Genomic DNA, 56,978 nt, shown 5'->3' on the forward strand with positions numbered 1-56,978 from the left:
ACACCGTTCGGCGTCGGTTGGCGTCAGCAAATGTTCGTTGGCTGGGTGGGGCTACGTGGTGCCGTGCCGATTTTCCTCGCCATTATTCCGGTGATCAGCCCGGGCCCGCTCAGTACAGGCTTTTTTGACGTGGTTTTCGTGGTGGTGGTTACCTCGCTCTTGCTGCAGGGCTGGACGCTCTCGCTCGTAGCGGGCTGGCTTGGCCTTGTCGCGGAGACGGAGGAGGAACCATCGCAGTCTCTCAGCGAAGGCAAGGATTGATTTTTACCGGAAAAAGCCTTATTTAGGCGCGAGCCCGCGACGAGGAATTTCCCACCGCTGGCTCTTTTTTTAATCCCGTGGCGGGCCGATCCCGCGCGGGGATCAGGATATATCATGACGATGCTGGAAGAACGGGTCGCCAACCGGCGGACCTTCGCGATTATTGCCCATCCCGACGCGGGCAAGACGACATTGACCGAGAAGCTGCTGTTGTTCGGTGGTGCCATTCAGCTTGCCGGTGCGGTAAAGACGCGCGGTGAACAGCGGCGCGCACGCTCAGACTGGATGAAGGTGGAGCGTGAGAGGGGCATTTCCGTTGCCTCCTCCGTCATGACATTTGATTACCGCGATAAAACCTTCAACCTGCTCGACACCCCGGGCCATGAGGATTTCAGCGAGGATACCTACCGCACGCTGACCGCGGTCGACAGCGCCGTCATGGTGCTCGACGGCGCGAAGGGTATTGAAAGCCAGACCCGCAAGCTGTTCGAGGTGTGTCGCCTGCGGGATATGCCGATCACCACCTTTATCAACAAGTTCGACCGTGAGGCGCTGGACCCGTTCGACCTTCTGGATGATATCGAGCAGACGCTGGCGCTGGACGTTGTTCCGGCAAGCTGGCCCATCGGCATGGGCCGGAATTTCCTCGGATGCTATGATCTCTTTAATGACCGGCTGGTACTGGTTTCCAAGGGCAAGGAAAACCATCTTGACGACGGGGTGACCTGTAACGGCCTCGATGACCCGAAACTTGATGAACTGCTCCCCGCCGCGGATGTCGCCAAGTTGCGCGAGGATATCGAGATGGTGCGCGGCCTCTGCCCGGAATTCGATATGCAGGCCTTTCTGGAAGGGACCATGACCCCGGTCTATTTCGGCAGTGCCATCAATAACTTTGGTGTGGAAACCCTGCTGAACGGGCTTACCGAAGCGGCGCCGAGCCCCCGGGCGGCTCCTTCTGCAGGGCGGGCGATTTCCCCGCTTGAGAGCAAGGTCAGCGGCTTTATTTTCAAGATCCAGGCGAATATGGATCCCAAGCATCGCGACCGCATTGCCTTCATGCGGCTGGTGTCCGGCCATTTCAAGCGCGGCGCGAAACTGAAGCATGTGCGCAGTGACAAGATCATGAATATCCATAACCCGGTATTGTTCCTTGCGCAGGACCGGGAACTCGCGGAGGAAGCCTGGCCCGGTGATATCATCGGAATCCCGAACCACGGAAACCTGCGCATTGGTGACGCCCTGACGGAGGGCGAGGAAATCCGCTTTACCGGCATCCCGAGCTTCGCGCCGGAACTGCTCCAGAAAGTGCGCCCCGTCGATCCGATGCGGGCAAAACATCTGGGACGGGCCCTTATCCAGCTCGCGGAGGAGGGGGCAGCCCGTACCTTCAAGACGCGCATGGGTTCCGAGTGGGTGGTCGGTGTTGTCGGTGCGCTGCAGTTTGAGGTGCTGGCGGACCGTATCCGGACGGAGTATGATATCCCGGTTAACTTCCAGCAGACCGAGCTGTATACCGCGCGCTGGGTCGAATGTGATGATCCACGGGAGATGAAAAAATTCCTTGATGGCAACCAGGCGTCCCTCGCCGAGGATCACGACGATGCGCCGGTCTTCCTCGCCCGGAACAGCTGGCATCTGGAGCGGGCCGAGAAAGACTGGCCGAAAATCAAGTTTCTGAAGACGAAAGAACAGTCCGCGTAAACTCACGCGGTAATGAAGGAGAGACCCCATGCCCTCATTTGATATTGTGTCGAAAACCGATATGGCGGAAGTCGATAACGCGCTGAACAACATCCGCCGGGAAATCGAGACCCGGTATGATTTCAAAGGCAGCCATTGCACGATCGAGCGGGCGGAGCAGGCCATCACCATCCATGCGGATGATGACCTCAAGCTGAAACAGATGCATGAACTGCTGGCGGCGCATCTGACCCGCCGCAAGGTCGACGCCGGGGTTCTCGATTACCAGACGCCGGAGAAGTCAGCCGGGCAGAGCGTGCGACAGGTGGTTGTCGTCCGTCAGGGGATCGACAAGGATCTGGCAAAGAAGCTGGTAAAGGAGATCAAGGGCTCCAAGATCAAGGTCCAGGTTTCAATTCAGGGGGATGAACTGCGCGTTACCGGCAAGAAGCGTGACGATCTTCAGGAAACCATCGCCTTCTGCAAGGGGCTCAAGCAGGAACTTCCCCTGCAGTATGTGAATTTCCGCGACTAGGACAGGGGCGCTTACAGCGTACCCTTGCCGCCGAAATTGCGAAGCTCGATATTCGGTGGCCCACTGTCATGGACGCGCATGATGGCAATCTCGCCATATATGTTGGGTTCGCGATCGCGGCCGCCAAGCTGCCCGTAGATGCTCTGCAGGTTATCCGTATTGCCGACCCACATCACCGTCTTGCCGGGATTTTCCTTGATCAGCCGTTCGGCGACATTACTGACATCAATCACCCGGAGCTCGATCCCGCGCTGCTCGATCAGCGGCTTGACTGTATCGAGATTGCGCTTCTTGTCGGGGCTATAGATCACGTCGATATCAAGGTCGGCAACGGCGGCGGGCAGGGCCAAAGCACGTGCCTTGCCTTTTTCATTGAGCTCGGTATGAAGCGGTGTTCGATCCGCATGGCGGAGGAGAATGATCGTCGTTGTCGTGCCCGGCGGTGAATTATAGGTGCTGCAGGCCGCCAAAAACCCCAGACAGATGGTGGTCAGTCCAAGAATAACTACTCTGCGTCCGATATTCATATTTCCCCCCTCTTTATTATCTACTTCAAGGCATAGAGTGCCGTGACCGTCGCGTCCCCCCCAGCATCAATCTCGCCACTCTCGACCATATGCAGGATATGGGCATAGACCGACCGGGCGGCGGCCGGATGCAGGTTCTCCGGCACATCGATATACATTCTTTTGACCATGTCGGGGATGGTCATCGGGCCGGAGCCCAGGCAGCTGCGGATCTGATCCATGCGTTCCTGCCGATGGGCGATCAGCGCCTCGACAAAAGGTTTCGTGTCCGTAATCGCGGGGCCATGGGTCGGCCAGTAGGTGTGGTAATCAAAGTCCAGCAGCTTCTCGAGACTGCGCATATAGGCGCTCATATTGCCGTCAGGCGGGGAGACAACCGTCGTCGACCAGCCCATTACATGATCGCCGGTAAAGAGGGTGTTTTCCTCCCGCAGGCCAAAGCAGACATGGTTGGAAAGATGTCCCGGGGTATGAATGGCATCAACCGTCCAGCCATTGCCGAGGATTACGTCGCCGTCTTCCAGCTTTACATCGGGGACAAAGTCGGTATCGCCGCCTTCCTCAATCTTGAAGTCGGACACACCGCCGCCATGTGGGCCAAATCCATATGTTTTGGCGCCGGTGAGTTGTTTCAGGGGTTCTGCGGCCGGCGAATGGTCATGATGGGTATGGGTGATCAGGATATGGGTGACCATCTCGCCCTTGAGGGCCGCCATCAGCGCGCCGACATGGGCGCCGTCGAGCGGGCCGGGATCAACCACAGCCACTTCGCCCTTGCCAATGATATAGGTGCCGGTGCCGTGAAAGGTAAAGGCGCTCGGGTTCTTGGCGATCACCCGGCGGATAAGCGGGCTGAGGCTTTCCGCCACGCCATATTCAAACTCCAAGTCTTTTTTGAAGGGGACCTTAACTGCCATATTCCTGCTTTCCGGTTTTTAGGTAATTGTACTGATAAGAACCCGAGCGGCAACAGGAAGTTTCGTGAATTTTTCCCGGGTCTGGAATCGACCGGAAAACCGCGCCTGTCTGCTTGTTACGAAGGCCGTATTTTCAGAATCCCAAGGCCCGGAGAGTCCAACATGTATCGCAATATCCGAGTTTCCTTGTGGCCGCGCCCATTACCATACGCCTACTGCCGGCATTTACAAGGATATCAAGCATGAGCAGTCAATCACCTGTTTTTGATGGCTATCTCGATCCTGGCGTGAATATAGTTTTCTGCCTCCGTCATATTTTCACAATACACCGTGTGTGATTCCAAAGTTTTCAGCTTGGCAACCGCACGCGCGAGTTTGAGAATATTTTCATATCCCGACTCTCTTGTGATAATGGCCCCGTAAATACGCTTGATCCCCGCCTCCAGAAGAATATCGCTGATGGTGATCATGTCGTCATAGGAAAAATCGTCCTCATGCCCGCGCTGATTATCGAGAATGATGAAATAGTCCGAGGAGGGATTGGTTTTGAGCGTCAAATAGTAAAAGGGGACGCGATGAGCGCGGTTGATCGGTCCGGTCACTTTCATGACATGGATATGCTCGCCGTTATATTTCCATGTTTCATGGTTAATATTGGCGAACGAGCCGGAGGAGATCAGTTGCCCTTTCATTTAAATTTCTGCTTTAGCCAATTATATATAAGTAAAAATATCCCAGACAGCATATGTATGTGCCCGGAAGAAGCAATTCTTGAATGAATATTTATTGAGCGGTGTTTTTATTGCCGCTTGCCGGAGTTTTGTTCGTGTATCGTTTTGCCCTTGCCTGCTGCTTTCCGGATATCGGTAATAAAGACATTCTGAAACAACCCCCTTCCATAAGAACGGGCTGTTTCCTTAATTGGCGATGGTTCTTATTGAAACGGAACGGGAGACCGCCGATCCAAGGGTAAAAACAAAGCCTCGCCGAATATCCTTGCGGTTACAGGGCGCAATATCGGCTAGCTCTGCTTTACCTGATCCAATATGTGCGACTGGATAAATTTTTCCGCCGTCACAAAATCAGGGGTCGACATCGCTTCAATCTCCAATGCTTTCACCATTGAGATTGCCTTGATCAGCTTGATCGTTTTTTCATATGCCGGATCAAAGGTGACGACCGCATAGAAAAAGCGATTGATGCCGTTGGATACGAGCATATCGCCGTAATTGGACATGTCGGCCAGGGACAGGATACTTTCCTTGCCCCTGCGATTGTCCAGGATGCAGAAATAATTGCCTGATTTGGTCAGGGCCAGCGTTTCTTCAAAAACCGGGCGGCGGCTTTCTCTGTTCAGCGGACCGTCTTGAGTCACGATATGCAGGAACTCTCCACCATATTCCTTTGTCTCATATCGAATATTCGTGAACGACCCCGACGCTACTTTACGCCATTTCATACATCAACCTTCCTACATCTTAAAGATTGCCGCCACCAAGCAACATCGGGCAAAATCAAAGTGATTCCTTGGACATTATGCGAAACTCGGAAACGTTTCAAGCATCTCTGCAAAGGGATGCTTTACGGATTGACCGTGAGTTGATAGGCTTTCAACTGTAGAATGCCATGAGTTGTCCTTTGGCTGTTCGGCAGCCAGCAACCCTCGGCATTGAACTTCAGAATAGGGGAAACAAGATGGCTCAGACGGGACTGCTGAAACTATTGGCGACCCTGCTATGTACCTTGTCTTTGATCCTGCCGTCCTTGGTGCTCGCCGAGGAGAAAGCCAGCGAGTACGACATTGCGATCGACCTGGCGACCATGCTGCAATCCGCCCGCTCAATCATTGGCGAGAATCAGGATTTGATTAATGATCCGACGATCGGCGACAAGGGCCTCAGTGCCGACGTCGTGCGGGAACGGGCGCTTGAGAAGTTCAAGACGGCCAAAGGCGGCGTCGAACCGAATTTAACCGGCGACACCCTGAAAAGCCGGCTGTTGAAGGCACAGGTTGACGCGATCTCCAAGGTTATGGAAGAGCATCAGGAGACGATCAACCAGTCCGGTGTTGCCTTCAAGGGGTTTGTGCCGGCAGTTTTCGCCCGCCTTGTGAACGAGGAATTCAAGCGGACAATGGGGGAGGAGGCCGAAGTCAAGGTGACCGCACCCCCTGAACTGATCCGCAACCGCAAGGCCCGACCCGATGACTGGGAAATTGGCGCCATTCGCACCCATCTTTCGGCGGCAGACTGGGAAAAAGGTGCGATATTCTCCGCCGAGGCGCCAGATAGCGGTCGTCCGGCCTTTCGTGTGCTGGTCCCGGAATATTACGGCCAGGGATGCCTCGCCTGCCATGGTGAACCGAAAGGGGAGCTGGACGTAACCGGTTATCCAAAGGAGGGCGGTAGTCTTGGCGATCTTGGTGGTGTGATCAGTGTAACGCTGTTCCGCAATTAACACGATTGCGCAGAAGGCGGGGACCTTGATGAGCAACTTATCCATTCTCACCCGGTTGTCGATCCTTAGCGTAGTGCTTCTTGCGATCCTGATCGGGTCCAACCTGTTTCTTGATAACCGTTTGACGCAAAACGCCCGGACAATCGCCAATGAGGCGGTACTTGTCAGCCGGATAACAACGGCCAATGCCGCCAGCAAGTCCTTCGGGGACCTGAAATTCTGGCTTGCCGACCTTGCCGTCAGCCTGCTCACCCTGTCTGAGCGTAACGCGGATGCGGCGCTGAAGTCCCTGCAGGAAAAACTTGAAGAATTGAAGGTATATGATCCTGATCGGGTGGCCCTGATCGATCAGGAGCTTGGTCTCCTGATGGATGCGGCGCTCCTCGCCGTTGATGCCTATACGGATGAACGCCGTGTGATCGGCAATTCGCTGATGGCGAAGGCACGGGTGCATATTCAGGCGATTGACGAACAGCTATCCAGCATTGTCGACGAGCTTGAAGCGGAATCGCGGATGCGCAGCAGCGCCGGCCTTGCCTCGGCGCGTGAGGCCGTCACCCTGTCCCATATCATCATAATTGTCGGCGCATTCGTCGGCCTGTTGCTGACAATCCTCGTCCTGCGATCGATCCGCACGCCGCTGTCGCGACTGGTGACCGCCATGCGGTCAATTTCCAAGGGCGACCTGACAGTCGAGATACCGGCTGCCGGACGAGATGAAATCGGTGAAATGGCGCAGACGCTGGCCCTGTTTCGCGATAGCCTGATCGAGCGGGACCGCCTCGCCAAGGAGCGGGAGGAAGCACAGGCCGAAGCCCGCGGCGCGCAGGAAAAGCTGCTTGAGGCGATTGAGGCAGTAACCGATGCCTTCGCCCTTTACGATGCCGATGACCGGCTTGTCATCGCCAACAGCAAATACCGGGAAATGTATGAACATCTCGGGCTGTCCATCGAGAGGGGGATCAGCTACGAGGAAATCATCTCGGCCGCGGTTGAGAAGAAGATGATCGTCGCCGCGCAGGATAATTCGGAGCAATGGCTGAAAGAGCGGATCGTGCGTCACCGGAACCCGACCGGGCCGTATGAGCATTACCGCGCCGATGGGCGATGGCTTCGCATCAATGAGCAGAAAACGGCGGATGGCGGCATTGTCGGTGTCTTTACCGACATCACCGAAGCCAAGGCGCGCGAGACGGAACTTGGCGAAATGGTGGACCGGCTGGCCGAGGCGCGCGATGTCGCGATGAAGGCGACCCGGACCAAGAGCCAGTTCCTTGCCAACATGAGCCATGAACTCCGGACGCCGCTCAACGCGGTGATCGGTATTACCGAAATGCTGGAGGAGGACGCGGTCGAGGAAGGTGATGAAGACCTGATCGAGCCATTGCAGCGGATCAGCCGGGCGGGCAAGCATCTTCTCAAGCTGATCAATGACATTCTCGACCTGTCCAAGATCGAGGCCGGGAAGATGGAACTGCATGTGGAGAGTTTCGATCTGGCGGCCGTGGTCCGCGACTGCGTCGATATGGCCGCGCCGCTTGCAACGCCCAATAACAATAACATTGATGTCAGCCTGCCCGACGACATGCCGCGGATGACATCCGATGTCACGCGGGTCCGTCAGGTTGTCTTTAACCTGCTCAGCAATGCCTGCAAATTCACGGAGAACGGCACGGTCGGCATTGCCGTTACCCTCACGGACGAGGATATGATCAAGATCGATGTATCCGATACGGGCATTGGCATGTCGCCCGAACAGCTCGAGCGCCTGTTCAGCGATTTCTCGCAGGCGGATTCCTCGACCACCCGTAAATATGGCGGCACCGGGCTGGGGCTTGCTATTTCCCAGCGGTTCTGCCGGATGATGGGCGGGGATGTCACGGTGGAAAGCACGCCGGGGGAGGGGTCCGTTTTCAAGGTGAGCCTGCCACGGGAAATCCCCTCTGAACCGCAGTTGGGCCCGATGGAGCCAACGTCAACCACGCGCGATTCCGCAGACGGGAAACCCGGCGAGGCTATGGAATCGGGTGGAAATGTCGTGCTGGTCGTCGATGACGACCCGGTCGCCCGCGATATTCTAAGCCGCTTCCTTGAGGCGGAAGGTTATGAGGTGGCGACTGCCATCGACGGGGTGGATGGGCTTGAAAAGGCCCGCGCCCTCCGCCCGGCCGTCATCACGCTGGATGTGGTGATGCCGGGGAAAGACGGCTGGACGCTGCTGAAGGAGCTGAAAGATGATCCGGCGCTCAAGGATATCCCGGTTCTGATGGTCTCGATCGTTGATGACAAGCATAAAGGCTTTTCGCTGGGGGTTGCCGACTATATGACCAAGCCGGTTGACCGCAAACGCCTGTTGACCCTGCTGGAGCGGTACAAGCTCAATGGCAGTGGCGGCAATGTCCTCATTGTCGAGGATGACGGCGCCACCCGCCAGCAGATGCGCCGGGTCTTTGTGAGTGAGGGCTGGCGCGTACGCGAGGCCGTGAACGGCCGGGCCGGCCTGCTGCTGGTCCAGGATGCCATTCCCGACCTGATTCTGCTCGACCTGATCATGCCGGAGATGGACGGCTTTGAATTTGTTGATTCCCTGAAAACAATTCCGGAAGGGAAAGGCGTACCGGTTGTGGTGATTACGGGCGCCGATCTCACTGATGACGACCGGAAGCGTCTTAATGGTGGGGTTGAGCAGATTATCAAGAAATCGGAGGATGGGGCGCCGGCTTTCCTTGAAGAGGTTCGCCGCTATGTTAGTCAGCATCTGTCGGCCCGTACTGCAACATCTGGAGAAACAGAATGACGAAGATCCTCTATGTCGAAGACAATGAGGACAATATCTACATGTTGTCCCGCCGCCTGAAGCGTAAGGGCTTCGAGGTGGTGATCGCGGGGGATGGCATCGCCGGGATCGAGGCCGCCCGCCGGGAAAGGCCGTCGCTTATCCTGATGGACCTCAGCCTGCCGAAAATGGACGGCTGGGAGGCGACGCGACAATTGAAGGCCGCGGAGGAGACCAAAACCATTCCGATAATTGCGTTGTCGGCCCATGCGCTGGAAGGGGAGCGGGAGAAGGCGCTGGAGGCCGGCTGCAATGATTTCGACACCAAACCCGTTGAATTTGCCCGTCTTATGGAGAAGATCGAGGGCTTTCTGAAGACGGGAGGGACGCCGTGAATCTGGAAGACGCCCGCATCCTGGTCGTCGATGACAACGAGGATAACCGCTTTACCCTGGTAAGGCGGCTCAAAAAGCTCGGCTACCGGGAGCCGGAAATCGCGGTCAACGGGCGCGATGCGCTGGATAAGTTGGCGGCGCGGCCCTTCGACCTCGTGCTGCTTGATATCATGATGCCCGAAATGGATGGCTATGAGGTGCTGGAAACGGTCAAGAAGGACATGCGGCTCCGTCATATCCCCATCATCATGATCTCGGCGGCGGACCAGCTCGAAAGTGTTGTTAAATGCATCGAGCTCGGGGCGGAGGATTTCCTGCCCAAACCGTTTAACGCCACCCTATTGCGCGCGCGCGTCACCGCCTCGCTGGAGAAAAAGGCGCTTCGGGACCAGGAAACGGCATACCGCGCCCAGATTGTCGCCGAGAAAAAACGTACCGATGACCTGCTGCATGCGATCATCCCGGCACTGGCTGTGCAGGAATTGAAGCAAACCGGCATGGTGCGCCCCCGCACCTTCAATGCTGTTGGGATACTGTTCTGCGATATCGTCGGCTTTACGGCCTATTGCGACCGTAACTTGCCCGAAACGGTTGTTGCCCATCTGCAGGCGCTGATCGAGGCGTTTGAGAAGATTGTCGATGCGCACCATATGGAGAAAATCAAGACCATCGGCGACGCCTTCATGGCGACCAGCGGCCTGCTGCGTCCGGTGGATGCGCCACTCTTGACCGCGGTGCGCTGCGGGCTTGAGATGTCCCGTGCTGCCCGGGAGATGGAGCCGAACTGGGAAGTGCGTATCGGGCTGCATTTCGGGCCTGTGGTTGCGGGCGTTGTCGGCAAGCAGCAATTCCTGTTCGATGTCTGGGGGGATACCGTGAATATTGCGGCGCGGCTCGTCGAACATAGCTCACCCGGTGCAGTTGCCATGACAGCCGCGGCGTGGCAGGAAATCCAGGATGAATGTGAGGCCCGTTCGCTGGGTATCATTGATATCAAGGGCAAAGGGAAACTTGATCTTGTCGAGGCCTATGCGCTCAGATAAGGGGCGGGCAGACTGATTCAGATTTAACGTATAGAAGGATAGCAGAATGCAGAGACGTTTATTCTTGAAGGGGTTGGGTCTGGTTGGCGTTGCAACTTCATTGACCAGTCCGGGAATAGCGATGGCGGGCGGCATGCTCGATCCGATGCAGTCAAGGTTCGCGGGGGCGCTGTTCTACACGATGGACGCGCCGGGACGCTGGGCCGGGAAGGAAGCCGGTCACGTCCCCATGATCGAGCGGAGCGGAAATATGATCGAGGTGACAACCGGCCACGAAATGGACGGTTACACCCATTACATCGTCAAGCATATCCTGCTCGATGAAAATCTCGACTTTGTTGCCGAGACGATGTTTAACCCCGAGACCGACGCACCGATCTCGACTTATGACATCACCGGCATGGCCAATGCCCTTTATGCAGTATCCCTGTGCAACAAGCATGACGCCTGGCTCAACAGGCTGTCACTTTAATCGTACAGGCACACTTATTTCCCGTATACTGAGAAATATATTCTCAGTATAGAGGTGGGCATGAGAGGGATTTTGATTGTGGCCGTTGGCCTGTTGTTTTGCGTTCCGGTGGGGGCGGGATATGAGAACACGCCCGGGTTCCCGCATTTTCAGAATGACGTTGTGGAACATGGTGGAGGCTGCCGGAAAAGCTCCCCGCCGGGCCAATGCTGTCATATGAACCGCAAAACCGGGGTGGTTCACTGCCACTGATCTCTCTGCCGATTTCGGGACAAATTATCGCGCCAACGGCGTGCGGGAAGGCTGCCCCAAGATTTTGTCCGTTTCCGGTTCAAGAACTGAATTCATGAATGCATCTAATCTGCGTGTTCAAGACTGCTTTCTGGCGCGGAACGGATCATTGTGAGATAATAGCGCATGTCTGCACAAGAAATTGAACTGAAGCTGACCCTGTCGGAGTCGGATACTCGTGCGCTCGCGACAAGCCCCGGTTTCGCGGAGTTGGCCGGCGATGGCGCCGTTACGCGCCTGTTGCGGTCCGTCTATTTCGATACGCCCGATGCGGCCCTGGGCCGTGAGAGAATCTCCTTGCGCATCCGGGACAACGGGGAAGCCCGGGTCCAGACAGTGAAGCTGGATGGCGGGCTCGACAAGGGCCTGTCGCAAACGCTGGAATATGAAAACGAGATTGCCGCTGAGGTGCCGGACCTTCGCCTGATAACGGATGACAAGGTGAGGGAGCGGATTGAAAAAGCCCTTGCGGGTCAGGTGCCTGTACCGCTTTTTGAAACGCGTATCGAGCGCACCGCCGCCCTCATCGACATTGCCGGAGAAGGGACGATCGAGCTGGCGATCGACAGGGGAGATGTCCGTGCCGGGGACAAGAGCGCGCCGCTCAATGAGGTCGAGCTGGAGCTTAAATCGGGCGCGCCATTTGCCATGCTAAGCGCGGCGGAGAAACTTTTCACTGACGTGGCAGTGACACCGAGCAAGCTGCACAAGGCGCGGCGCGGATTTGCCCTGATCGGGCTCGCAGAGGCCACGCCACCGCCTGTTCCCGCCCTGTCAAAGAAGACGAGAATAACGCGGAAGATGACGGGGGTAACGGCGCTGCGGTCCGTCGGAAATGCGGCCGCTGACCAGATCCTGCAAAACTGGGAGTTCGTGCTTGCCGATTCCGAACCGGCGGGGCCGCATATGCTGCGTGTTGGTCTGCGCCGCCTGCGCACGGCGCTGCATATGTTGAACGCGAAGAAGCTGGGGCCCGAGTTTGTGGCCTTTGAAGAGCTGGCGCAGCGGTTTGGGGCCACTGTGGGCGAACTCCGCGATGCGGACGTGCTGCTGAGCGATATTTTCCTGCCGGCGGCGCGTCGGCTTGCAGATACGCCCAAATGCGTCGCGCTTCACGATGCTCTCATTGCGCATAACGCCGGGAAGCGTAAGGCCGTGCGCGATAGCCTGCAAAGCGCCGATTGGACCCGGCTGAAACTGTACTGCCTGTTCTTTGATCTGCTGGTTGACCGGGCCCTTGCGCGCTCTGGCGCGGAATTTAGGGACCCCGGTGTTCTGGAACATGCGGACAAGGCGCTGGCGAAGTGCTGGCGCCGGGTAAGCCGCTGGGGCAAGCGGATCGATACGCTGACGGAGGAGGAACGTCACAGCATGCGCAAGAGCCTGAAATCGCTCCGCTATGTCACGGAATTTTTCCTGCCGCTATATTCCGCAAAGAAGGCGAAACCGTTCCTGAAAAAGCTAGAACGGCTGCAGGATGTGTTCGGATATCTCAATGATGTCACGATGAGCCGGGAACTCCTCGCCATTGTCAGGCACCAACGGGCGGCAGGGCCGGACCTGACACTGGAGGCTTCCGCCATCTGCCACTGGCATCTCGGTCGGGCTGATATGGCCTGGCAGGACGCCCGGAAATACTGGAAAAAGCTCTCAAAAACCGCCCGCTTCTGGGAGTGATACAGGCGGCGTCTCAGGCGGCTTTGGGCAGGGTGAAATGAAAGGTCGTTCCCTTTTCCTGCTCACTTTCCACCCGAATGCTGCCCCGGTTCAACTCAATCATCTCCTTACAGAGCGGCAGGCCGAGACCGGTTCCGATTTCCCCGTCCGTGCCGGGAGTGGTCGTCTTTCTGTCGATTGCGAAGGTATCTTCCAGGATTTCCGCCGGAATCCCGACACCGGTATCCGTAACCGAGATTTTGACCATATCTCCCTCGCGGTCCGCAGTTATCTCTATGCGGCCGCCGGTAGGGGTGAATTTGATGGCATTTGAAATCAGGTTGCGAATGACAAGAAGAATCATGTTCCGGTCGGCTTCAACAGTCAGTTTAGGGATTTGACTGGAGAGCGTGATGTTCTTGCTGGCCGCGCAGGAGTTTAACAGGGACAGGCTTTCCGTCACCAGATCTGGCAGATGGAGCGGCACAGGCTGCATATCACCCTTTTCCATTTGGAAACGCCCCCATTCAAGGAGGTTTTCAAGCAGCTCAAAGAGGGTCTTGCTGGAGAGGTTGATCATCGACGCATATTCGACAATCTCTTCCGGTGTCAATTTATCGGCCCGTTTTGCCAGAAAGTCGGAAAATCCAAGCAGGGAATTGAACGGACTTTTCAAGTCATGGGCGATGATGGAAAAGAAGCGGTCCTTGATCGCGATTTCCCGTGTGAGCTCGCTTTTCAGGCGGGCTTCATTCTCTGCAAGTTCGACCAGTGCGACGCCCTGCATCTCCAGCCGCTCCTGGGTATCCATCAGTTCCGCGATCTTGCTTTCAAGAATTTCGTTGTTTTTAAGTGCTTCCTGACGGGCCCGGCGCAGTTCCATTTCGTCAATAACGATACTGGCAAGTTCCTTCAGTAATGTTTCGTGATCATCGCTCAATTCCCGTGGTTTGCGATCAATGGCGCAGAGCGTGCCAATCTTAAAGCCATCCGGTGTGATGAGGGGCGCACCGGCATAAAAGCGGATAGAGGGATCCCCGGTAACCAGCGGGTTATCATGGAATCGGACATCTTCAAGGGCATTCTCTACGACGAGAACCTCTTCATGAAGAATGGCATGGGCACAGAAGGCCATGTCGCGGGACGTTTCCCGTACATCGACTCCATAATGTGATTTGAACCATTGGCGATGCTCATCCACCAGGCTCACCAGGGAAATGGGAACGCCGATGGTTTTGGAAATTATCCGTGTAATACTGTCGAAACTGGTTTCCTGCGCTGTATCGAGGATATTATACCCTCTCAATCGCTCAAGCCGTTGGTCCTCGTTTTTTGGCAGATTGGCTATTTCCATGCAGGCTCCCCAAGCTTATCCTGTGCAAACAGATCATATATGTCCGTTCGTCATAATTTTCCAAGAAAATCCCCGAACAAACTTACGTTCAACAGGATTAAACACCCACAGATTCTAGGGTTGAAATGGATAATTTTTCGTTAATTAGTTTTATCATGAATTGAGGGCAAACCCAGGTTGTATAAGGTTTTCGAAGGTCTTTGAGGCCACAAATGGGAGGGTCTATCCCGGCGTCACCTCGCTTCAAAGGTTTGCAGCAGTTTAGGACCGGTTACCTTGGCTTGGACACAGCGGTCCGCGCCTAAGATGGCACCCCACATCAGAGTAATTAATTGCCCAACTCTCTCGATTGCTAGCTCGCGGACTCCGCCTGGTTCGCCGTATTATAAAGGCCGATCAGCTTCTCATTAGTCAGCAGCTTGCTGAAAAAGCCGCCATCTTCCTTCTCTTTTGGCGTAAACACGGCCTTCACCCAGAAGGACTTGTCGGTGGCAAGAGAAAACCGGCCCGGGACAATGCCGGTGACCCAGCCATTGTCGTGGAGCACATAACGGCTGTCGTCCGCGAATCCTTCGGTGCTGTCCTTTACGGCACTGATACGGACCTCGAACTTGTCGCCCTCCAGAATCCGGTCCATGACGAAGGTGACAACGCTGTAATCCTCCATGTTCCCGGATACGGCCGGACCGCCGGTCGAGACAGCGTGGGAGAGGATGTGGCTGCGGAATGTTCCGTAATCGCGCGCCCTTGCCTCATCTAGCTCCTCCATGGCGTTAAGCGGAACAATATAGGTTTCCACCACGGGGTCTTCCGCGCGGGCATAGCCCCATTGGTGGCCCTTCAGAATAACCTTGTCGTCGATGATCTCATAGTCGGCGACGAAGGATACCCCGAGCCGACGACCCGTCGGATCAACAAGGATCAGGCGTGCGCCGAGACGGTTAACGTCCGGGGCGTCTTCGGGGCGAAAGAAGTCGTTGATCTGGACATTCTGGACGCCGAACCCGGCAAGATTGCTGTTTTCATCCGTGGCTATTCCGGCGCTGCCGACCAGGCTGAATTGGGCATCAATAGTTTCCGGTTCTTCGTTCTTCAGGCGCAGGACTGTTGCCGCGACGGTGGATTGAATGTGCCACGGGATTTCCTGGGCATTCAGGTCCACCACATTGATAACGTCTTTTTTAGAGTCCTCACTTGAGCCGAATGGGTTGCTGATAATGCTACCGACCGAGTCAGACACGCTGCCTTCGCAGCCCGCGAGGAGAAGCGGAGCCAACAGGGCGGCCACCGTCAGGAAACGCCGGCTGGAGATCAGATGCAGTGTCATTTTCATATCATTGCCCTCCTAATTGCCGCTTCGGCCAGCAGCCTGGTTCGCAAGCGCTTTGGCAACGGCGTCCCGTACTTCCGGCGTTGCATAATCGAGATATCGCTGGGCGACTTCCGGATCGCGCAGCGCGCCCTGAACGGCCCTGTTGATCAGGTCCTGCTTTTCCTTTTCCTCGTCTTTCGCCTCAACATTCGTCATAACATCGGGGTTGGAGGCACTCCAAAGCCCCGTCTGGGCTTCCTCGGGCGTTGCCGTCGTCTTACTGGCGGGGCTTTGCGGTGAGAAAAATAAAGGAAGAGTTACGGTGTAGAGGAAATACATCGCAAACTCGATCATCATGCGCTGAAAATAGGCAAGGGTGTACGACGCTGTTAAGGTCAGGGTTGCCCGGGCTCTCATCCGAGGCGGTAATTGATTGATGAGCGGCGCAAAAAAGGTGCTGACGAAAACATAATTGACCAATAATACAGTCGTGAACAGGGTTGGTTTTGAATAGGCGGAAATCGCGTTGAGGATAACTATCCCGCCTCCGTCGCCGCCGCTAGCCGCTGCGAAGCGCGCTGGCATGGACAGCATTACAAAAATCAACATGACAGTGACAAATTTTCGCATTTGCAATCCCTCTCTATGTTGTATTTCTAATATTAGGCGGCGAAAGTAATTGAGTCAAATTTTCATACAATACTTTCCTGTTTTAAAATCCAGATTTAATCTCAAATTCAAATCCGCAAATTTTTACTTGTCAATCGGGAGTGGTAATAGGAATTGCGCTGAAATTATTCGTATGGAGTAAAATTTGAATTATCGGCGAGTACGCATTCGGCGGAAAATACGGCGTAGTCAGGGCTTGCGTCGCTGCAGGGCGGGACGTTCGTTCCCAGCAAGAGGATCTGTCAGTTAGCCGCCAACTGAGCTCAGCTCCACTCCGCGAGTTCGACGGTGATCCCTTCCGGACCGGTGATAAAGAAAAGCTGGCGACTGTGGAAGTTTTTAAGCTCGCTCCTGACTTCGACCCCCTTGGACTTAAGCCGGCGGACCATGGCTTCCGCCTCCTTCACCGCGAAGCAGATATGATTGAATCCGAGCTTGTCGAGGCGCGGGTCGTTCTTCGCCATCGTCGCTGCCTCCGGCGTGCGGAAATGCAGCACTTGTACCTCGAACCGGGGCGAGACGCCCGGAACGGCGAGAGTTACATGATCCGCGTCGATATCCGGGACGCCCATATAGCTGCTGAAAGGCTCGTCCTTGATGACCACCCTTTTATCCTCCTCAAAGCCGAGAAGGGCGAAAAAATCGATCGCCGGTTGAAGGTCGCGCACGGCGACGGTGACATGGTCAAAATGGGTAATCATCTCTTTTCCTTATCAGTTGGGAAGACAACTGTGCAGGCTATCTCTGCGTCTACTCCCGGAATTGGTCCAACTTTCAGATGTGCCGTTCCCGCTTACTGGCTGCAAATTGCGTAAACAATACTCGCCGGGGATGATAGTACGACGAGGCTTTTCCGCTATCAAGTGTTTGGGGGAGGGGGCGCTCTCGTTTTCACCCATTGAGAGCAGCCACATGATCGGTCGTGGTGATACCCTAGCAATTCTTGCTTAAACGCCGAGCGTCCAGGACGGCGGTGACCCAGTCTATCGGCTGTTCCTGGGGAAGATTATGCCCGATATTTGCAAAAATCCGATGTTCGTGGGGACCGGTAAATTTTCTTGCATGATGGCCGGTGCCGTAATTCACGCCGTCTGCATCCCCGTCTATGGTGATTGCGGGCACGGTGATGTCAGGCTGCGCGGCCAACCGTGCCTCAATATCGGCAACGGCCGGGTCCCCGGGCACCAAGCCATAGCGATGCCGGTAGGAATGGATGACAACGTCAACGAAGTCCGGATTTTCAAAGGCGGGCGCCATCTGGTTAAAGGTTTCTTCGTCAAAGTTCCATGTAGGCGACCACATTTTCCACAGGAGATGCGCGATGCCGTTGCGATCTTCCGCGAGGCCGCGACGCCCGCGCTCTGAATGAAAATAATACTGATACCACAAGCTGGCTTCGACAGCTGGTGACGCCGGCTCCAGGGACCGGGCAATGTTCTGGATATTATAGGAATTTCCCGAAATCAGGGCGACAACGCGTTCGGGCCATAGCGCCGATACAATGCAGGCGGCGCGTCCACCCCAGTCATAGCCGCCAACAATGGCCCTCTCGATTTTTAGCGCATCCATTAAGGCGAGCAGGTCAAATCCGAGTGCCGCCTGCTCACCTGAGCGGAGTGTTTCCCGCGACAGGAATTCGGTAGGGCCATAGCCGCGGAGGAAGGGAACAATCACGCGCGCGCCTGCGTCGGCCAATCGGGGCGCTACTTCGGAATAAACGTGAACATCATAGGGAAATCCATGGCACATGATGGCAGGCCAACCGTCGGCTGGTCCATAGTCATAATAGGAAATCTTCAGGACGCCGGCATTGATAGTTTTCAGTTCCATAAGCGAGAGCTTTCTCCTGTTCTTTGCACTCTAGCCTAATCCAAAATCCAGATAGTGTCATGATCGCGGTTTTGACCTGTCCAATCGAAGAACGGATCGGGGCGAGTGGGTATGAGTCCTTGACCCCGCCGTTCCGGTACGCCCGAAAACTCCCTGTGGATATATCAAGAAAAAACTAATATAAACAATCGCTAGGTCGTGCTTGCTTGCGACGGTCATGTATTGGGAAGGATAAGCCATGAATTCACCGGTGCTCTCGATCTCCCGGCGAACCCGCCAGACGCCATTTACGAACCGGGTGACGGAGAACGGGGTGAAGGCTTATTCCGTTTATAACCATATGCTTCTGCCCACCGTGTTTGACTCGGTCGAGGCCGACTACCGCCACCTGAAGGACCATGTCCAGCTATGGGATGTAGCCTGTGAGCGGCAGGTCGAGGTCCGCGGTCCCGACGCCGCCCGGTTGCTGCAGATGCTGACGCCGCGTGACCTCGGCACGCTGCAGGTCGGGCAGTGCTATTACACGCCGATGGTCGACGAGACCGGCGGGATGCTGAACGATCCACTGACCCTGAAACTGGCGGCCGACAGGTACTGGATCTCGGTCGCCGACAGTGATTTGCTATACTGGATCAAGGGGCTGGCATATGGCCTGCGGCTTGAGGTGGATGTTGACGAGCCCGATGTTTCCCCGCTCGCCATTCAGGGGCCGAAGGCGGATGACCTCGCGGCGCGGGTGTTCGGGGAAGCCGTGCGCGATATCCGGTTTTTCCGATTTGCCAGATTGCCGTTTGAGGGGCATGAGTTGATTGTCGCCCGGTCGGGATACTCGAAACAGGGCGGCTTCGAGATTTATGTAGACGACTCGGATCTGGGTGAGCCGCTCTGGGACGCGTTGTTTGCGGCGGGCGCGGACCTTGGCGTGCGGGCCGGGGGGCCGAACCTGATTGAACGGATAGAAGCCGGGCTCCTTTCCTACGGCAATGACATGACGCGGGAAAATACGCCCCATGAATGCGGGCTTGGAAAATTCTGTCAAACGCAGTCCGCGATTGGCTGTGTCGGGCGGGATGCGCTGCTTCGTGTCGCCGTCGAGGGCCCGATCCGGCAAATTCGCAGCCTGTCGATCGCGGGGGAGGCGGTGCCGCCCTGCACCGGTCCGTGGACTGTCTTCGCGGGCAGGGAAAAGGTTGGCCGCGTGACCTCGGCGGCCTGGTCGCCGGATTTTGAAACGAATGTGGCAATCGGAATGATCCGGATGACTCATTGGAATCCTGGCACGGAGGTCGAGGTCGACACCCCCGACGGCATGAGACCCGCAACCATTAGGGACAGCAGCTTTATCTGACGCTGTTTAAATCACGGGCTTAAAGATACTGAGAGAGAAATGGTCGGGGTGAGAGGATTCGAACTCTATTTACTTAATCTATTGATATTATGTTCATAATTATAATCATATGTAAGGGTTTTACCGGAGTGAGGCTACCTTACATGTCCTTTAAGCGTTCGTCCACATACTTTAAGAACCCATCGGCTTATTTAGTTTTGGGGTATTCATAATGGACTCAGGTAATGCTAGAGCTTTATTTAGATAAATGAGAGATTCAGTATTTAGCATAAATTGAACCTTTGATATGGGCGAACTGCTTAACTCAGGGACAACAAGTATGAGTACGGCAAATGATCAGCATAAGGAGTTTGCTTTGAGTGCACATCCTCAAAGCTGGTTCATTGTAGCTGACAATCTTCACAGTCAAGCGTTCAAGTTATATGGCCAGCGCGGTATGTCATATTATAGTTTGCGTATAGGAGATGAGGTTCGCCGCTGGGATGCCATAAGCAAGTCTGTTTTTCTATTATGTGGATTCGCGCTGGAGAATGCTATTAAAGCTTTCCTTGTGTTTGAGAATCCGCAGTGGGTGTCTAATGGAAGGCTTGCAAAGCAGTTGAAAAATCACTCACTTACTGAGCTGTCTAGTCTTAGTGATACGATCCCATATAAATATAAGTACAATCGCATACTAAGAGTATTCGAAAGTGGTCTTGAAAGTTGGGCTCGGTATCCGTGCACACTTACCATTGACACTCTAAAAGAAGAACCTCAAAACTTGGAAGAAGTATGGCCAAGCTATTGTAAACTAATTACCGCTTATGGACGAAGACTTGAACGGCTCTTGGGAACTGAGTGGGTCGGCCCACATGGGATCACAGGCTCAGTTGAAACCTCGGGCCATTTTTTCAGCATAAAATAGAATATGTCTTCATGCATCATAGGGTTTGATAGCGAACACTATTATGACCTAGTTTGGGCGATACTTTGCCTTGTCGATCTCGAATCGCGCAGTTCTTGTGATCGAGACACGTGTCGTTGTGCTAAGAATTTGTTTCGATATTGTGGCTCGATAACATCCATAACTTCGGTGCCTTTTCGCAGCCAAGCCTTTGAGGAAAAACAATGACAATGACCAAAAAGGTAATTAGGGCGAACATACACAGGTATATTAAGAGTGGGAAGTTGGTCGCTGTTTATGGTGCGGTTAAGGGCGTGGGTGTAACTGTGCTCGAGTTATCCGATGATATGACCGCTATCACTAAAATACGAACTCCTAAATACCTACAGTACAGCAAACTAGCTCCGACAAAATATTTGCTCGAGATTGAGGAGACGCCTCTGCCTGACAATATGCGATCAATCCACCGCATAAGAACTTTGACAGAGGCCGATACGGAAAAAAAACGTTGGGCGAAAACAGAGTCACTTGAAGACTTACCTGTATCACCTCATGAGGAAGTTACAGAAGAGGAATTAGTTTGGGCAGGGAAAAGGGAAGGTAATCTATTTTGCAAAGCCGTTTTAGTATTGGTTTCTGGTGTAACAGCATATTGGGCATACTCTGGTCTCTCTGAGAATGGCTACTATAGTTTATATTGGTTGTTAGCCACAGCAATTGCTGGCTGGTTTTGCATTGTAGTTCCTTGGAAGTTCTCTAAAGCGCCAAAGGAAGAAAAACTTGCTCAGTTGAAGGAGTATAAATCATGGCTTCGGCAAAAGGCTAGTGATCGTGACTTGGCCTTTTTAACAGACTTTGAGAGATCTCTAAAAGACTATTCTACTTGGAAAAATCTGTCTCCTATGGAGTTTGAATTTGCGATATCACTTAGGCTGAACAATGAAGGCTATAGTACTAAGGTTACGCAATACTCCAATGATGGTGGTATAGATTTGGAAGGCTTTGATAATCATGGCAATCCAGTAATTGTGCAGGTAAAACAATTTAATAACAAAGTAGGTGTTGCTGTGGTCCGGGAGATGATTGGTATCAGAAAGAATCGTAATGAAAATCCGAGGACAATTATTTATTCACTATTAGGATTTACTAGGGGGGCTATAGATTTGGCTCAGAAGGAAAATATTGAGCTGCGAAATATAAAAGCAGAAATACTAGATGTATAATGGAATGTTTTATCCTTAAGCGGCCCCTAAATACTTAACCAGTAAAAAAACAGTGCATCAGGGGTCCCCACAATGATCACAATACAATTTTGCCAGTGTAGTCAGTATTTCAAGATACGATAAACTGAAGCTCTGCCAATCCCAAGTTCTTTGGCGATCTCAGTAGGTTTCTTCCCTTCACGTACGAGCTTATTCACTTCATCCGCTTTCGCCCTCGCAGTAGGTTTCCGCCCCTTGTATTTCCCTTCACTCTTAGCCTTGGCTATACCCTCTCTCTGTCTTTCCAGCATGATCTGTCTCTCAAACTGGCTAACTGCTCCGAGTAGGTTTAGCACAAGCTCTCCAGTAGCATTGCTTGTATCTATCCCGAGGTTGAGAATTTGTAGGTGAGCGCCCTTGGCCTTTATGGCCTCAACGATTTCCCCAAGGTGCCTCATAGAGCGGGCTAGGCGGTCTAACTTGGTTACCACCAGGCTATCGCCCTCCCTTAGGTAATCAAGGGCCTGTGAGAGCTCCTGACGCTCTTCTACAGACGATACCTGCTCCTTGTAGACCTTCTCGCAGCCGTGAGCCTTAAGCTCCTCTAACTGGGCTTCGAAGCCCGCGACCTGTTCAAGAGTCGACGTTCTTGCATAACCAACCTTCATGATCACATAATCCCCGCATGTACCAATAGATTCAAGACTATGTGAGATTATTGTCTCAAATGTCAAATACTATTTATATGAGACACTATCGGGATGCGATTAAACTGTATCAATAGGGCAGGAGCCAATGGGAATGCACAATGCTCAATATTGCTAGTGCTAGAGAGTTCCCTTAAAACGCCGAATAACGCCTCTCGCGTTGTATCGCCACCGGTGATCACTGGGCGAGCAAGGCATAAACACGGTACCTTGCTGACACCTTACTGCCCAATGTTTGCCGCGTGACTCAGTCCCTAATATGGTAAGCCCTTCTTCCGCACACAACTTGATGCACTCTCTAAAATGCTTACGCATTTTGTTACCCTCCCCCTAGCCGCGAAGATCGTTGGCGAACTTCCAACCACCTTCCCCTGGAAAGTTAATATAGATGTCGCGCCAAGCATTACGACTAGTGTTATTGGCGACCTTTCGAGCAAATTCTGATGGCGTCACACTGTCTCCATTGAAGAGCAATTTTTCATGATGAACTTCAGCATAATAATGGGTGCCGCGATAGGTCATACGTATGCGTGTTCCGTTAGGTAAGAACACTTTCTGCCATTGAAACCCCCTGTTAGGATTTCCGTATTTGTCCAGATATTCTTCATCCTGTTGCTCGGTGTGTTTTTCTATATATTCCGCCGACCAAATATTCGGATCTCCTTCAGTTGCCTCAAGAAATCCCTCAATCTGATTTTCAATGTAGTTCGCCACATTGGCACGCCCTGAGCGCCGAACAAGTTCAGCATACAAGTCTACATGGAGGGGGACGTAAATGTAATCTGTTGGCTGCGTCATGATTGATCTCCATTGCTGTTAATAGTCCATAATAGAACTGTAAATAGCAAAAAAGGAATATACTGTCAATAGGCAGATTGAGAACTGTGAATAGTAATTAATTCATGGCTGGCAAATCCAGTTAAAATTTGTGCTTGAAGTTTAGTCTGCAAAGTAAGATTTGGATATCATCTCGGCAATTTCTTGGGAGTCCAACGGCACTTAGCCTCACGCTAGGAAACCTTGTGTAGTTCTAATGAAGTAGGGGGGTATGGGGGAAACTGACAAATGGGCAAGAGGCAATATGCCCTCATGAGTTTTTCTGTTAAAAATAATCGGTTCCTACACTAAAGAAACTTTACTGTTTGTGACCTTCTAGAAGCCGCAGCTATCATAGAGTTTCCACGTTTCCTCCCTAGTAGAGTAAAGAAACATGGAAACTCCTGCTCCGGCTTAAGCACCGGAGCCCACAAATGAGCTGCAACTAAAAGTCATCTAGCCCTTCATCATCTTCTTTTACGCTCTTGGCTTCATCGAAACAGGTGTCGACCTCCTCCCTTGTTATCAGGTTTGCTTCATAGGCCTTCTTAAGCTGCTTCGACACCTCCCCCTTGGACCAGCCAAGGCCCTCGGCCACTTCTCTTTGATTGGTATAATTACGTGTCCGTATTGCCCGAGCGACATCATATGCTTTCCCTACCGCGAGTATATCGTAACTCCATCGACCATCTTCATCCAACTGGACGCCACGAGTTTCAGTCTCAGCCGACCTCATTCCCCTGTACTTCTGAAAGACCACCTTAAATGAGGCTCCGCCAGACGACTGGGCTCCTTCGGGCGCTTCTAGCATTATGTTTGAACTTAAGAGAACACTCAGGATTTGAGAGCCCCTATAACCATCACTATTTACACTATTCCCCTTCCGGCTATGGTGAACCATAATCGGGGTGCATCCCAGCCTTTTGATCTTTCTCAGGAGTTCGTTTACCGGACGCCATGCTGATGCATCATTTTCGTTCTCTACTCCAGCCAGCGTCGATAGATTGTCTAGGATGACTAAGTCTATCTTTTCATTCTTAATCCGATTGATGATCCTTTGATGGTCGTCTGGTTCCGCTAGATCGGGCCAGTTCACATTGTCCGCTTGACCTTGAAAGGGTAAAAAGGAAAGGTTCGAGCTTGCTGCCTTGAGGTCTAGATTTTCAATGGATCCTGAAAGCAATATAGCTCTATCCCTGAGATCACTCATATCCATCTCTCCGTCGACAATTAGAACTTTGCTACAACCGTCAGCTTTCCAGCCCAGGTATTCTCCGCCTCCTGCAACTGCGATAGCAATAGACATTGCAAACATGGATTTACCCACGCCGCTAGGGGCATAGATCATATTAATTTGCTGGTTTGTCAGCCAACTACCAAGCAATGGTTTGGGGTTAGGGATGTCAGTATTCATTAGTTCGCCCATGGTTTGATAGGTGAGGTCTGTCATATGCTTTTCCTTCTCTCTTTAAAGACAAACGCCCCACTTCAGCCAGCGAGAAAGAAGCTGACAAAAGTAGGGCGTTAAGAGCTCTAGCCAGTGATCAGGTGGCGAGCCGGGGTTAATGTATTAATTGAGCAAGGGCATTGTCGTGATCGGCTCCTTGTTCATTAGGAGTACATTCAATTTGTCTTCAGAATGAGTACGGCTAATAGTGGAGAACCTTGACTATGTGAATCACACATTGGTAGAACCAAGTCATTGATCGATTTTAAGTTTTACCGACGCGCGAAATAGAAAAGACTGAGGGAATGGAATGAGAAGGGTTTCTGTATTGTTGTGTAGTTTGTTTCTGACCGCTTGTGCTACTTCAGGCGAACCTCAGGACACTCACGGAGTAATCATTACAACCAATGTAGAGATCGCGAAATGTGAGCCGATTGGAAAGTTCTTTGGTCATAGCAGCGCCTATGGAGTGTTTGCAGGAAGCGGCTTTGCTGCTGCTAAAGAATCCGCTATGAAACAAGCGGCAGCCAATGGAGCAACCCATATAACTTGGGAAGAGGAAACAGTTAGATATGGATCAACAAGCGTTACTGGTATTGCAGGAAAATGTAGCTAGATAGTCGCGTTTGGTGCCAACTGACGAGTTTGTAAAGTCCTCCCTAGCTTTTCCATATTGCGCTTAGTTCCCCTAGTTCCGGATCAATCTTCTTGATGTACTCGAGTATCCTATCTTCGTCTTGATATCCTCTGTTATAGACAGAAGATGCTAGAGTAGGTAGGGAATGCCCCATTAGGCGCGCCCAGTGGATCGGATTGGTCCCAGCTTTTTCACAAGCAATGCTGAAGGCTCGTCTCAAGGAATGAAAATCTACTGGCTCGTCTTTTAGAGCTTCACGCCGAAGCCGGTTTATTACTTTCTGTAGTCGCTCGTATCGCTTGCCGCCTCGCTTAGCGGGTTTTACATCTGCGAAAATAGGGTGCTCCGGATCGGCGCTGCTGCGCCTTCTAAGCACATCTAATGCCTCCTCGCTTATGACAGGCATGACGCGTTCATTGTTATCGGTCTTTCCTCCAGTAATATGGAGCCAAATGCATCCTCTACCTTTGTCTACTTTAAGTTTTCCAGAGGTGAGACTACAGATATCTTCAGCTCGTACTCCAGTATGCCACCCTAGAATAATCATATCGATCATTGCTTGGCTATATTTGCTTGAAGATGCTTTTGCAGCCTCGATCCACACCTGAGCTTCCCTTTTTGTCAGCGCCCTTTTCTGTACCCTGCTTTCTCTGATGCTGCTAACGGTCCTGTATTGCCTTCGCCATATGTCAGTCTTTCCCTCCTCAATCAATTGATAATGGTCCAACCATTCCCAGAACCCGATTAACGCTGTAATTTTCTTTTTTAGTGTACGGACGGCTAGTAGTTTTCCCGTCTTGTTGCTTGGGGTTTCTTTAAGAAACGCTATGAACGAGCTGGCAGTATTTCTATCAATATCCTGTACTGGTATATCGTTACTCCAAGCTTTAAAGGCTTCCACGGTGGTCCTATAGTCGTCAACGGTATGGCCTTTTCGGCCATCTCTCATGATCTCGTTCAGCCAATTTTCGGCATGAACGGAAACAGGGACGGCTTGCTTGGTAGCAATCCTGTAATAAGCCTGTGCGGCTGTTAGGCCCTTTCGCTGCTCGTAAGCGGCCGCAAAATCACTAATGATAAAAGGATGCTCTTCATTCTTGGGATCATAGTCCTTGGCGAGCTCTAAGGGGTCTGGAATTTCGTTTTTATCGAGCGCTGCTAAAGCGGAGTTGATCTGACCTATTGCGTCAAGCTTTCGCTTGTTGGCTTCCGCAAGGTCCCTTGTCCCAAGGCCTCTAACGATTTCCTTCTTAATGCCTGAGGTGGACCCGAAATGCGCTGCGGCTTTCTTCTGGAGTCGTTTGGGGACGGTAACAACTACGGCCCAGCCTTTGCCGCGTTTCCTGAGGTATCTTGTGTTCATATCGTCGCTCATACATGTAAGGTTACAGTACAAATCCCTACACGTACAATCGAAATTATATGAATAACATCAATATCTTAGAAGAAATGGTCGGGGTGAGAGGATTCGAACCTCCGACCCCGTCGTCCCGAACGACGTGCGCTACCAGGCTGCGCCACACCCCGACCGTGCCGGCCCGTGTTAAGTTGGGCTCGGCGAGAGCAGAAGCGTTATAATCAGGTTTGGGCGAGTTCTGCAAGGGCGAAATGATGCCGCCGCCCAAATTCGCTTAAAAAATCAGAACGCCCGCTCGATGGAGAAATCGACGGCCTCCAGAAGCGCGTCCTTGATCTCGCTGTCCTCAAAGATGCCGAGGGCGTCTTTCGCCATGGCGCCGTAATGGCGGGCGCGCTCGATAGTGTCCTCAAGCGCGGTATGCTTGCGGATAATCTCAAGCGCACGCTCCAGGTCGCCATCCTGCTGGTCGCCGTCCTCGACAACCCGTTTCCAGAAGTCACGTTCCTCCGCATTGCCGCGGCGGAAGGCGAGGAGGATGGGAAGCGTTACTTTTCCTTCACGGAAATCATCGCCGATGGCCTTGCCGAGTGCCTGCTGTTCGGCGGAGTAATCGAGCGCGTCGTCGACAAGCTGGAAGGCGATGCCGAGATTGCGGCCGTAGCTCTCGAGCGCCTGGGCCTCGGCTTTCGGCCGGTTCGCGACCACGGCGCCCACCTCGCAGGCCGCGGCAAAGAGGGCGGCGGTCTTGGAGGAAATGACCTGCAGGTAGCTGTCCTCGGTGGTGCTGGTATCGCCGACATTCATCAGCTGCATCACTTCGCCCTCGGCGATGACGGCCGACGCGTTGGAGAGGATGGAAAGCACTTCCAGTGAGCCGTCCTCGACCATCAGCTGGAACGACCGGCTGAACAGGAAATCACCGACAAGGACGCTCGCCTGGTTGCCCCACAGGACATTGGCCGTCTCGTTCCCGCGGCGGAGATCGCTCTCGTCCACCACATCGTCATGCAGCAGGGTCGCCGTATGGATAAACTCGACACAGGCCGCGAGCTTCTTCGCGCGGTTCCCCTCATAGCCGCAGAGCCGCGCGGCGCCGAGGGTGAGGACCGGGCGCAATCGTTTGCCGCCGGCCGCGATCAGGTGCCGTGCCAGCGTCGGGATCAGCTCCACCTCGCTATGCATCCGTTCCAGGATAATCTCGTTGGTGTCAGCAAGGTCCGCGTCGACAATCTTGAGCAAGCGTTTCAGGGTCGCTTTTGCGGGCTGTTCTTTTCTTTCGTCCAGGTTTACGATAATGGCCAAAGCTGCCTCATTCAAAGGGTCGCGGAATCGTTTAAAAGGTTCGGGTGAGCATAGCTTAAGATGGCGTCGGGTCAAGTGATGGCGGTCATATCCGGCCGGGGATAAGGGGAATTTTGTGAAAGAACTGATACGGTGTAATGATCCGGTGCTGATCTCCTATATTCTTGCCTTGTTCGAGGACGAGGATATCGACGCCGTCGTGCTTGACGAGCATACCTCGATTCTGGAGGGGAGCATCAACGCGATCCAGCGGCGGATTATGGTAACGGAGGAAGATCACGGTCGCGCCAAGCAGATTCTCGTGGATATCGGCGAGGGAGAGGCGCAAGGCTGACCATGACGATCGATCATTCCGGTGGATCCGTCCGGGACGCGTCCTCCTATACGGAAGACCATTTCCTGGGCAACGCCCTTCATATCACCCAGCCGAGAGACGGGTTCCGCGCCGGATCAGACGCAGTGCTGCTGGCGGCGATGATCTCTGCCAGGGCGGGGGAGAGCCTGCTGGATGTCGGCTGTGGTGTCGGGACGGCAGGTTTCTGCGCGCTGAACCGCTTGCCGGATTGCCGGTTGTGGGGAATTGAGCTGCAATCGGAGCTGGCCACGCTCGCCCGGCTGAATGCGGAAAATAACGGCTTTGCAGAGCAGGCACGATTTGTCGAGGCCGATATCGGGGAGCGGGCCTCCTTCCGGTCAGAGACAGGGCCGGGTGACAAAGCGTTTCTGGAGGCGGGATTTGACCACGTTTTCACCAACCCGCCCTTTTATGGCAAGGGGCGAGCGCGCGTCGCCAAGACGGAAACCAAGACCCTCGCGCATATCGAGGGGAGCGTGGCCCTGCCCGAATGGCTGCAATTCTGCGTGGCACGGGCGAAATCGAAGGGGACGGTCACGGTAATCCACCGGGCGGACCGGCTCGGCGATATCCTTTCCGTCCTGCAGAAGGGATGCGGCCGGTTGAGGATCGTGCCCCTCTGGCCCGAGGCGGGGCAGTCGGCGAAGCGGGTGATTGTGCAGGGGATCAAGGGGGACAAGAGCCCATTGGAGCTGACCCGCGGCCTGGTGCTGCATGAAAAAGACGGATCGCCGACAGCGGCGGCCACCGCCATCGCCCGCAAGGGGGCGACACTACAATCTGTAATGTAACGAAAAAACTTGTACGGCGCGGTTAAATCCTTACCTTTACGGCCATGAAAATAGTCGACTTCCTCAAGAAAACGCCGCTTAAGCGGTTTTTCGAAAGATCGCCGCAGGTGGCCGTGTTGCCGCTCTATGGCGTGATTGCGCCCGGTGGCAACAAGCTGCGCGGAGAAAACCTCAATCTTGCCAATCTGGCGGAGCAGATAGAGACTGCATTCAAGACCAAGCATCTGTGCGCGGTGGCACTTGCGATCAACTCGCCGGGCGGCTCGCCGGTGCAGTCCTCGCTCATCTTCGACCGTATCCGCCAGCTTGCGGATGAGAAGGAGATCCCGGTTTATGCCTTCGCCGAGGATGTGATGGCGTCGGGTGGCTACTGGCTCGGCCTTTGCGCCGATGAGATCTATATCAACAAGAATTCTGTCGTGGGCTCCATCGGCGTTGTTTCGGCAGGGTTCGGCTTTCCGGGACTGCTGGAGAAGGTCGGTGTTGACCGGCGGCTCTATTCGGCGGGGGAGAACAAGGTCAAGCTTGATCCTTTCAGCCCCGAAAAAGAGGATGACATTCTCTGGCTCAAGAAAATCCAGGGCGATATCCATGACAATTTCAAGGAACTGGTGAAAACCCGGCGCGGCGAGCGGCTCAAGAAGCGCAAAGACAAGGAGCTGTTCTCCGGCGATGTCTGGATCGGCGAAAAGGCCGTCGATCTTGGCCTTGTCGACGGGATCGCCGATCTGCGATCCTTCTGCCGCGAGAAGTTCGGGGAGAAGGTCCGCTTTAACCGTGTCGAGGGGCGTCAGGGCTTCCTCGCCAAGAAGCTGGGCCTTGAGCAGCAGGCCATCGGCACTGACGCGGTTGAGGCGCTGATTGCCGCCGTCCGCAACCAGTCCGTCTGGGGCCGTTTCGGCCTGTGATTCGGGCGCGAAGGAAAGGGTAGGGTCTAGGGATGTTCTCACCGATCAAAATCATTCTGATTGTTCTCGTGCTGATTGGTGTGTTCTTCGCCCACCGTTTCTATCGCAACACGATTGCACCATCCCTTGACAAATCAAGGAAGAACGGGGAATTCAAGGGCCGGTCCTCCGACAAAATGCTCGATCTGGAGGAATGTCCGCGCTGTGGCGCGTTCGTTGCCGACCTCAATGAGCATAGCTGCAAGGATAAATAGCGCAAAGCTGGCTGAGGCCGGTTGACCCATCCGGTGCGGGGCTTTATGTTGCACCGCGAATTCTCTCAAAGCAGTGTGGTCTGTAATTATGGCGGGTAATCTGGCCTCCGCGCCGTCCAATTCCTTTCAGGACTTGATCCTGACCCTACAACATTTCTGGTCTTCGAAGGGCTGCGTGATATTGCAGCCCTATGACATGGAAGTGGGTGCCGGTACGTTTCACCCGGCGACGACCCTGCGCGCGCTCGGCCCGGAGCCGTGGAAAGCCGCCTATGTGCAGCCCTCGCGCCGCCCGACCGACGGCCGCTATGGTGAGAACCCCAACCGCACGCAGCATTACTACCAGTTCCAGGTTCTCCTGAAACCGTCCCCGGACAATATCCAGGAGCTGTACCTTGAGAGCATCTATGCCCTCGGGATTGATCCAAAGAACCACGACATCCGCTTTGTCGAGGATGACTGGGAGAGCCCGACGCTGGGCGCCTGGGGCCTTGGCTGGGAAGTCTGGTGCGACGGGATGGAAGTCAGCCAGTTCACCTTTTTCCAGCAGGTCGGCGGCTATGAATGCAGCCCGGTTTCGGGCGAGCTGACCTACGGGCTTGAACGTCTCGCCATGTATGTGCAGGGCGTCGATCGCATGTTCGACCTGAAATGGAACAGCGAAGGCGTCACCTATGGCGATGTCTTCCTGCAGAACGAGAAGGAATTCTCCGCCTATAATTTTGAGCATTCCAACGTAGATATCCTGCTCCGTCATTTCGAGGATGCGGAAATCCAGTGCCAGGAAATTCTGGCCGAGGGGCTCGCACTGCCGGCCTATGACCAATGCATGAAGGCGAGCCATATTTTCAACCTTCTCGATGCCCGCGGCGTCATCAGCGTGACCGAGCGTGCCGCCTATATCGGGCGGGTGCGGGCGCTGGCCAAGGGCTGTGCGACGGCGTGGCTCAAGGGCCGCGGCCATCTGGCGGAGGAGGCGTAAATGGCGGAACTGTTGCTGGAGCTTTTCTCCGAGGAAATCCCTGCACGTATGCAGAACAAGGCGGCGGATGATCTGGTCCGTCTGGTCAGTGCCGGGCTGAAAGACGCCGGGCTCGCATTCGAAAGCGCCCGTGGCTTTGCGACGGCGCGGCGCCTTGCGCTTGTCATCGAGGGCCTGCCAATTTCGCAAGAGGACACTTCTGAAGAACGGCGCGGTCCCCGTGTTGGCGCGCCGGACAAGGCGGTGGAAGGGTTCCTGAAATCCGCCGGGCTCTCCCGCGACCAGCTTGAGGAACGGGAAACCGAGAAGGGCAGCTTTTACTACGCCGTGATCGAGTCCAAGGGACGCCCAACGATTGAGGTCTTGCCCGCACTCCTGAATGCGGCGATCTCCGCCGTGCCCTGGCCAAAGCCAATGAAATGGGGCAGTTATTCCGCGCGCTGGGTGCGCCCGCTCCATAATATACTCTGCCTGTTCGACGGTAAGACGGTCCCTTTGAGCTGGGAGCATCTGACGGCCAATGACCAGACCTTCGGTCATCGTTTCATGGCGCCGGAGGCGATAACGGTGAAAGATTTCGCTGATTATCAGGCGCGTCTTAAAACCGCCCTTGTCGTGCTGGATGCGACGGAGCGAGAGAGAATTATCGCGGCAGATGCCGGTCGACTCGCAGAAGACGAGGGGCTGACGCTCATTGATGATCCGGCATTGCTGACCGAAGTGGCCGGCCTCGTTGAATGGCCCGAAAGCCTGATCGGCTCGATCGATACCAGCTTTCTTGAGGTGCCGCAGGAGGCCCTGATCTCCGCCATGCGCAGTCACCAGAAATATTTCTCGCTGGCTGGGAAAGACGGCAAGATGGCGCCGCGCTTTATCGTGGTGGCGAACCTCCGCGCGGAAGATGGCGGCAAGCTGATCACCGCCGGGAACGAGCGGGTGCTGAGCGCGCGCCTTTCGGACGCCAAGTTCTTCTGGGACAAGGACCGGGAGAAAACCCTCGAAAGCCGTGTGCCGGATCTCGAAAAAATCATCTTCCATGCCAAGCTCGGCACGGTGCGCGAAAAAGTGGAGCGGGTTATCAAACTTACCGCCGAGATTGCGCCCTATGTGCCGAATGCCGATGCGGATCTGGCTGCGCGGGCAGCCTTGCTTGCAAAAGCCGACCTGACCACCGAGATGGTCGGCGAGTTTGCCGACCTGCAAGGGCTGATGGGCCGCTATTACGCATCGCATGACGGGGAGAATGCGGCCGTCGCCACGGCGATTGAGGAGCATTATTCCCCCCTCGGGCCGAACGATAGCTGTCCGTCCGAACCGACAAGTGTCATCGTCGCGCTCGCCGACAAGATCGACACCTTGACCGGCTTCTATGCGATCAACGAAAAACCGACAGGATCGAAGGACCCCTATGCGCTTCGCCGCGCCGCGCTCGGCGTAATCCGGCTGGTGCTGGAGAATAATCTCCGTCTGCCGCTGCTGGAGATTTTCAAGAAGGCCGGCGCGCTGCAATCGGTGCCCGACACGTTGGATGCCAACGAGTTGCTGGCATTCTTTGCCGACCGGCTGAAGGTTCACCTGAAGGAACAGAACGTCCGCCATGACTATATCAGTGCCGCGTTCGGGCAGGGTGGGGAGGATGACCTTGTCCGCCTGATGGCGCGGGTTGAGGCGCTCTCAAACTTCCTTGGGTCAGATGACGGGGCGAACCTGTTGATTGCTTACCGCCGTGCGGCCAATATCCTCCGCATCGAGGAAAAGAAGGACGGCGTCTCCTATGACCAGCCGGTGGAGGAAGGGCTGCTTGCCGATCCCGCCGAGACAGCGTTGCAGGAACGGATTACGGAAGTTACTGGCCTTGTTTCCGGTGCGCTTGCCCAAGACGGGTTCGAGGCGGCGGGAACGGCTGCGGCGACATTACGAAAGCCTGTTGATGCGTTCTTTGACAAGGTCACCGTGAACGCAGAAGACAGTGCGCTTCGGGCGAACCGCCTGCGGCTTCTCTCCACCATCCGCAACCTGTTGGATCAACTCGCGGATTTATCGAAAATAGAAGGCTAATTTTTACTTTTTACGCGTATGAGCATCTGTATGACACTGAAAAGTGAGTGAATTTAACATCAGAAGGGCGATATCGAGATGACGAAGTGGGTATATTCTTTTGGCGATGGCAAGGCAGACGGCACAGCGGATATGCGCAATTTGCTTGGCGGCAAAGGCGCGAACCTTGCGGAGATGAGCAATCTCGGCCTTCCGGTGCCTTCGGGCTTTACCATCACCACGGAAGTCTGCACCGCTTACCTTGAAAATAACGAAACCTACCCTGATACGCTTGCCGGTCAGGTGGATGCGGCGATTGCCGAGATCGAGGCTTCCGTCGGCGGTGGTTTCGGCAATGCGGAAAAGCCGCTGCTCGTTTCGGTCCGCTCCGGCGCGCGCGCGTCGATGCCCGGCATGATGGATACGGTCCTCAATCTTGGCCTCAATGATGAAACGGTAAAAGGGCTGGAGGCACAGAGCGGCGACAAGCGCTTCGCCTATGACAGCTACCGCCGGTTTATCCAGATGTATTCCGACGTGGTGCTGGGCGTTGACCACTATCATTTCGAGGAACTGCTGGAAATCCTGAAAGAGGAAAATGGGTATCATCTCGATACCGATCTTTCCGCGGACGACTGGGAGCGCCTTGTCGGGCAATATAAAGCGAAGGTCGAGGAAGAACTCGGCCGGCCCTTCCCGCAGGATGTGCAGGACCAGCTCTGGGGCGCCATCGGCGCGGTGTTCAGTTCCTGGACGAACCAGCGGGCCATCACCTACCGCCGCCTGCATGATATTCCGGCCAGCTGGGGCACAGCGGTCAATGTTCAGGCCATGGTGTTCGGTAATATGGGCGATGACAGCGCGACGGGCGTTGCCTTTACCCGCGACCCGTCCACCGGCCAGAAGATTTTCTACGGTGAGTTTTTGGTGAATGCGCAGGGCGAGGACGTGGTGGCCGGTATTCGCACACCGCAGAACCTGACCAAGCAGTCCCGTCTTGATGCGGGCGCCGATGCCCCGTCGATGGAGGAAGTCTTCCCCGATGTCTTCGCCCAGCTTGTCGAGGTCTATAAAAAGCTCGAAGCCCATTACCGCGACATGCAGGATATCGAGTTCACGGTCCAGCAGGGCAAGCTGTGGATGCTGCAGACCCGTTCGGGCAAGCGTACGGCAAAGGCCGCCCTTAAAATTGCCATCGACATGGTGAACGAAGGCCTGATCGACAAGAACGAGGCGGTAAAGCGCATCGACCCGGCGTCTCTCGATCAACTTCTGCATCCGACACTTGATCCGGATGCGAACCGTAATGTGATTGCGCGCGGTCTGCCGGCCAGTCCCGGTGCGGCCTCCGGCCAGATCGTGTTCAACAGTGACGAGGCGGAATCGCTTGCCGGCGAGGGGAAAGCCGTCATTCTTGTCCGTATCGAGACGAGCCCAGAAGATATTCACGGCATGCATGCGGCGAAGGGCATTCTGACCAGCCGCGGCGGTATGACCAGCCATGCGGCCGTAGTCGCGCGCGGCATGGGCCGGGCCTGCGTCTCCGGTGCCGGATCGCTCAATATCGATTACAAGAACGAGACCCTCAGTGTGCTGGGCGAGACCTACAACAAGGGCGATATCGTCACCATCGACGGCGGCAGCGGCGAGGTGATGCTGGGCGCGGTCGACATGATCATGCCGGAACTCTCCGGTGAATTTGGCGAGCTGATGTCCTGGGCCGATGAAATCCGCCGGATGAAGGTGCGTGCCAATGCGGAAACGCCGCTTGATGCGGAAACCGCCCGGAAATTCGGGGCTGAAGGTGTCGGCCTCTGCCGGACCGAGCATATGTTCTTCGATGCGGAGCGGATTGTCTCCGTTCGCCAGATGATCCTGGCGGAAACGAGTGAGGAACGGCGCGCGGCACTGGCCAAGCTGCTTCCCTACCAGCGTGGTGACTTTATCGAGCTGTTCCGCATCATGGCAGGTCTGCCGGTGACGATCCGCCTGCTTGATCCGCCGCTGCATGAATTCCTGCCCAAGACTGACGAGGAAATCGATGAGCTTGCCGAAGCCCTCGGCGCGGATCCGGCAAAGCTGCGCCACCGGGCGCTGCAACTGCATGAGTTCAACCCGATGCTCGGCCATCGCGGCTGCCGTCTCGGCATTTCCTTCCCGGAAATATACGAGATGCAGGCCCGCGCCATTCTTGAGGCCGCGGCTGAGGTCAGCAAGGAGCTCGGCTCCACCGTGATTCCCGAGATCATGATCCCGCTGGTCGCAACCGACCGGGAGCTGGAAATACTGAAAGGCAAGATCAAGGCCGTTGCCGGCGCGATCCATGACGAGACCGGCAAGGAGATCGAGTATCTCATTGGCACGATGATCGAACTGCCGCGCGCCGCACTCCGCGCCGGTGATATCGCACGGGAAGCGGAGTTCTTCTCCTTCGGCACCAATGACCTGACCCAGACAACCTATGGCATCAGCCGGGACGACAGCGGCTCCTTCCTCGAGGATTACGTAAATCAGGGGATATATGAGACTGATCCCTTCGTCTCCCTCGACCAGGAAGGGGTGGGCGAACTGGTGCAGATTGCCGCCGATCGTGGCCGCGAAACCCGCGCCGATATCAAGCTCGGTATCTGCGGGGAGCATGGCGGTGATCCGGCAAGTATCGATTTCTGCGAGCGGGTCGGCCTCGACTATGTTTCCTGTTCGCCGTATCGCGTCCCGATTGCCCGGCTCGCCGCGGCGCAGGCCGCCCTCGGCCTGAAACGGGTCTCCGAAGCCTGATCGACTGAGAGTCCAGTCAAAAGAAAAGCCCGGATTTTTCCGGGCTTTTTTGTTACTCGATGACGATTTTCGGGCCGGAAGGGGCGCCGAGGCTGGCCTCGATCCTTTCCTGAACCTTCGCGGCAAGGGCGCGATAGATCTTGGCGTGGGCGCTGTCCGGCTCGGTGGCGGTGATCGGCGTTCCGGCGTCGGAAGTTTTGCGGATATCCATATGCAGCGGTACTTCACCGAGGAAATCGACGCCGAGTTCATTGGCGGTTTCATGGGCGCCGCCATGACCAAAGATATCCGACCGATCGCCACAGGACGGGCAGAGGAAATAGCTCATATTCTCGATAATTCCAAACACTGGCACATCGACTTTCCGGAACATATTCAATCCCTTACGGGCGTCAATTAACGCAATGTCCTGAGGTGTCGAGACGATCACCGCGCCGGTCAGCGGGACCCGCTGCGCCAGCGTCAATTGGGCATCGCCGGTGCCGGGAGGCATGTCGACGACAAGGACATCAAGCGTGCCCCAATCCACATCGAACACCATCTGCTGCAGCGCGCTCATGATCATCGGGCCGCGCCAGATCATCGGCGTGTCCTCCTCGACGAGGAAGCCCATGGACATGACTTTCAGGCCCCACTTCTCCATCGGGATCAGTTTCTTGCCATCTTTGGAGTCCGGCTTGCCTTTGAGTCCCAGCATGCGCGGGAGGGAGGGGCCGTAGACATCGGCGTCCAGCATCCCGACCTTCAGGCCCAGGGCGGCAAGGCCGAGCGCGAGATTGACGGCGCAGGTGGACTTGCCAACGCCCCCCTTGCCAGAGGCGACGGCGACAATCGCGGCAACGCCCGGGACATCCGGTTTTTGCGCCGGCTGCTGAGGTTGTTGCTGCTGTTTGGGTTGGGGGCGGGACGGCGCCGGTTGTGCGGCCTGTTCCGCCGTCAGCACGACGCTCGCCGATTTCACGCCGGGCAGGCCGAAGACCGCATCCTCGCATTTCCGGCGCAGGATTTCCATCTCGCCCGCGTCCTTCGGGTTGATTTCAAGCGCGAAACCGACATTGCCGTCCTTGATCACCAGACCGGCAATCATGCCGAGCGCCACCACGCTTTTGCCCGACTTTTCATCGATGATCTTATCGAGGCAATTGAGGATGATTTGCTCATTTATCGCTGACATGCTTGAAAACTCCGCTTCGGACACAAAATGGTAGGCATATAATAAAAAGTCTGCAGGATCACGGGTTGGGAGAAATAAAGCACCTCTCTTGACCGTGTTACGTTGCAGAATGTTGCAGGGTGTCATATAACGCGACTAGATAAAGTTAGCAAACGCGCAAATCAGCGTATCAATGAAGGAGATGCAATTCTATGCCTTGGAGTAATCAGGGTGGCAACGACGGAGGCTGGCAAGGCGGCGGTGGTAACCGCGGACCTTGGGGGCAGGGGCCGAGCGGTCAGCAGCCCCCCAATCTGGAAGATATCATCAAGAAGGGCCAGGATCGGTTGAGAGATATCATCCCCGGTGGCGGTGGCGGCAAGATCGGCATCATCATTCTTTTGCTGGTTATTCTGTGTGCATGGCTGATCAGCGGCTTTTACAAGGTTGAGACCACAGAGCAGGGCGTTGTTCTTCGCTTCGGCAAATGGTCGGAAACAACCCAGCCCGGCCTGAACTATCATCTGCCGTATCCGATTGAGACGGTGCTGACGCCTGAGGTAACGAAGGTTAACAGTGTCGAGATCGGCTTCCGCCCGACGCGCGGTGGCGGATCGACTCCGGTTGAGGCGGAAAGTCTGATGCTGACCGGCGACGAGAATATCGTCGATGTCGGCTTTACGGTACTCTGGCGGATCGCCGATGCCGGCAAGTTCCTCTTTAACGTCGATCAGCCGGAGCTCACCATCAAGGCAGTAGGCGAGAGCGCCATGCGTGAGGTAATCGGGCGCACGGACCTGACGGCGGCCATTACCGAAGGCCGGCTATTGGTCGAGACGGAAGTGTTGAAACGGCTTCAGGAAGTGCTCGACGAATATGGCGCGGGCGTTTCCATTCTGCAGGTACAGCTTAAAAATGCGGAACCACCGAGTCAGGTGATTGCCGCGTTCCGCGATGTGCAGGCCGCCGAGGCCGACAAGGAGCGGGCGCAGAACGAAGCGCTGGCCTACGCCAACGACATCATCCCGCGGGCCCGTGGTCAGGCGGAAATGATCCGTCAGGAAGCCGAAGGTTATAAGCAGCGTGTGATTGCCGAAGCCGAAGGTGAGGCGGCGCGCTTTATTTCCATCTATAACGAATATGCCAAGGCGCCTTATGTGACGCGTCAGCGTATCTATCTTGAGACGCTGCAGGAAGTGTTCACAGGTAAGCAGAAAATGATCATTGATATTGGTAAGGACGGAGCGCAAGGCGTTGTTCCCTACCTGCCGCTCAATGAACTGCAGAAAGGGGCGATCAAGAAATGAATAAGACAGTTTTGACAGTTATCGCCATTTTGCTGGTGGCTATCGGTGTGGTTGCTTCCAGTGCCCTCTTTACCGTTTATCAGACTGAGCAGGCGATCGTCATGCAGTTTGGTAAGCCGCAAAAGGTTATCCAGGAACCGGGGCTTAACTTCAAGCTCCCCTTCGTGCAGGATGTTGTCTATGTGGACAAGCGTGTCCTGTCCGTCAGCACACAGCGTGAAGAAGTCGTGACACGGGACCAGAAGCGCCTGATGGTGGATAGCTTTGCCCGGTTCCGTATCGCCAACCCGCTGCAGTATTACCAGTCCTATGGCAATATCCAGATCGCCTATGCGCGACTGGAAACGATCCTGAACTCGCAGCTCCGGCAGAACCTCGGTCGCCAGTCCCTGAACAATATCGTTTCGGGCGAGCGGTCTAACCTGATGAACCAGATCCGGGAACAGGTGAACACGGAAGCCAAGGCATCCGGCATTGACGTGATCGATGTGCGGATCGTTCGGGCCGACCTGCCGAAGGAAAACAGCGAGAAGGTCTTTGACCGGATGCGGTCCCAGCGTGAGCAGGAAGCCAAGGAAATCCGGGCAACGGGTGCGGAAATCGCCCAGCGGATCACGGCCAATGCAGACAAGGAACGCACGGTCCTGATCGCCAATGCCCGGAAGGATTCAGAAATCCTGCGTGGTGAAGGCGATGGGGAAAAGAACCGTATCTTCGCTGACGCGTTCGGCAAGGACGAGGATTTCTTCGCCTTCTACCGCTCCATGCAGGCCTATCGCGGATCGATGTCGGACTCAGACACAACCATGGTGCTGTCACCGACATCGCAGTTCTTCAAATATTTCGATCGACAGAGTGTCACCTCTGAAGAAGACAAATAGGTAACAGTTTTAAAACGGCCCGTATCTGACTGCGGGCCGTTTTTTACAAGAGGCGGGACGCGTGGTAACGGATATTTTGCTGGCGGCGGCGTTGGTGCTGTTTTTTGAAGGCGCGCTCTATGCCCTGTTTCCCGACGGCATGAAGCGGATGATGGTTTCGGCACTTAATACTCCAAGCCATCTCTTGCGTATTTTCGGCCTGGTTTCGGCGATCCTCGGCGTCGTTTTCGTCTGGCTTATCCGCGGATAGCGCGGGTATGTGATTTGAAATTAATGGAATTTTGCATTTAACCAACATTTCTTGACAAACGGGTTTCAATTGCACATTTCTGCCTTAATTGATTTCTAGGTACATACAGCACAATGCACCGGACAATAGCGCTGGTGGATAAAAAAGAGGGGCTAATATTGTCAGTTGATCCTCTGCTCGCGATCTTTGGACCCCGGCAGAGAATCGAATTATAGAAGGAAGATGGACTTGTATAACCGATACTCAGCACTGCCAAAATCGGCGGAGATTGATGCTCGAGCCATAGCGGATCATGCGCAGCGTGCGCGTAAATATGGTGCGGTCATCATATCAACCTTGACGGTTCTCACATTGATGACCGTTTTTTCATTTAATGTGAAGGCGCGGCCGGCGCCGGACAGTTTTGCCGATCTCGTGGAGAAGCTCTCCCCGGCGGTTGTCAATATCTCGACGACCCAGACCGTAAAAGGTCCAAGCGGCGGCTTCCCGAAACTTCCCGATGGTCATCCGTTCGAGGATTTCTTCAAGGAATTCGGAAACAAGGACAAGAATGGCGAGCAGCGCGAACGCAAGGCCACGTCCCTCGGCTCCGGTTTCGTGATCGATGCGAAGGATGGTTATGTGATTACCAATAATCACGTGATTGACGGCGCAGAAGAGATCAAGGTCATTTTCAAGGATGGCGAGAAGTTGGCGGCCACCGTGGTCGGGACAGACCCGAAAACAGACATCGCGGTTCTGAAGATTGATCCCAAGGAATATCCGCTGGTCGATGTCGGCTGGGGTGACAGTGATGATTCCCGCGTCGGCGACTGGGTGCTGGCCATCGGGAACCCCTATGGTCTTGGCGGCACGGTGACGGCAGGTATTATCTCGGCGCGCGGTCGCGATATCCGCTCCGGCCCCTATGATGACTATATTCAGACGGACGCCTCCATCAACAAGGGCAACTCCGGCGGTCCGCTGTTCAACATGGACGGTGAGGTTATCGGCATCAACACAGCGATTTTCTCCCAGTCCGGTGGCAGCATCGGCATTGGCTTCGCGGTTCCATCCGAACTGGCGGTCCCGGTCGTTGCGCAGCTTATCGAGTTTGGCAAGACCAGCCGTGGCTGGCTCGGCGTTGTTATTCAGCCGGTGACCGAGGAAATTGCCGAAGGGCTTGACCTGAAAGATACCGACGGCGTTCTCGTTGCCGGTGTTCCGGAGGATGGCCCTGCGTTCAAGGCGGGCGTCAAGGCCGGTGACGTGATCCTGAAGTTCAACGGCGAAAAGGTCGGCGAACCACGGGAACTTTCCCGCTTGGTGGCGGAATCCAAGGTTGGCTCCGAGGTGAAGGTAGAACTGTGGCGGAGCGGCGAGATCGTGACCAAGGAAGTGACTCTTGGAGAGCTTGAGAAAGCGGAAACCGCGATGGCGAGCGCCTCTCCCTCGGCTCCCGGCAACAGCGACAAGGTGGAACTGCTGGGCATGAAACTGGCCGCGATCAATGACAGCATGCGGGAGCAGTTCAGCATCGGCCCCGATGTCAATGGCGTCGTGGTGACGGATGTCGATCCGAACTCCGAAGCCGCCGAGAAGGGCATCCGCCCCGGTGATATCGTGGCCGAGGCGCAGCTTGAGCCGGTATCAAGTCCCGACCAGATGAAGGAACGGATTGCCGAAATTCAGGAGACGGACAAGAAATCTGTCCTTCTGCTTCTGAAGCGCGGCGATAACTCCCGCTTCATCGCCCTGAAGCTGAACAAGGAAAGCTAGGTTTTAGCTGACCCCAGAAAGGATGGCGCCCCTCGGACGAGGCGGCGCCATTTTTTATGCCTGGACGAATTCGCTTCGCCGGTACCCCTGGTAATAGAGGAGGGTGGTCAGGTCCCCGAAACGGATGGTCGCATCCGCCGCCGCTGCGGCCTTGGCCTTCGCGTGGTAGGCCACACCTAGTCCCGCCGCCTCGATCATCGGTATATCGTTGGCGCCGTCGCCGATCGCCGCCGTTTCCTCCCGTCTGAGCGAATATTCATGACGCAGGGATTCCAGCGTGTTGAGCTTGGCGCTGGAATTGAGGATCGGCTCCGCCGCGACGCCGGTGAGGGCGCCATCGTCGAACAGAAGCTCGTTACTCATATCCATATGGAACCCGACAATTTCGCGGACCCGGCTGGTGAAAAAGGTGAAGCCGCCGGAGACAAGCGCGGTGTAGGTGCCGCTCGCCCGCATGGTTTGCACCAGGGTCCGTGCGCCGGGGGTCAGGGTGACACGCTCCTCAAACACCTGCTGCAGGATCTCTTCGCGGAGGCCCTTCAGCATGGCGACACGGGCGCGAAAGGCCTCGTTGAAATCAAGCTCCCCATTCATCGCCCGTTCGGTAATCGCCGAGACTTCCTCGCGGAAGCCCGCGAAGTCGGCCAGCTCGTCGATACATTCAACGGTGATAATGGTGCTGTCCATGTCGGCCAGGAACAGCTTCTTGCGGCGAAAGCCCGACGGTTGCAGGCAGTAGTCGATCTCCGTGAGCAGCCCCGCCGCCTCTAGGCGCGGTTTTGCCGCCTCTGTATCCAGCCCGTCAAACAGGATGTCGACGGCGCGGTCCGTGTCTAGCCAGTCCGGCGCGGCGCAGTCGGCCCCGGCCTCGATCAGGGTTTGCCGGGCGGTGTCGGCGATATTGCGAATTGTTGGTTGCGCTGTATGATCAGCGACAAGGGTGAGAACCGATTTCTGTGTCATAACGTGAGGCTACAATTCCTTGACGGATAAAAATGCATCGCCAATTCAGCGCCAGGCGGGGGCGGTCCTGTTGGCCGGACCCACTGCCAGCGGTAAATCCGCGCTGGCCATTGCCATAGCAGAGGAATTTGACGGTGTCATCATCAATGCGGACAGCATGCAGGTTTATAGCGGCCTGCGTGTCCTGACCGCCCGGCCGAGCGCGGAAGAGGAAGCCCGCGTGCCGCATCGGCTCTACGGCGTGCTCGACCCGGCCGATTACTGTAACGCCGCGCGCTGGCGCGATATGGCGCTCGCGGAGATCGAGCGTGTGCGCGCCGCCGGAAAGCTGCCCGTGATCGTCGGCGGAACGGGGCTCTACTTCGATATCCTGACCAAGGGCATCGCCGACATCCCGGCTATCTCTGACGAGGTGAGGCGACGCCTGCGGGAGCTTCACAAGCGGGAGGGCAATGCCGTTATCCACAGGATGCTGGCGGAGAAAGACCCGGACATGGCGGCCCGCCTCAATGAAGGGGACAGCCAGCGGCTCTTGCGGGCACTGGAGGTGGTGGAGGAGACCGGCACTCCGCTTGGTGACTGGCAGAAGCGCAGCCCCTCGGGCGATGTTCTGCAGGGCCCGCGGCTCTGGCTCGCCCTGACCCCGGACCGGGAATGGCTGTATGAACGCTGCAACCGCCGCCTCGACTGGATGGTGGCGGAAGGCGGCGCGCTGGAGGAGGTGCGCGCGCTGATGGGCCGCAAGCTCGATCCCGCGCTACCGGCGATGAAGGCGCTGGGCGTGCCCGAGCTGATTGCGGTGCTGGAGGGCAGGCTCGCGCAGGCGGACGCGGTGGATCGAATCAAGATGCTGACCCGGCGCTACGCGAAACGGCAGTTAACCTGGGTCCGGAATAAGATGTGCGAAGCAAATCGCTCTTCTACGCAAGATTTGGAAAGTTTAAAGTCAGAATTCTTTTCATTTATTCGTCGATTTTTGTTGACGACAGAGGATTGAAAGTCTAGTTTCCTCAGCTGGGGCCATACCTATTTGGCCCGAAAGTAACGCCCGGTATAGTGCCGGGCGCTTTTTTTCTATTGCAAGCAAACCGAGACGGCCAAGCAAAAAGATTAGGATCAGGCAAATGGCGAACCAGGAAATGACAGGAGCAGAAATAGTAATCAAAGCGCTTAAGGATCAGGGCGTGGAGGTGATTTTTGGGTATCCTGGCGGCGCCGTGCTTCCGCTCTATGATGAAATTTTCAAGCAGAACAGCATTCGCCATATTCTCGTCCGCCAGGAAGGCGGCGCGGTGCATGCGGCGGAAGGCTATGCCCGTTCCACCGGGAAGCCGGGCGTCGTGCTCGTTACCTCGGGCCCCGGTGCGACCAATGCGGTGACCGGCCTGGCCGACGCGCTGATGGACAGCATTCCCGTTATCTGCCTGACCGGGCAGGTGGCCACCCATATGATTGGCAATGATGCGTTTCAGGAGGCCGATACCGTCGGCATCACGCGTCCCGTCACCAAGCATAACTACCTGGTGAAGGATGCGAATGATCTCGCCCGCACGGTGCATGAGGCCTTCTATGTCGCGACAAATGGCCGTCCGGGCCCGATTGTCATCGACTTGCCGAAGGACGTTCAGCTGGCGTCGGGCAAATATCTCCCGCCGTCAATGGTCAAGCACAAGAGCTACAAGCCGCAGGTCAAGGGCGACCTGAAGGCAATCAAGGCGGCGGTGAAGCTGATCTCAAACGCGAAACGGCCGATCTTCTATACCGGTGGCGGCGTTATCAATTCCGGCCCCAAGGCGTCGAAGCTGTTGACCCAGCTGGTTCGCCTGACCGGCCATCCGATCACCAACACCCTGATGGGCCTCGGTGCCTATCCGGCGTCCGACAAGCAGTTCCTCGGAATGCTCGGGATGCACGGCACCTATGAGGCCAACAACGCCATGCATGACTGCGATGTCATGGTTTGCATCGGCGCGCGCTTCGATGACCGGATCACGGGACGGCTCGATGCCTTCTCGCCGAAGTCGAAGAAAATCCATATCGACATCGACCCCTCCTCGATCAACAAGAACATCCAGGTCGATATCCCGATTGTCGGGGATGTTGCCCATGTTCTGGAAGACATGATCAAGGTCTGGAAATCGGAAGTTCACAAGCCGGAAGCGGGGGCGACGAAAAAATGGTGGGCGCAGATCCAGGAATGGCGCGCGAAAGACTGCCTGAAGTTCGAGCAGAAGGGTAAGGCGATCAAGCCGCAATATGCGCTTCAGCGCCTTAACGAGCTGACCAAGGGGATGGATCGCTATTTCACCACCGAGGTCGGACAGCACCAGATGTGGGCGGCGCAGTATCTGCAATTCGAGGAGCCGAACCGCTGGATGACATCGGGCGGGCTTGGCACCATGGGCTATGGCCTGCCGGCCGCCATGGGCGTGCAGATTGCCCATCCGGACGCGCTTGTTGTCGATGTTGCCGGCGAGGCCTCGACCATGATGAATATCCAGGAACTCTCGACCATCCTGCAGTACCGCCTGCCGGTGAAGGTGTTCATTCTCAACAATGAGTATATGGGCATGGTCCGCCAGTGGCAGGAACTGCTGCATGGCGGACGCTATTCGGAAAGCTATATGGAGAGCCTGCCCGATTTCGTGAAGCTGGCGGAGGCGTTTGGTTCCACCGGATTGCGTTGTACCGATCCGGACAAGGTGGATGACTGCATCAAGGAAATGATCGCCATCAAGGGGCCGGTCGTGGTGGACATGATCGTCGACAAGGCGGAGAATGTTTTCCCGATGGTGCCGTCCGGGGCCGCGCATAACGAGATGCTGCTCGGCGGCGAAGCCGATGGTGCCGGACCGAAAGTCACCTCTGATGGTTTGTCGCTGGTCTAGTTTCCACCGAATTTCATTCGAAAAGCTATGGATTTAACGCTTATGCTGGTTTACAAGAGACCCGCGCTTGCAAAGGGGTTGTCTGGATAATGACTGAAGATACCGAAATATTCCGCCATACCATCTCCGTTCTCGTCGATAATGAGTTCGGTGTACTGGCGCGCGTGGTCGGCCTTTTCTCCGGTCGCGGATATAATATCGAGAGCCTGACAGTGGCTCGAGTGGACGAGACGGAGAACCTGTCGCGGATTACCATCGTCACCACGGGAACGGCGATGGTGATCGAGCAGATCAAGGCACAGCTCGGACGCCTGGTGCCGGTTCACAAGATTGCCGACCTGACCATCGACGGGCCAAGCGTGGAGCGCGAGATGGCCCTCGTCAAGGTGGTCAGCAAGGGCGAGAAACGGGTAGAGGCGCTGCGCATGGCGGATATTTTTCGCGCCCGCGCCGTCGACACCACGGAGGATTCCTTTGTCTTTGAGGTGACGGGTGTTCCCGACAAGGTAAAGGCTTTCATCGGCCTGATGGAACCGCTCGGCAAGGCGGAAGTCTGCCGGACCGGGGTGGTCGCGGTTCACCGCGGCACCGATGTCATCTAGGGCGGTTCACAACAGAATTTGAATACGGACAGAAGTTTATAATCGAGAAGGATAAATAGGATGCGCGTTTACTACGACAGCGATGCCGATGTAAATCTGATCAAAGGCAAGAAAGTTGTCATCGTCGGCTATGGCAGCCAGGGCCATGCCCATGCCAACAACCTGAAGGATTCCGGTGTCAAGGAAGTGGCCGTCGCGCTTCGCGCGGGATCGACCTCTGCGACCAAGGCGGAAGGTGCGGGCCTTAAGGTCATGACCCCGGCAGACGCTGCCAAATGGGGCGACGTGATCATGATGCTGACGCCGGACGAGCTGCAGGCGGACATCTATGAAGAGGAACTCGCGCCGAACATGAAGGACGGCGCGGCGCTTGTCTTCGCCCACGGCCTGAATGTGCATTTCAACCTGATCGTGCCGCGCGCCGACATGGATGTTTTCATGATCGCGCCGAAGGGCCCCGGCCATACGGTTCGCTCCGAGTATCAGCGCGGCGGCGGCGTGCCCTGCCTTGTTGCTGTTCATCAGGACGCCTCCGGCAACGCGCTCGATATCGCGCTGTCCTATGCCTCCGCAATCGGTGGCGGCCGCGCCGGCATCATCGAGACCAGCTTCAAGGAAGAGTGCGAAACCGACCTCTTCGGCGAACAGGCCGTTCTCTGTGGTGGTCTGGTTGAGCTGATCCGCGCCGGCTTCGAAACACTGGTCGAGGGCGGTTATGCGCCGGAAATGGCCTATTTCGAGTGCCTGCATGAAGTGAAGCTGATTGTTGACCTGATTTATGAAGGCGGCATCGCCAACATGAACTACTCCATTTCCAACACCGCGGAATATGGCGAATATGTCACCGGTCCGCGAATTGTAACGTCGGAAACCAAGGCGGAAATGAAGCGTGTTCTGGATGATATCCAGACGGGTAAATTTACCCGTGACTGGATGCTGGAGAACAAGGCCCGCCAGACCAGCTTCAAGGCGATCCGTGCCCGCAACGACGCCCACCAGATCGAGGAAGTCGGCGAGCGACTGCGCGCCATGATGCCCTGGATCGCGGAAGGCCGCCTGGTCGACAAATCCAAGAACTAGGCGTTTTTATACGTCACAGGATCAAAAGCCGGCCTCTGTGCCGGCTTTTTTTTGGCCGTTTGGGAAATGGCCAGCGATTACTGGCGCGGCCCTCTTTCAATTTAATATTGTGAAATCCCCTGTTTTTCGGCATAGTAGACGGCGCGATGCTGAGAAAATGGGGCTGGATAGGGTTCTTGGGGTTTTTCGTCGGCTTTATGGCCGCGACGCTAGGTATTTGCGCGCTGTTTATTGCCGAGTTCCATCGGATAAACCTGGAAATCATCCAGATTGTCGTCATCGTTATTACGGCCATATTCGGTTTCGGCGGCATCTTCCTGCAGAATGTCCTCAGCGGTCGCAATGCCGACTATCTGCGAAACCGCAACATCGCGGAAAATATCCTTATCGTAAAAGGGGTGCTGGTCGAGAGCAATGTCCAGCGCGAAAAGCTGGCCCACATTCTGCACCAGCCGTTGCCGCCTGGTCGTGAGGAGGTGGAACGCCAGCTGCGCCTGACTCTGCTCAAGAACGGGTACGGGACCTTCGATATTTTCAAGGCGCTACCCTTCATGACTGGGCCGGAGCTGCTGAAAGGCTTCGAGGGAAAAGCAATCGAGATTTGCCTGCAATATGGTACCAATTTTGACGAGTTCTTTCGGATACTCCGGAATGAGACCGAAAATAGCGCGGATAAATTTACTCAATTGCAAATTGAAATTGAGGATTGCGGCGATAAATATGTGCGGGCAATCGGGCTTCTGGATAGCCAGTATGAGGCGCTTTTTGCCAGTTTTGCACAGCAGGCATAGACCGGCCTTGCCGGGTGAATATAGCAGTTAGTTATAATTCCTGTTGCAATTTATATAACAAAATGCTATATATGGGTCCAGTGGTATAACAAATTTCGGTGAGGACGATGGCTGAAGAGACGAAAATGCCAATGGGACGGATTCTAGGACCTGTTACCGCGGCCAGTCCTGGCTACGCGCCCTGGACCCCGCAAAACGTGGAGGTGTCTATCCAGAGCCCAGACAAGGAAAAGAAAATTGCCGATCTCGAGGAGAGGATGCAGGCCCTGCAGGAGCGGGTCGATGCGCTTGAACAGAAAATGACGGAGCTGCAGCAGGAACCGGAACCGGCGGAAGCGGAGGCGGAGCCGCAGATGACGGCTACGCTCTTTTCAAGGAAGAAGGCGGTTGTCCTGCCCGAGATTCGGGAAAAGCTGCGCAAAGGAGAGAATCCGCTGCGGGTCTATCGCGAGCATCGCGGCCTGACCGGAAAGCAGCTCGCCGAGGCGGCCGGCGTCTCGCAGGCCTATATAAGCCAGCTTGAAACCGACCGGCGGGCGGGAACGACCGAAGTGATGAAGAAAATTGCCGAAGCGCTGAACGTCAGCCTCGACCGTCTGGTCTGACGGCGGGCCGTTTACGTCGATATATCCGTGAACATAAGGCCTTACTGGCCCTCAACTTGAAAAGCCGGCTGTTGGCCCGGCTTTTTTTATGACGCGACGGGTCTCGGGGAAGGGTTAATGGCGGGAATTTTTCGAATATTCTATTCAAATTATGGTTAATGACATTTGCGTAATTGTCCCATCTGCTTTACAAATCAGTTGCCTGAAGTTGAGAAAAAATCGTATTTGTCTGCGTATGGTGGGAAAAAATTAACTATCTTCTGCAATGATTGTTCGATGTTGCCAATGGCTGTGCAAACAGGCGTCACAGGTGGCATAGGGCGCGGGTGTCGGCACCTCAGGCAGGAGACGCATTTTGACCGGTCTGTAGCAGATATAGGATGTTGGTGCGCGTAGTGTGAAAAATGCGGGGTCCGGGTGCCGGATTCCTTGAAATGAGTGTGTGAGGCAGCTTAATGTTAAACGGATTACTCGGCTGGATGTCAGCCGATATGGCCATCGACCTTGGAACCGCGAATACGCTGGTTTATGTCAAGGGCCGCGGTATCGTATTGAATGAACCTTCGGTTGTGGCAATCCTGCATAGCAAGGGCAAAAAACAGGTTCTCGCCGTTGGCGACGAAGCGAAGATGATGCTGGGCCGGACGCCGGGCAATATCGAGGCAATTCGACCCCTTCGCGACGGTGTTATCGCCGATTTCGAGATTGCCGAGGAAATGATCCGTCACTTTATCCAGAAAGTCCATCACCGCCGTAGTTTTGCCCGTCCGCTGATTATTATCTGCGTTCCGTCGGGATCCACCGCCGTTGAACGCAAGGCGATCAAGGAGGCGGCCGAGAATGCCGGTGCGCGTCAGGCGATCCTGATTGACGAGCCAATGGCCGCCGCGATCGGCGCCGGGCTACCTGTGACCGAGCCGACCGGCTCCATGGTCGTCGATATCGGCGGCGGGACGACGGAAGTCGCGGTTCTCTCCCTTGGCGGTATTGTGTACTCAAAAAGCGTCCGCGTTGGCGGCGACAAGATGGATGAGGCGATCATCGCCTATATCCGCCGCAATCATAACCTGCTGGTCGGCGAAAGCTCGGCCGAGCGGATCAAGAAGCTGATCGGATCCGCCTGTGCGCCAGAGGACGGCGAAGGCGAGACCATGGAAATCCGCGGTCGCGACCTGATGAATGGCGTGCCCAAGGAGCTGATTATCAGCCAGCGGCAGATCGCCGAAAGCCTGGCTGAGCCTGTGGGCGCCATTATCGAGGCCGTGAAGGTCGCCCTGGAACATACTGCGCCGGAACTGGCCGCCGATATCGTTGACAAGGGCATTATCCTGACCGGCGGCGGCTCGCTTCTTGGCAATTTTGATCATGTTTTGCGTCAGGCCACGGGTCTTCCCGTTTCCATCGCCGAGGAGCCGCTTTCCTGCGTCGCTATCGGCACGGGCCGGGCGCTCGAAGAGATTAAAACGCTCCGCCACGTTTTGAGCGGAGAAAACTAAACCCTTGGACAAACGGAATTTCGGTCCGGAGGGCAGATAGATGGCACCTCGACAGGGTAAGGTCTTTAAACTGGCATGGCCGCTGAAAACGATTATTCAGCGTTCCGCTTTCCTTGCGCTGATTTCCCTCGCCATTGCACTTCTATTTCTCGGCAAGGCCAATATCGGCGTGGTGGAGAAGATGCGGACCACCGCCACCGATTTTCTTGCCCCGATCCTCGCCACCATCTCTGAGCCCGTCGACGCCTTCCACAAGGGGGTCGCCCGTGTCCAGAAGCTGACCAGCCTGATCGAGGAGAATGAACGTCTCCGCGAAGAAAACGCCCGCCTTCTGAAGTGGCAGGCCGCCGGCCGCACGCTGGAGCAGGAGAACGAGAATTTTCGCCAATTGCTGAACGCGCTTTCCGATCCGCTGGTGCTGCCGATCACGGCGCGCGTGGTCGGCGACTCCGGTGGTCCATTTGTCCGAACCTTGCTACTGAACGCCGGACGGCGGGACGGGGTCCGGGTCGGGCAGGCCGTGGTGGCGCCGCTGGGTCTTGTTGGCCGCATCGCCGAGGTGGGGGAACGTTCGGCGCGGGTCCTGCTTCTGACGGACCTTAACTCCCGCATTCCCGTGGTCATGGAGAAGTCGCGCCATAAAGGAATCCTGGTAGGGGACAACTCGTCCTCGCCGCTGCTCGACTTCCTGCCGACCAATGCGAAGGTCGCGCCGGGTGACCGCGTGGTTACGTCAGGTGATGGCGGTATGTTGCCGGCCGGACGCCCCATCGGGTTTGTATCTTCCGTCACGGAACGGGGCATCCGCGTGCAGGCCTATGCCGACTGGACCCGTCTGGAATATGTCAGCGTGTTGCGCTATGATTTGCCGGGCATGAGCAGCCCGGACATGAACCCCGGCGATCTTGGCGAAAGCAGATTGGATGCAAAGTGAGCCAGACTCTCGCCTATCAGTTTAACCGGCTATTGCGCGGCAGTGTGCCGTTCGCGATAACGGTACTGCTGGCGCTGATGAGTGTGGTTCCGATCGGGATTTCCGGCTATGCCATTGTCACCCCGTCCTTCGCCGCCATTTCCGTCTTCTACTGGAGCATCCACCGGCCATACCTGATGGGCGCGCCGCTCTGCTTCGTGCTGGGGCTTTTATCCGATTTCCTGACCGGGGCGCCGCTCGGCCTGTCGTCCTTTCTCTATCTGCTGATCCATGCCATTGCGGTGTCGCAGCGGCGGATATTTATCGGCAAGGCCTTTGTCCTCACCTGGTTTGGCTATTTCCTGATTGCCTTCATAATTGCCATTTTAAGCTGGATCATTGCCTGCCTCTATTCGCTGGCCATTCTGCCGCTGACGCCGATCCTGGTACAGTATGCGCTGTCGCTGCTGGTGTTCCCGCTGTTTGCCTGGGGATTTGGCATGCTCCAGAATAACCTGTTGAGGCTGACCTGATGGCCGGCGACCAGCATAAGGAAAAAGGCAAGGTCTTTACCCGCCGCTCGCTCCTGATGGCGGGCGGGCAGGCCGTGCTGATGTCGGCGCTGGCCGGGCGTCTTTACTATCTGCAGGTCATTCACTCGGATGAATATTCGACAATGGCCGATGAAAACCGGATGAATCTCCGGCTGCTGCCGCCGCTCCGGGGCCGTATCGTTGACCGTTTCGGGCTCGAGGTTGCCAGTAACCGCCATAATTATCGCGTTGTGCTGATCCCGGAACAGACCAAGAGTGTGGAGGCCACCCTTGATGCACTGGAGCAGTTCGTCCCGCGGGAAATGATCGACCGAGAGCGTGTCCTGAAGGACGTCAAGCGCAAGCGGAGTTTCGTCCCCATTCCCGTGGTCGATAACCTGACCTGGGAACAGTTCGCCCGCATCAATGTAAACAGCCCCGACCTGCCGGGTATCCAGATGGATGTCGGCTCGACCCGTGATTATCCCTATGGCAAGCTGTTTGGCCATATTGTCGGGTATGTCGGTGCGGTGTCGGAAAAGGACCTGCAAAGCCAGGAGTATGACCCGCTTCTCGAGTTGCCGGAATTTCGCATCGGCAAGAGCGGGATCGAGAAATATTACGATAAAACCCTGCGCGGCAAGGCCGGCCTCAGTCGGGTCGAGGCAAATGCCTATGGCCGGATCATCCGGGAGTTGAACCGTCAGGAGGGGAAACCGGGCAATGACGCGATCCTCACCATCGACAAGCAGCTCCAGGAATTCGCGGTGCGCCGCATGGGCGAGGAGAGCGCAGCGGCGGTCGTGATCGACATTCATTCGGGCGATATCCTCTCGATGGTATCCGTACCCTCCTTTGATCCGAATGCCTTTGCCCGCGGCATAAGCTCCACTGAGTGGAAAGCCCTGATCGACGATCCCAAACGCCCGCTCGGTAACAAGGCGGTCGGCGGGCAGTATCCGCCCGGCTCGACCTTCAAGATGATCGTCGCCCTGGCGGCGCTTGAGGCCGGGGTGGTCACCGCGGGACACCAGGTTTTCTGCAATGGTCATACACAGCTGGGCAAGCATCGCTTCCATTGCTGGAAACGCGGCGGCCATGGCAAGCTCAACCTGGAAGACGCGATTTCCCAGTCCTGCGATATCTATTTCTATGACATCGCCCGCAAGGTTGGCGTCGACAACATCGCCGAGATGGCCCATCGCTTCGGCCTTGGCGAGGAACTCCATATCGACATGCTGGGTGAGCGGGATGGCCTGATCCCGACCAAGGCCTGGAAACTGGCGGTGCAGGGAGTGCCCTGGCAGCTCGGCGAAACCTATAACACCGGGATCGGTCAGGGCTATGTGCTGACCACCCCGTTGCAGCTGGCGGTAATGACGGCGCGTCTTGCCAATGGCGGTAAGAAGGTGTCGCCGCGCCTTGTACGGTCGATCACCGGTGACATCCTGGAAGGGGCGGTTCTGCCACATCCGGAACCGGAACTCGAAAACCTTGATTTAGGGATTAGCCAGAAGTCCTTAAAGCATGTTCTTAATGGCATGTATAAAGTGGTGAACGGTCCGCGCGGGTCGGCGCGTGCCGCGAAAATCCGCGTCGAGGGCTGGGAAATGGCGGGCAAGACCGGCACCGCGCAGGTTCGCCGTATTACCCGCAAGGAACGCATCGAAGGGGTGCGGAAATCCGATGAAAAACCGTGGGAGGAGCGGGACCACGCCCTCTTTGTCGGCTATGCGCCCTTTGACGATCCGCGCTATGCGGTTTCCGTAATTGTCGAGCATGGCGGCAGTGGCTCCGCTGCGGCGGCGCCGATTGCCCGCGACCTGTTGCAGGAGACGCTCCGTCTCGATCCATTGCGCAAGCCGAGCTATGATATCGCCATCCGCCGCCAGAACGGAGGCGGCGATGCTTAGGGAACTTGGCGCCAAGAATGTCCAGCTGCCGCTGTCGCGGAAAATCTGGGATATCAACTGGGGCTTTGTCCTGCTGATCTGCGCAACCGCGTCCATCGGCTTCCTGATGCTGTATTCGGCGGCCAACGGCAATCTGGAGCCCTGGGCCTCACGACAGATGATGCGCTTCGGGGTCGGCCTGATCCTGATGTTCGTGGTCGCCCTCGTCGACATACGGGTCTGGCTCAATCTCGCCTATCCGCTTTACGCCATTGCGCTGATATTGCTCGGTGCGGTCGAGGTAATGGGCGTCATCGGCATGGGCGCGCGGCGATGGATCGACTTCGGGCCGTTCCAGCTGCAACCGTCCGAGGTGATGAAAATCGCGATTATCCTGGCGCTGGCCCGGTATTTCCACAATATCGGCCTGGAGGATGTGCGCCGGATTCGCTGGCTGATCCCGCCGATCCTGCTGGTGCTGGCGCCGGTGGCGCTGGTCTTGCGCCAGCCTGACCTCGGCACGGCGCTTTTGCTTGCGGCGGGGGCGGGGATCGTCTTTTTTGTTGCCGGGGTGCGCCTGTGGAAATTTGCGGTGGTAATCGGCACGGCCATTCCGGCCGGTTTCTTCGCCTTCCAGTTCCTGCATGAGTATCAGAAAAAGCGCGTTCTTACCTTCCTCAACCCGGAGAATGACCCCCTTGGCGCGGGCTATCATATCCTGCAATCGAAGATCGCGCTCGGCTCCGGCGGGGTGTTCGGCAAGGGGCTCCTGCAGGGCACGCAGAGCCATCTCAACTATCTGCCCGAAATGCGCACTGACTTTATCTTCAGTATGCTGGCAGAGGAATTTGGCATGGTCGGCGGGCTGTTGCTGTTTGCGCTCTATATCCTGCTGATTGCCTATGGCTACGCCATCGCCTACCGGTCGCGCAACCATTTCGGCAAGCTGCTGGCCATTGGCATGACCGGCATCTTCTTCCTCTATATCTTTATCAATGTCGCCATGGTCATGGGAATGGTACCGGTGGTCGGCGTGCCGCTGCCGCTGATTTCCTATGGCGGGACGGCGATGCTGACCCTGCTCATCGGCTTTGGCATGATCATGAGCGTCTATATCCACCGCGACATCGATATTCCGGGCAAGCGTTAAGCGCCGGAGAAATCGCTAAACTCGCCTCTTGTCGGGGTGGAATTCCTGTGCTAAACAGTCGCTCCCGGTGCGGAAGCTGACCGTTTTTGTGCCGTGATACCTCTCCGCAAGGGCGATGTCCTTCCGGTCAACCACGATAGATGACACATATTGTGGGCGCTTAGCTCAGTTGGTAGAGCAGCTGACTCTTAATCAGCGGGTCACAGGTTCGAACCCTGTAGCGCCTACCATTTCCCGGAACATAGAAGACACTTGAGGGAGATGTCAGTCCTGCCGGACTTTCATCAATTCCTGCATTTTCGACGTCACAAATTCCTCGGCATCCGCGAACATCGTGGTGGAGACCAGCTCGACCTCGAAATTCTCGGCCCGTGCCTTGGCTTTGGCGAGCGAAACCAGCAGATTGTAGGCAACGTCCAGGGTGACGACAGCGCCGCGAATATACCGGATGCCGCCCTCATACAGAAGGGCGTTGAGAAAGGACATGTCGGCGGGGGACAGCTCGATCTCATAGCCACCGCGATTATCGAGGATATAGAAGAAGTTAGCCGTCTTGTTGATCTCCAGGACATCCTTGAAAACAATCGCCCGCTGGCGTCGATCAATCGGTCCGGTCGCCTTGATCAGGTAAAGTTTCTCCACACCGTAATCATGCACGTGTAAATCACAGTTGTCGTAAGACTTTGCCGATGTGACTGTTGGTTTCATCTCGTGTCGAATGCCATTTATGATAGTTTAGATATATATAATATTACGCGATATTCTATAATGTGCAACGATCCTTGACACACGACTAGAATTAACGGGCGATAAGGGGCAGCACTTGGTACAATCGGCAGGGCTTTTCAAGTTTTTTTTGAAAAAAAGGTAAGTAAATGTGACGTTTTTCTCATATTTGGGGTATTTTAAGCGCAATAGCAGGCCTTTTATCAGATACAAGTCGTGCCATCGGCCGACGAATAGAGCCAAAATTCCAATCTGCAGGGACACCGGGCTGTCTTTTCCAGACTGCCGGCAATCGCTACCACCTGGACCCGGGAAAATGGCTGTGTGCCCTTGGGCCGCAATAACGGCACCACGCAACGCATTTTGACAATTATGACATGGAACCAGAAGCCTTTGGCGCATATGCTGAAAGGCGCAGGGACGTCCAATTCACCGGAATGATCGAATTGCTTGCAACGCCGGATGTCGTTTCGACTATGAAAATCCGAAACATCGTGTTTAATCAGCAGCTAAACAAAAGATCCGCCAGGGAGCAGGGGACAAGATGAATCTAAACTTTCTACGCCATCCATTTGTGATGCTGCAAACCGTTCCGGCAGTCATTGCCCTGTCCATCGGTGCGCTGGCGCTGTTGATCGGCTATGTGGAGAGCTTCTGGCAGATCGACTTCATCGATCCCTATGTGCACCTGCTTCCGCCGGAAACGGCGCGGACTATCCTCTCCATAATTGCCGGCGGGGCGATGTCAGCACTGACGCTGACCTACTCGATCGTGCTGGTCGTCTTTGCCCTCGCCGCCGGGACGCTTGCGCCGCGCATGCTGAAACGCTTCACGTCGGATTTTGTCAACCAGATGACGGCTGGTATCTTTGGCGGAACGTTTCTGTATTCCCTGTTTTCCCTTATCTTCATTGAGCAGGATTTCGTACCCAACCTGACCATTCTCGGGGCGGAAATTCTCGCGGCGATCTGCGTGATGCAGCTCATCTACTTTGTTCGCAATGTTTCCCAAAGCGTTGCCATCGATGAGGAAATAGCCGGGATCACGGCCAATCTGAAATCCGCGCTTGAAGATCGCAGAAAACACCGGGAAGAGCAGGAAGGCGTCCAAAACCTCAAGGAGGAGAAAATCGACAAGCTGGTCTTCGAGATCATGGCAGGAAAGCCCGGCTATCTCGGCATGGTCAATGAACGCAAGCTGATCGAGATTGCGGCGGACAAGGATATCCTCCTGCAGATTCAAAAACCGATGGGCGCCTATACCCTGGCGGAGGAAGTGCTGATCAAGGCCACCGGGGAGCTGGATGAGGAGACGGTCGAAACTATCCAGAAACAGGTGACGATCCGTCCGGCGCGGTCGACAGACAGCCCGGTCGAGTTTTCCATCAACCTGCTGCTGGAGATCGGGCTGCGCGCCCTGTCGCCGGGGGTCAATGATACCTATACCGCCATTGCCACCGTTGACAGCCTGTCCGACGCGCTGTCGCAGGCGGCAATGCAGGACGATACTGCTGCGTTTGTCCGCAAGGACGCCGAGGGCAATGCCCGTCTGCTCGTGCGGGAACTGTCCCTGGCCAACCTGATTAACCAGGCATTTCACCCGCTGCGGCAGGCGAGCGGCGCAAATATCCTGATGGCCATCTGCCTTGCGCGCGCCTATTCCCGGCTTTGTGCGACTTGCGGAAAGAATGTGCGGGACCTGCTCCGGGAACATGCCCTGCTGCTCATTCGGGAAATTGAAAAGGCCGGGCATCTTCCCGAGGACATCGACAGCGTGATCGAGGTGCTGCCGCCGTTCATTCGCAAGGCCAACCGCGAACGGCTGGAGAAGGCGAAAAAGTAACCGCACGGAATTCGCGGCTTACGGGCTTCTTTTGGGTTGTCTTTCCCCTGTCGGCATTGCCATAATGGGAAAACACCGCCGGGCCGGATCGTGGCCTTTCCAGGCGGCATTCTAGAGGGTGAAAATCATGAAGATACTGATCGTAGGCGCCGGGGGCGTGGG

Annotated in this window: 54 protein-coding genes and 2 tRNA genes (2 of these 56 cut by a window edge); 38 read left to right on the top strand and 18 right to left on the bottom strand. The window is 55.7% G+C overall.

Going from position 1 to position 56,978, the window contains the following annotated elements:
* The 3 genes from J0X12_RS07605 to J0X12_RS07615 all read left to right on the top strand — a co-directional run.
* Positions 1-261 carry the 3' portion of a potassium/proton antiporter gene (locus J0X12_RS07605; RefSeq protein WP_207043823.1) on the top strand. It extends 975 nt beyond the left edge of the window, so only the last 261 of its 1,236 coding nucleotides appear in the window; its start codon lies off the left edge, out of view; it ends in the stop codon at positions 259-261.
* A 114-nt stretch (positions 262-375) separates the two neighbouring features.
* Positions 376-1,965, top strand: coding sequence for a peptide chain release factor 3 (locus tag J0X12_RS07610; RefSeq protein WP_207043825.1), 1,590 nt, complete (start codon positions 376-378; stop codon positions 1,963-1,965).
* Positions 1,966-1,993: 28 nt separating this feature from the next.
* Positions 1,994-2,479, top strand: a complete 486-nt coding sequence (locus J0X12_RS07615) for a YajQ family cyclic di-GMP-binding protein (protein WP_207043826.1) — start codon at positions 1,994-1,996, stop codon at positions 2,477-2,479.
* An 11-nt stretch (positions 2,480-2,490) separates the two neighbouring features.
* On the opposite strand, the gene J0X12_RS07620 is transcribed toward J0X12_RS07615, so the two are convergent.
* The 4 genes from J0X12_RS07620 to J0X12_RS07635 all read right to left on the bottom strand — a co-directional run bounded on the left by J0X12_RS07620 (position 2,491) and on the right by J0X12_RS07635 (position 5,382).
* Entirely contained in the window at positions 2,491-3,006 is a 516-nt protein-coding gene (locus J0X12_RS07620) for a histidine phosphatase family protein (RefSeq protein ID WP_207043827.1), read from the bottom strand.
* Positions 3,007-3,026: 20 nt separating this feature from the next.
* Positions 3,027-3,923, bottom strand: a complete 897-nt coding sequence (locus tag J0X12_RS07625; protein ID WP_207043828.1) for an MBL fold metallo-hydrolase — start codon at positions 3,921-3,923, stop codon at positions 3,027-3,029.
* 254 nt (positions 3,924-4,177) lie between these two features.
* The gene (locus tag J0X12_RS07630) at positions 4,178-4,615 is read right to left on the bottom strand and encodes a hypothetical protein (protein ID WP_207043829.1); all 438 of its coding nucleotides are present in this window, start codon (positions 4,613-4,615) and stop codon (positions 4,178-4,180) included.
* A 329-nt stretch (positions 4,616-4,944) separates the two neighbouring features.
* Positions 4,945-5,382, bottom strand: coding sequence for a hypothetical protein (locus J0X12_RS07635; RefSeq protein WP_207043830.1), 438 nt, complete (start codon positions 5,380-5,382; stop codon positions 4,945-4,947).
* Positions 5,383-5,618: 236 nt separating this feature from the next.
* On the opposite strand from J0X12_RS07635, the gene J0X12_RS07640 reads away from it, so the two are divergent.
* The 6 genes from J0X12_RS07640 to J0X12_RS07665 all read left to right on the top strand — a co-directional run bounded on the left by J0X12_RS07640 (position 5,619) and on the right by J0X12_RS07665 (position 13,034).
* A complete protein-coding gene (locus tag J0X12_RS07640; RefSeq protein WP_207043831.1) occupies positions 5,619-6,380 on the top strand; it encodes a Tll0287-like domain-containing protein in 762 nt (253 codons plus the stop codon).
* Positions 6,381-6,408: 28 nt separating this feature from the next.
* Complete coding sequence (locus tag J0X12_RS07645) at positions 6,409-9,177, top strand: ATP-binding response regulator (protein WP_207043832.1); 2,769 nt, start codon at positions 6,409-6,411, stop codon at positions 9,175-9,177.
* Entirely contained in the window at positions 9,174-9,551 is a 378-nt protein-coding gene (locus tag J0X12_RS07650; RefSeq protein WP_207043834.1) for a response regulator, read from the top strand. The genes J0X12_RS07645 and J0X12_RS07650 overlap by 4 nt, the downstream gene beginning before the upstream one ends.
* Positions 9,548-10,594 carry an adenylate/guanylate cyclase domain-containing protein gene (locus tag J0X12_RS07655; RefSeq protein WP_207043836.1) on the top strand — a complete coding sequence of 349 codons (1,047 nt, stop codon included), beginning with the start codon at positions 9,548-9,550 and terminating at the stop codon, positions 10,592-10,594. The genes J0X12_RS07650 and J0X12_RS07655 overlap by 4 nt, the downstream gene beginning before the upstream one ends.
* Positions 10,595-10,640: 46 nt before the next feature.
* Positions 10,641-11,066: a desulfoferrodoxin family protein gene (locus tag J0X12_RS07660; RefSeq protein WP_207043839.1), complete on the top strand. Its 426-nt coding sequence runs from the start codon at positions 10,641-10,643 to the stop codon at positions 11,064-11,066.
* Positions 11,067-11,483: 417 nt separating this feature from the next.
* Positions 11,484-13,034 (top strand): CYTH and CHAD domain-containing protein, encoded by a 1,551-nt coding sequence (locus J0X12_RS07665; protein ID WP_207043840.1) that lies wholly within the window; start codon positions 11,484-11,486, stop codon positions 13,032-13,034.
* A gap of 13 nt (positions 13,035-13,047) precedes the next feature.
* Here J0X12_RS07665 and J0X12_RS07670 read toward each other — a convergent pair whose 3' ends face one another.
* The 5 genes from J0X12_RS07670 to J0X12_RS07690 all read right to left on the bottom strand — a co-directional run bounded on the left by J0X12_RS07670 (position 13,048) and on the right by J0X12_RS07690 (position 18,178).
* The gene (locus J0X12_RS07670) at positions 13,048-14,367 is read right to left on the bottom strand and encodes a GAF domain-containing sensor histidine kinase (protein WP_207043842.1); all 1,320 of its coding nucleotides are present in this window, start codon (positions 14,365-14,367) and stop codon (positions 13,048-13,050) included.
* 352 nt (positions 14,368-14,719) lie between these two features.
* Positions 14,720-15,700 (bottom strand): hypothetical protein, encoded by a 981-nt coding sequence (locus J0X12_RS07675; protein ID WP_207043844.1) that lies wholly within the window; start codon positions 15,698-15,700, stop codon positions 14,720-14,722.
* Positions 15,701-15,712: 12 nt separating this feature from the next.
* Positions 15,713-16,309: a hypothetical protein gene (locus tag J0X12_RS07680; RefSeq protein WP_207043846.1), complete on the bottom strand. Its 597-nt coding sequence runs from the start codon at positions 16,307-16,309 to the stop codon at positions 15,713-15,715.
* Positions 16,310-16,611: 302 nt separating this feature from the next.
* Positions 16,612-17,049, bottom strand: coding sequence for a VOC family protein (locus J0X12_RS07685; RefSeq protein ID WP_207043848.1), 438 nt, complete (start codon positions 17,047-17,049; stop codon positions 16,612-16,614).
* Positions 17,050-17,281: 232 nt separating this feature from the next.
* Positions 17,282-18,178 (bottom strand): alpha/beta fold hydrolase, encoded by an 897-nt coding sequence (locus J0X12_RS07690; protein WP_207043850.1) that lies wholly within the window; start codon positions 18,176-18,178, stop codon positions 17,282-17,284.
* Between the two features lie 238 nt (positions 18,179-18,416).
* Here J0X12_RS07690 and J0X12_RS07695 point away from each other — a divergent pair, with 238 nt between their 5' ends.
* The 3 genes from J0X12_RS07695 (at position 18,417) to J0X12_RS07705 (ending at position 21,632) form a co-directional block, all read left to right on the top strand.
* Positions 18,417-19,526 (top strand): dimethylsulfoniopropionate demethylase, encoded by a 1,110-nt coding sequence (locus J0X12_RS07695; RefSeq protein ID WP_207043852.1) that lies wholly within the window; start codon positions 18,417-18,419, stop codon positions 19,524-19,526.
* Between the two features lie 319 nt (positions 19,527-19,845).
* Positions 19,846-20,430, top strand: a complete 585-nt coding sequence (locus J0X12_RS07700; RefSeq protein WP_207043854.1) for a hypothetical protein — start codon at positions 19,846-19,848, stop codon at positions 20,428-20,430.
* A 203-nt stretch (positions 20,431-20,633) separates the two neighbouring features.
* A complete protein-coding gene (locus J0X12_RS07705; protein ID WP_207043856.1) occupies positions 20,634-21,632 on the top strand; it encodes a restriction endonuclease in 999 nt (332 codons plus the stop codon).
* 101 nt (positions 21,633-21,733) lie between these two features.
* Here the strand turns inward: J0X12_RS07705 and J0X12_RS07710 are convergent, their stop codons facing one another.
* From J0X12_RS07710 to J0X12_RS07720, 3 genes are all read right to left on the bottom strand, one after another.
* Positions 21,734-22,279 carry a recombinase family protein gene (locus J0X12_RS07710; protein WP_207043858.1) on the bottom strand — a complete coding sequence of 182 codons (546 nt, stop codon included), beginning with the start codon at positions 22,277-22,279 and terminating at the stop codon, positions 21,734-21,736.
* Between the two features lie 369 nt (positions 22,280-22,648).
* The gene (locus tag J0X12_RS07715; RefSeq protein WP_207043860.1) at positions 22,649-23,116 is read right to left on the bottom strand and encodes a hypothetical protein; all 468 of its coding nucleotides are present in this window, start codon (positions 23,114-23,116) and stop codon (positions 22,649-22,651) included.
* A gap of 463 nt (positions 23,117-23,579) precedes the next feature.
* Complete coding sequence (locus J0X12_RS07720; protein ID WP_207043862.1) at positions 23,580-24,584, bottom strand: AAA family ATPase; 1,005 nt, start codon at positions 24,582-24,584, stop codon at positions 23,580-23,582.
* Positions 24,585-24,891: 307 nt separating this feature from the next.
* Here J0X12_RS07720 and J0X12_RS07725 point away from each other — a divergent pair, with 307 nt between their 5' ends.
* A complete protein-coding gene (locus J0X12_RS07725; protein ID WP_207043863.1) occupies positions 24,892-25,197 on the top strand; it encodes a hypothetical protein in 306 nt (101 codons plus the stop codon).
* 43 nt (positions 25,198-25,240) lie between these two features.
* Here the strand turns inward: J0X12_RS07725 and J0X12_RS07730 are convergent, their stop codons facing one another.
* The 3 genes from J0X12_RS07730 to J0X12_RS07740 form a co-directional block, all read right to left on the bottom strand.
* Entirely contained in the window at positions 25,241-26,593 is a 1,353-nt protein-coding gene (locus J0X12_RS07730; protein WP_207043866.1) for a tyrosine-type recombinase/integrase, read from the bottom strand.
* A gap of 75 nt (positions 26,594-26,668) precedes the next feature.
* Positions 26,669-26,745 (bottom strand) — tRNA-Pro (locus J0X12_RS07735).
* Between the two features lie 112 nt (positions 26,746-26,857).
* On the bottom strand, positions 26,858-27,880 hold the full coding sequence (locus tag J0X12_RS07740; RefSeq protein WP_207043868.1) for a polyprenyl synthetase family protein: 1,023 nt from the start codon (positions 27,878-27,880) through the stop codon (positions 26,858-26,860).
* Between the two features lie 115 nt (positions 27,881-27,995).
* On the opposite strand from J0X12_RS07740, the gene J0X12_RS07745 reads away from it, so the two are divergent.
* From J0X12_RS07745 to ppdK, 7 genes are all read left to right on the top strand, one after another.
* Positions 27,996-28,214 carry a putative signal transducing protein gene (locus tag J0X12_RS07745; RefSeq protein ID WP_207043870.1) on the top strand — a complete coding sequence of 73 codons (219 nt, stop codon included), beginning with the start codon at positions 27,996-27,998 and terminating at the stop codon, positions 28,212-28,214.
* A gap of 2 nt (positions 28,215-28,216) precedes the next feature.
* A complete protein-coding gene (locus J0X12_RS07750; RefSeq protein WP_207043871.1) occupies positions 28,217-29,026 on the top strand; it encodes a tRNA1(Val) (adenine(37)-N6)-methyltransferase in 810 nt (269 codons plus the stop codon).
* 44 nt (positions 29,027-29,070) lie between these two features.
* Complete coding sequence (locus J0X12_RS07755) at positions 29,071-29,934, top strand: S49 family peptidase (protein WP_207043873.1); 864 nt, start codon at positions 29,071-29,073, stop codon at positions 29,932-29,934.
* A 32-nt stretch (positions 29,935-29,966) separates the two neighbouring features.
* A complete protein-coding gene (locus J0X12_RS07760; protein ID WP_207043875.1) occupies positions 29,967-30,188 on the top strand; it encodes a hypothetical protein in 222 nt (73 codons plus the stop codon).
* An 88-nt stretch (positions 30,189-30,276) separates the two neighbouring features.
* Complete coding sequence (locus J0X12_RS07765; protein ID WP_207043876.1) at positions 30,277-31,170, top strand: glycine--tRNA ligase subunit alpha; 894 nt, start codon at positions 30,277-30,279, stop codon at positions 31,168-31,170.
* Positions 31,171-33,228, top strand: coding sequence for a glycine--tRNA ligase subunit beta (gene glyS, locus J0X12_RS07770; RefSeq protein ID WP_207043878.1), 2,058 nt, complete (start codon positions 31,171-31,173; stop codon positions 33,226-33,228).
* Positions 33,229-33,306: 78 nt separating this feature from the next.
* Entirely contained in the window at positions 33,307-35,985 is a 2,679-nt protein-coding gene (ppdK, locus tag J0X12_RS07775) for a pyruvate, phosphate dikinase (protein ID WP_207043880.1), read from the top strand.
* 52 nt (positions 35,986-36,037) lie between these two features.
* Here ppdK and apbC read toward each other — a convergent pair whose 3' ends face one another.
* Positions 36,038-37,159, bottom strand: a complete 1,122-nt coding sequence (gene apbC, locus J0X12_RS07780; protein WP_207043882.1) for an iron-sulfur cluster carrier protein ApbC — start codon at positions 37,157-37,159, stop codon at positions 36,038-36,040.
* Positions 37,160-37,350: 191 nt separating this feature from the next.
* Between apbC and hflK the strand changes: the two genes are divergently transcribed.
* The 4 genes from hflK (at position 37,351) to J0X12_RS07800 (ending at position 41,334) form a co-directional block, all read left to right on the top strand.
* Positions 37,351-38,445: an FtsH protease activity modulator HflK gene (hflK, locus tag J0X12_RS07785; RefSeq protein ID WP_207043884.1), complete on the top strand. Its 1,095-nt coding sequence runs from the start codon at positions 37,351-37,353 to the stop codon at positions 38,443-38,445.
* Positions 38,442-39,326 carry a protease modulator HflC gene (gene hflC, locus J0X12_RS07790; protein ID WP_207043886.1) on the top strand — a complete coding sequence of 295 codons (885 nt, stop codon included), beginning with the start codon at positions 38,442-38,444 and terminating at the stop codon, positions 39,324-39,326. Before hflK ends, hflC begins: the two co-directional genes overlap by 4 nt.
* A 61-nt stretch (positions 39,327-39,387) precedes the next feature.
* Positions 39,388-39,576: a DUF2065 domain-containing protein gene (locus tag J0X12_RS07795; RefSeq protein ID WP_207043888.1), complete on the top strand. Its 189-nt coding sequence runs from the start codon at positions 39,388-39,390 to the stop codon at positions 39,574-39,576.
* 222 nt (positions 39,577-39,798) lie between these two features.
* Complete coding sequence (locus J0X12_RS07800; protein WP_207043889.1) at positions 39,799-41,334, top strand: DegQ family serine endoprotease; 1,536 nt, start codon at positions 39,799-39,801, stop codon at positions 41,332-41,334.
* Between the two features lie 54 nt (positions 41,335-41,388).
* Here J0X12_RS07800 and serB read toward each other — a convergent pair whose 3' ends face one another.
* Positions 41,389-42,297, bottom strand: coding sequence for a phosphoserine phosphatase SerB (gene serB / locus J0X12_RS07805; RefSeq protein ID WP_207043891.1), 909 nt, complete (start codon positions 42,295-42,297; stop codon positions 41,389-41,391).
* 19 nt (positions 42,298-42,316) lie between these two features.
* On the opposite strand from serB, the gene miaA reads away from it, so the two are divergent.
* The 12 genes from miaA to J0X12_RS07865 all read left to right on the top strand — a co-directional run bounded on the left by miaA (position 42,317) and on the right by J0X12_RS07865 (position 54,477).
* Complete coding sequence (gene miaA / locus J0X12_RS07810; RefSeq protein WP_207043892.1) at positions 42,317-43,294, top strand: tRNA (adenosine(37)-N6)-dimethylallyltransferase MiaA; 978 nt, start codon at positions 42,317-42,319, stop codon at positions 43,292-43,294.
* Positions 43,295-43,421: 127 nt separating this feature from the next.
* On the top strand, positions 43,422-45,185 hold the full coding sequence (locus tag J0X12_RS07815; protein ID WP_207043894.1) for an acetolactate synthase 3 large subunit: 1,764 nt from the start codon (positions 43,422-43,424) through the stop codon (positions 45,183-45,185).
* A gap of 89 nt (positions 45,186-45,274) precedes the next feature.
* Positions 45,275-45,787 (top strand): acetolactate synthase small subunit, encoded by a 513-nt coding sequence (gene ilvN, locus J0X12_RS07820; RefSeq protein WP_207043905.1) that lies wholly within the window; start codon positions 45,275-45,277, stop codon positions 45,785-45,787.
* 60 nt (positions 45,788-45,847) lie between these two features.
* The gene (gene ilvC / locus J0X12_RS07825) at positions 45,848-46,867 is read left to right on the top strand and encodes a ketol-acid reductoisomerase (protein WP_207043908.1); all 1,020 of its coding nucleotides are present in this window, start codon (positions 45,848-45,850) and stop codon (positions 46,865-46,867) included.
* Between the two features lie 146 nt (positions 46,868-47,013).
* On the top strand, positions 47,014-47,658 hold the full coding sequence (locus J0X12_RS07830) for a hypothetical protein (RefSeq protein WP_207043912.1): 645 nt from the start codon (positions 47,014-47,016) through the stop codon (positions 47,656-47,658).
* A 107-nt stretch (positions 47,659-47,765) separates the two neighbouring features.
* The gene (locus tag J0X12_RS07835) at positions 47,766-48,263 is read left to right on the top strand and encodes a helix-turn-helix domain-containing protein (protein ID WP_207043913.1); all 498 of its coding nucleotides are present in this window, start codon (positions 47,766-47,768) and stop codon (positions 48,261-48,263) included.
* Positions 48,264-48,718: 455 nt separating this feature from the next.
* Positions 48,719-49,759: a rod shape-determining protein gene (locus tag J0X12_RS07840; RefSeq protein ID WP_237688037.1), complete on the top strand. Its 1,041-nt coding sequence runs from the start codon at positions 48,719-48,721 to the stop codon at positions 49,757-49,759.
* A gap of 40 nt (positions 49,760-49,799) precedes the next feature.
* Positions 49,800-50,693: a rod shape-determining protein MreC gene (gene mreC, locus J0X12_RS07845; RefSeq protein ID WP_207043915.1), complete on the top strand. Its 894-nt coding sequence runs from the start codon at positions 49,800-49,802 to the stop codon at positions 50,691-50,693.
* Positions 50,690-51,205: a rod shape-determining protein MreD gene (mreD, locus tag J0X12_RS07850; protein WP_207043917.1), complete on the top strand. Its 516-nt coding sequence runs from the start codon at positions 50,690-50,692 to the stop codon at positions 51,203-51,205. The genes mreC and mreD overlap by 4 nt, the downstream gene beginning before the upstream one ends.
* On the top strand, positions 51,205-53,118 hold the full coding sequence (gene mrdA / locus J0X12_RS07855) for a penicillin-binding protein 2 (RefSeq protein WP_207043919.1): 1,914 nt from the start codon (positions 51,205-51,207) through the stop codon (positions 53,116-53,118). Before mreD ends, mrdA begins: the two co-directional genes overlap by 1 nt.
* Positions 53,111-54,247, top strand: coding sequence for a rod shape-determining protein RodA (gene rodA / locus J0X12_RS07860; RefSeq protein ID WP_207043921.1), 1,137 nt, complete (start codon positions 53,111-53,113; stop codon positions 54,245-54,247). The genes mrdA and rodA overlap by 8 nt, the downstream gene beginning before the upstream one ends.
* Before the next feature lie 154 nt (positions 54,248-54,401).
* A tRNA-Lys gene (locus J0X12_RS07865) sits at positions 54,402-54,477 on the top strand.
* 34 nt (positions 54,478-54,511) lie between these two features.
* Here the strand turns inward: J0X12_RS07865 and J0X12_RS07870 are convergent.
* On the bottom strand, positions 54,512-54,955 hold the full coding sequence (locus tag J0X12_RS07870; protein WP_207043923.1) for a hypothetical protein: 444 nt from the start codon (positions 54,953-54,955) through the stop codon (positions 54,512-54,514).
* 562 nt (positions 54,956-55,517) lie between these two features.
* Here J0X12_RS07870 and J0X12_RS07875 point away from each other — a divergent pair.
* Positions 55,518-56,816, top strand: a complete 1,299-nt coding sequence (locus tag J0X12_RS07875) for a DUF2254 domain-containing protein (protein ID WP_207043926.1) — start codon at positions 55,518-55,520, stop codon at positions 56,814-56,816.
* A gap of 127 nt (positions 56,817-56,943) precedes the next feature.
* Positions 56,944-56,978 carry the 5' portion of a 2-dehydropantoate 2-reductase gene (locus J0X12_RS07880; RefSeq protein ID WP_207043934.1) on the top strand. 877 nt of this gene lie beyond the right edge of the window, so 35 of the gene's 912 nt are visible here — the first part of the coding sequence; it begins with the start codon at positions 56,944-56,946; its stop codon lies beyond the right edge, outside the window.

The sequence above is a fragment of the Sneathiella sedimenti genome (assembly GCF_017313765.1).
GTDB classification, from domain to species: Bacteria; Pseudomonadota; Alphaproteobacteria; order Sneathiellales; family Sneathiellaceae; genus Sneathiella; species Sneathiella sedimenti.

What these genes read in the sequence shown, in the direction of transcription:
- J0X12_RS07610 (WP_207043825.1), top strand. Translation starts at nt 376, where the DNA reads ATGACGATGCTGGAAGAACGGGTCGCCAACCGGCGGACCTTCGCGATT.
- J0X12_RS07615 (WP_207043826.1), top strand. Translation starts at nt 1,994, where the DNA reads ATGCCCTCATTTGATATTGTGTCGAAAACCGATATGGCGGAAGTCGAT.
- J0X12_RS07620 (WP_207043827.1), bottom strand. Translation starts at nt 3,006, where the DNA reads ATGAATATCGGACGCAGAGTAGTTATTCTTGGACTGACCACCATCTGT.
- J0X12_RS07625 (WP_207043828.1), bottom strand. Translation starts at nt 3,923, where the DNA reads ATGGCAGTTAAGGTCCCCTTCAAAAAAGACTTGGAGTTTGAATATGGC.
- J0X12_RS07630 (WP_207043829.1), bottom strand. Translation starts at nt 4,615, where the DNA reads ATGAAAGGGCAACTGATCTCCTCCGGCTCGTTCGCCAATATTAACCAT.
- J0X12_RS07635 (WP_207043830.1), bottom strand. Translation starts at nt 5,382, where the DNA reads ATGAAATGGCGTAAAGTAGCGTCGGGGTCGTTCACGAATATTCGATAT.
- J0X12_RS07640 (WP_207043831.1), top strand. Translation starts at nt 5,619, where the DNA reads ATGGCTCAGACGGGACTGCTGAAACTATTGGCGACCCTGCTATGTACC.
- J0X12_RS07645 (WP_207043832.1), top strand. Translation starts at nt 6,409, where the DNA reads ATGAGCAACTTATCCATTCTCACCCGGTTGTCGATCCTTAGCGTAGTG.
- J0X12_RS07650 (WP_207043834.1), top strand. Translation starts at nt 9,174, where the DNA reads ATGACGAAGATCCTCTATGTCGAAGACAATGAGGACAATATCTACATG.
- J0X12_RS07660 (WP_207043839.1), top strand. Translation starts at nt 10,641, where the DNA reads ATGCAGAGACGTTTATTCTTGAAGGGGTTGGGTCTGGTTGGCGTTGCA.
- J0X12_RS07665 (WP_207043840.1), top strand. Translation starts at nt 11,484, where the DNA reads ATGTCTGCACAAGAAATTGAACTGAAGCTGACCCTGTCGGAGTCGGAT.
- J0X12_RS07670 (WP_207043842.1), bottom strand. Translation starts at nt 14,367, where the DNA reads ATGGAAATAGCCAATCTGCCAAAAAACGAGGACCAACGGCTTGAGCGA.
- J0X12_RS07675 (WP_207043844.1), bottom strand. Translation starts at nt 15,700, where the DNA reads ATGAAAATGACACTGCATCTGATCTCCAGCCGGCGTTTCCTGACGGTG.
- J0X12_RS07680 (WP_207043846.1), bottom strand. Translation starts at nt 16,309, where the DNA reads ATGCGAAAATTTGTCACTGTCATGTTGATTTTTGTAATGCTGTCCATG.
- J0X12_RS07685 (WP_207043848.1), bottom strand. Translation starts at nt 17,049, where the DNA reads ATGATTACCCATTTTGACCATGTCACCGTCGCCGTGCGCGACCTTCAA.
- J0X12_RS07690 (WP_207043850.1), bottom strand. Translation starts at nt 18,178, where the DNA reads ATGGAACTGAAAACTATCAATGCCGGCGTCCTGAAGATTTCCTATTAT.
- J0X12_RS07695 (WP_207043852.1), top strand. Translation starts at nt 18,417, where the DNA reads ATGAATTCACCGGTGCTCTCGATCTCCCGGCGAACCCGCCAGACGCCA.
- J0X12_RS07700 (WP_207043854.1), top strand. Translation starts at nt 19,846, where the DNA reads ATGAGTACGGCAAATGATCAGCATAAGGAGTTTGCTTTGAGTGCACAT.
- J0X12_RS07705 (WP_207043856.1), top strand. Translation starts at nt 20,634, where the DNA reads ATGACAATGACCAAAAAGGTAATTAGGGCGAACATACACAGGTATATT.
- J0X12_RS07710 (WP_207043858.1), bottom strand. Translation starts at nt 22,279, where the DNA reads ATGAAGGTTGGTTATGCAAGAACGTCGACTCTTGAACAGGTCGCGGGC.
- J0X12_RS07715 (WP_207043860.1), bottom strand. Translation starts at nt 23,116, where the DNA reads ATGACGCAGCCAACAGATTACATTTACGTCCCCCTCCATGTAGACTTG.
- J0X12_RS07720 (WP_207043862.1), bottom strand. Translation starts at nt 24,584, where the DNA reads ATGACAGACCTCACCTATCAAACCATGGGCGAACTAATGAATACTGAC.
- J0X12_RS07725 (WP_207043863.1), top strand. Translation starts at nt 24,892, where the DNA reads ATGAGAAGGGTTTCTGTATTGTTGTGTAGTTTGTTTCTGACCGCTTGT.
- J0X12_RS07730 (WP_207043866.1), bottom strand. Translation starts at nt 26,593, where the DNA reads ATGAGCGACGATATGAACACAAGATACCTCAGGAAACGCGGCAAAGGC.
- J0X12_RS07750 (WP_207043871.1), top strand. Translation starts at nt 28,217, where the DNA reads ATGACGATCGATCATTCCGGTGGATCCGTCCGGGACGCGTCCTCCTAT.
- J0X12_RS07755 (WP_207043873.1), top strand. Translation starts at nt 29,071, where the DNA reads ATGAAAATAGTCGACTTCCTCAAGAAAACGCCGCTTAAGCGGTTTTTC.
- J0X12_RS07760 (WP_207043875.1), top strand. Translation starts at nt 29,967, where the DNA reads ATGTTCTCACCGATCAAAATCATTCTGATTGTTCTCGTGCTGATTGGT.
- J0X12_RS07765 (WP_207043876.1), top strand. Translation starts at nt 30,277, where the DNA reads ATGGCGGGTAATCTGGCCTCCGCGCCGTCCAATTCCTTTCAGGACTTG.
- glyS (WP_207043878.1), top strand. Translation starts at nt 31,171, where the DNA reads ATGGCGGAACTGTTGCTGGAGCTTTTCTCCGAGGAAATCCCTGCACGT.
- ppdK (WP_207043880.1), top strand. Translation starts at nt 33,307, where the DNA reads ATGACGAAGTGGGTATATTCTTTTGGCGATGGCAAGGCAGACGGCACA.
- apbC (WP_207043882.1), bottom strand. Translation starts at nt 37,159, where the DNA reads ATGTCAGCGATAAATGAGCAAATCATCCTCAATTGCCTCGATAAGATC.
- hflK (WP_207043884.1), top strand. Translation starts at nt 37,351, where the DNA reads ATGCCTTGGAGTAATCAGGGTGGCAACGACGGAGGCTGGCAAGGCGGC.
- hflC (WP_207043886.1), top strand. Translation starts at nt 38,442, where the DNA reads ATGAATAAGACAGTTTTGACAGTTATCGCCATTTTGCTGGTGGCTATC.
- J0X12_RS07800 (WP_207043889.1), top strand. Translation starts at nt 39,799, where the DNA reads ATGGACTTGTATAACCGATACTCAGCACTGCCAAAATCGGCGGAGATT.
- serB (WP_207043891.1), bottom strand. Translation starts at nt 42,297, where the DNA reads ATGACACAGAAATCGGTTCTCACCCTTGTCGCTGATCATACAGCGCAA.
- J0X12_RS07815 (WP_207043894.1), top strand. Translation starts at nt 43,422, where the DNA reads ATGGCGAACCAGGAAATGACAGGAGCAGAAATAGTAATCAAAGCGCTT.
- ilvN (WP_207043905.1), top strand. Translation starts at nt 45,275, where the DNA reads ATGACTGAAGATACCGAAATATTCCGCCATACCATCTCCGTTCTCGTC.
- ilvC (WP_207043908.1), top strand. Translation starts at nt 45,848, where the DNA reads ATGCGCGTTTACTACGACAGCGATGCCGATGTAAATCTGATCAAAGGC.
- J0X12_RS07830 (WP_207043912.1), top strand. Translation starts at nt 47,014, where the DNA reads ATGCTGAGAAAATGGGGCTGGATAGGGTTCTTGGGGTTTTTCGTCGGC.
- J0X12_RS07835 (WP_207043913.1), top strand. Translation starts at nt 47,766, where the DNA reads ATGGCTGAAGAGACGAAAATGCCAATGGGACGGATTCTAGGACCTGTT.
- J0X12_RS07840 (WP_237688037.1), top strand. Translation starts at nt 48,719, where the DNA reads ATGTTAAACGGATTACTCGGCTGGATGTCAGCCGATATGGCCATCGAC.
- mreC (WP_207043915.1), top strand. Translation starts at nt 49,800, where the DNA reads ATGGCACCTCGACAGGGTAAGGTCTTTAAACTGGCATGGCCGCTGAAA.
- mrdA (WP_207043919.1), top strand. Translation starts at nt 51,205, where the DNA reads ATGGCCGGCGACCAGCATAAGGAAAAAGGCAAGGTCTTTACCCGCCGC.
- rodA (WP_207043921.1), top strand. Translation starts at nt 53,111, where the DNA reads ATGCTTAGGGAACTTGGCGCCAAGAATGTCCAGCTGCCGCTGTCGCGG.
- J0X12_RS07870 (WP_207043923.1), bottom strand. Translation starts at nt 54,955, where the DNA reads ATGAAACCAACAGTCACATCGGCAAAGTCTTACGACAACTGTGATTTA.
- J0X12_RS07875 (WP_207043926.1), top strand. Translation starts at nt 55,518, where the DNA reads ATGAATCTAAACTTTCTACGCCATCCATTTGTGATGCTGCAAACCGTT.